The 57,671-nt window shown below is 36.7% G+C and carries 59 protein-coding genes (1 of these 59 running past the window's edge); 36 read left to right on the forward strand and 23 right to left on the reverse strand.

Translation table 11 applies throughout. The annotated features are described in order from the left end of the window. The 5 genes from ACMZ42_RS14975 to ACMZ42_RS14995 form a co-directional block, all read right to left on the reverse strand. Positions 1–383: alpha/beta fold hydrolase (locus tag ACMZ42_RS14975; protein WP_415731924.1), on the reverse strand; the 383-nt coding region annotated here is incomplete at its 3' end. 38 nt (positions 384–421) lie between these two features. Further along, complete coding sequence (locus ACMZ42_RS14980; protein ID WP_415731925.1) at positions 422–1,081, reverse strand: hypothetical protein; 660 nt, start codon at positions 1,079–1,081, stop codon at positions 422–424. Positions 1,082–1,084: 3 nt separating this feature from the next. After that, positions 1,085–1,492 carry a permease prefix domain 1-containing protein gene (locus ACMZ42_RS14985; protein ID WP_415731926.1) on the reverse strand — a complete coding sequence of 136 codons (408 nt, stop codon included), beginning with the start codon at positions 1,490–1,492 and terminating at the stop codon, positions 1,085–1,087. Further along, complete coding sequence (locus tag ACMZ42_RS14990; RefSeq protein WP_053482886.1) at positions 1,489–1,818, reverse strand: PadR family transcriptional regulator; 330 nt, start codon at positions 1,816–1,818, stop codon at positions 1,489–1,491. The genes ACMZ42_RS14985 and ACMZ42_RS14990 overlap by 4 nt, the downstream gene beginning before the upstream one ends. A gap of 622 nt (positions 1,819–2,440) precedes the next feature. Next, the gene (locus ACMZ42_RS14995) at positions 2,441–3,631 is read right to left on the reverse strand and encodes a M14 family metallopeptidase (protein ID WP_415731927.1); all 1,191 of its coding nucleotides are present in this window, start codon (positions 3,629–3,631) and stop codon (positions 2,441–2,443) included. 206 nt (positions 3,632–3,837) lie between these two features. Here ACMZ42_RS14995 and ACMZ42_RS15000 point away from each other — a divergent pair, with 206 nt between their 5' ends. Then, a complete protein-coding gene (locus ACMZ42_RS15000) occupies positions 3,838–6,576 on the forward strand; it encodes an ATP-binding protein (protein WP_370077857.1) in 2,739 nt (912 codons plus the stop codon). A 1-nt stretch (position 6,577) separates the two neighbouring features. Beyond that, positions 6,578–7,417 carry a CheR family methyltransferase gene (locus ACMZ42_RS15005; protein WP_415731928.1) on the forward strand — a complete coding sequence of 280 codons (840 nt, stop codon included), beginning with the start codon at positions 6,578–6,580 and terminating at the stop codon, positions 7,415–7,417. A 70-nt stretch (positions 7,418–7,487) separates the two neighbouring features. On the opposite strand, the gene ACMZ42_RS15010 is transcribed toward ACMZ42_RS15005, so the two are convergent. Both ACMZ42_RS15010 and ACMZ42_RS15015 read right to left on the reverse strand, forming a co-directional pair. Then, complete coding sequence (locus tag ACMZ42_RS15010; protein WP_402869914.1) at positions 7,488–8,624, reverse strand: SpoIIE family protein phosphatase; 1,137 nt, start codon at positions 8,622–8,624, stop codon at positions 7,488–7,490. 162 nt (positions 8,625–8,786) lie between these two features. Continuing rightward, a complete protein-coding gene (locus ACMZ42_RS15015) occupies positions 8,787–9,794 on the reverse strand; it encodes a hypothetical protein (RefSeq protein ID WP_415731929.1) in 1,008 nt (335 codons plus the stop codon). Positions 9,795–10,192: 398 nt separating this feature from the next. On the opposite strand from ACMZ42_RS15015, the gene eis reads away from it, so the two are divergent. Next, entirely contained in the window at positions 10,193–11,449 is a 1,257-nt protein-coding gene (gene eis / locus ACMZ42_RS15020; protein ID WP_415731930.1) for an enhanced intracellular survival protein Eis, read from the forward strand. A gap of 19 nt (positions 11,450–11,468) precedes the next feature. On the opposite strand, the gene psiE is transcribed toward eis, so the two are convergent. Together psiE and ACMZ42_RS15030 are read right to left on the reverse strand one after the other, a co-directional pair. Beyond that, a complete protein-coding gene (gene psiE, locus ACMZ42_RS15025; protein WP_370077847.1) occupies positions 11,469–11,924 on the reverse strand; it encodes a phosphate-starvation-inducible protein PsiE in 456 nt (151 codons plus the stop codon). A gap of 104 nt (positions 11,925–12,028) precedes the next feature. After that, positions 12,029–12,253: a hypothetical protein gene (locus tag ACMZ42_RS15030; protein ID WP_415731931.1), complete on the reverse strand. Its 225-nt coding sequence runs from the start codon at positions 12,251–12,253 to the stop codon at positions 12,029–12,031. 262 nt (positions 12,254–12,515) lie between these two features. Between ACMZ42_RS15030 and ACMZ42_RS15035 the strand changes: the two genes are divergently transcribed. Continuing rightward, a complete protein-coding gene (locus ACMZ42_RS15035) occupies positions 12,516–12,737 on the forward strand; it encodes a phosphate-starvation-inducible protein PsiE (RefSeq protein WP_415731932.1) in 222 nt (73 codons plus the stop codon). A 287-nt stretch (positions 12,738–13,024) separates the two neighbouring features. Here the strand turns inward: ACMZ42_RS15035 and ACMZ42_RS15040 are convergent, their stop codons facing one another. Beyond that, a complete protein-coding gene (locus tag ACMZ42_RS15040) occupies positions 13,025–13,399 on the reverse strand; it encodes a TetR/AcrR family transcriptional regulator (RefSeq protein ID WP_415731933.1) in 375 nt (124 codons plus the stop codon). Positions 13,400–13,536: 137 nt separating this feature from the next. Here ACMZ42_RS15040 and ACMZ42_RS15045 point away from each other — a divergent pair, with 137 nt between their 5' ends. Further along, entirely contained in the window at positions 13,537–13,767 is a 231-nt protein-coding gene (locus tag ACMZ42_RS15045; RefSeq protein ID WP_415731934.1) for a hypothetical protein, read from the forward strand. A gap of 444 nt (positions 13,768–14,211) precedes the next feature. Here ACMZ42_RS15045 and guaC read toward each other — a convergent pair whose 3' ends face one another. After that, positions 14,212–15,195 (reverse strand): GMP reductase, encoded by a 984-nt coding sequence (guaC, locus tag ACMZ42_RS15050; RefSeq protein WP_370077837.1) that lies wholly within the window; start codon positions 15,193–15,195, stop codon positions 14,212–14,214. A 342-nt stretch (positions 15,196–15,537) separates the two neighbouring features. Here guaC and ACMZ42_RS15055 point away from each other — a divergent pair, with 342 nt between their 5' ends. After that, complete coding sequence (locus ACMZ42_RS15055) at positions 15,538–15,957, forward strand: VOC family protein (protein WP_415731935.1); 420 nt, start codon at positions 15,538–15,540, stop codon at positions 15,955–15,957. Between the two features lie 118 nt (positions 15,958–16,075). Here ACMZ42_RS15055 and ACMZ42_RS15060 read toward each other — a convergent pair whose 3' ends face one another. After that, on the reverse strand, positions 16,076–18,025 hold the full coding sequence (locus ACMZ42_RS15060) for a methyl-accepting chemotaxis protein (RefSeq protein WP_415731936.1): 1,950 nt from the start codon (positions 18,023–18,025) through the stop codon (positions 16,076–16,078). A 337-nt stretch (positions 18,026–18,362) separates the two neighbouring features. Between ACMZ42_RS15060 and ACMZ42_RS15065 the strand changes: the two genes are divergently transcribed. Beyond that, on the forward strand, positions 18,363–18,737 hold the full coding sequence (locus ACMZ42_RS15065) for a VOC family protein (RefSeq protein WP_370077832.1): 375 nt from the start codon (positions 18,363–18,365) through the stop codon (positions 18,735–18,737). A 108-nt stretch (positions 18,738–18,845) separates the two neighbouring features. On the opposite strand, the gene ACMZ42_RS15070 is transcribed toward ACMZ42_RS15065, so the two are convergent. Then, positions 18,846–19,592, reverse strand: coding sequence for a hypothetical protein (locus ACMZ42_RS15070; protein WP_415731937.1), 747 nt, complete (start codon positions 19,590–19,592; stop codon positions 18,846–18,848). Positions 19,593–19,862: 270 nt separating this feature from the next. On the opposite strand from ACMZ42_RS15070, the gene ACMZ42_RS15075 reads away from it, so the two are divergent. The 5 genes from ACMZ42_RS15075 to ACMZ42_RS15095 all read left to right on the forward strand — a co-directional run bounded on the left by ACMZ42_RS15075 (position 19,863) and on the right by ACMZ42_RS15095 (position 24,553). Then, complete coding sequence (locus tag ACMZ42_RS15075) at positions 19,863–21,050, forward strand: acyl-CoA dehydrogenase family protein (protein WP_415731938.1); 1,188 nt, start codon at positions 19,863–19,865, stop codon at positions 21,048–21,050. 13 nt (positions 21,051–21,063) lie between these two features. Then, on the forward strand, positions 21,064–21,933 hold the full coding sequence (locus tag ACMZ42_RS15080) for a transporter substrate-binding domain-containing protein (protein WP_415731939.1): 870 nt from the start codon (positions 21,064–21,066) through the stop codon (positions 21,931–21,933). 429 nt (positions 21,934–22,362) lie between these two features. Further along, complete coding sequence (locus ACMZ42_RS15085; RefSeq protein WP_197142622.1) at positions 22,363–23,070, forward strand: amino acid ABC transporter permease; 708 nt, start codon at positions 22,363–22,365, stop codon at positions 23,068–23,070. Between the two features lie 12 nt (positions 23,071–23,082). After that, entirely contained in the window at positions 23,083–23,784 is a 702-nt protein-coding gene (locus tag ACMZ42_RS15090; RefSeq protein ID WP_134022231.1) for an amino acid ABC transporter permease, read from the forward strand. 13 nt (positions 23,785–23,797) lie between these two features. Then, positions 23,798–24,553, forward strand: a complete 756-nt coding sequence (locus ACMZ42_RS15095) for an amino acid ABC transporter ATP-binding protein (RefSeq protein ID WP_370077824.1) — start codon at positions 23,798–23,800, stop codon at positions 24,551–24,553. A 66-nt stretch (positions 24,554–24,619) separates the two neighbouring features. Here the strand turns inward: ACMZ42_RS15095 and helD are convergent, their stop codons facing one another. Further along, positions 24,620–26,926: an RNA polymerase recycling motor HelD gene (gene helD, locus ACMZ42_RS15100; RefSeq protein ID WP_415731940.1), complete on the reverse strand. Its 2,307-nt coding sequence runs from the start codon at positions 26,924–26,926 to the stop codon at positions 24,620–24,622. A gap of 593 nt (positions 26,927–27,519) precedes the next feature. On the opposite strand from helD, the gene ACMZ42_RS15105 reads away from it, so the two are divergent. The 4 genes from ACMZ42_RS15105 (at position 27,520) to ACMZ42_RS15120 (ending at position 31,307) form a co-directional block, all read left to right on the forward strand. Then, positions 27,520–28,476, forward strand: coding sequence for an AAA family ATPase (locus tag ACMZ42_RS15105; protein WP_402869938.1), 957 nt, complete (start codon positions 27,520–27,522; stop codon positions 28,474–28,476). Positions 28,477–28,499: 23 nt separating this feature from the next. Next, positions 28,500–29,135 carry an RNA ligase family protein gene (locus ACMZ42_RS15110; RefSeq protein WP_415731941.1) on the forward strand — a complete coding sequence of 212 codons (636 nt, stop codon included), beginning with the start codon at positions 28,500–28,502 and terminating at the stop codon, positions 29,133–29,135. Positions 29,136–29,608: 473 nt separating this feature from the next. After that, positions 29,609–30,694: a YHYH domain-containing protein gene (locus ACMZ42_RS15115; protein WP_415731942.1), complete on the forward strand. Its 1,086-nt coding sequence runs from the start codon at positions 29,609–29,611 to the stop codon at positions 30,692–30,694. Next, positions 30,684–31,307: a hypothetical protein gene (locus ACMZ42_RS15120; RefSeq protein ID WP_370077818.1), complete on the forward strand. Its 624-nt coding sequence runs from the start codon at positions 30,684–30,686 to the stop codon at positions 31,305–31,307. Before ACMZ42_RS15115 ends, ACMZ42_RS15120 begins: the two co-directional genes overlap by 11 nt. Positions 31,308–31,372: 65 nt before the next feature. On the opposite strand, the gene ACMZ42_RS15125 is transcribed toward ACMZ42_RS15120, so the two are convergent. Continuing rightward, positions 31,373–32,563, reverse strand: coding sequence for a coenzyme F420-0:L-glutamate ligase (locus ACMZ42_RS15125; protein WP_402869947.1), 1,191 nt, complete (start codon positions 32,561–32,563; stop codon positions 31,373–31,375). 124 nt (positions 32,564–32,687) lie between these two features. Between ACMZ42_RS15125 and ACMZ42_RS15130 the strand changes: the two genes are divergently transcribed. Next, a complete protein-coding gene (locus ACMZ42_RS15130) occupies positions 32,688–33,608 on the forward strand; it encodes a LysR family transcriptional regulator (protein WP_370077814.1) in 921 nt (306 codons plus the stop codon). Positions 33,609–33,996: 388 nt separating this feature from the next. Here ACMZ42_RS15130 and ACMZ42_RS15135 read toward each other — a convergent pair whose 3' ends face one another. Next, complete coding sequence (locus ACMZ42_RS15135; protein WP_415731943.1) at positions 33,997–34,878, reverse strand: LysR family transcriptional regulator; 882 nt, start codon at positions 34,876–34,878, stop codon at positions 33,997–33,999. Positions 34,879–34,990: 112 nt separating this feature from the next. Between ACMZ42_RS15135 and ACMZ42_RS15140 the strand changes: the two genes are divergently transcribed. Beyond that, the gene (locus ACMZ42_RS15140) at positions 34,991–36,010 is read left to right on the forward strand and encodes a YeiH family protein (RefSeq protein WP_370077971.1); all 1,020 of its coding nucleotides are present in this window, start codon (positions 34,991–34,993) and stop codon (positions 36,008–36,010) included. Positions 36,011–36,112: 102 nt separating this feature from the next. Here the strand turns inward: ACMZ42_RS15140 and ACMZ42_RS15145 are convergent, their stop codons facing one another. Beyond that, positions 36,113–36,448, reverse strand: a complete 336-nt coding sequence (locus ACMZ42_RS15145) for a heme oxygenase (protein WP_142509939.1) — start codon at positions 36,446–36,448, stop codon at positions 36,113–36,115. A gap of 242 nt (positions 36,449–36,690) precedes the next feature. Here ACMZ42_RS15145 and ACMZ42_RS15150 point away from each other — a divergent pair, with 242 nt between their 5' ends. The 12 genes from ACMZ42_RS15150 (at position 36,691) to ACMZ42_RS15205 (ending at position 49,025) form a co-directional block, all read left to right on the forward strand. After that, the gene (locus ACMZ42_RS15150; RefSeq protein ID WP_415731944.1) at positions 36,691–37,377 is read left to right on the forward strand and encodes a response regulator; all 687 of its coding nucleotides are present in this window, start codon (positions 36,691–36,693) and stop codon (positions 37,375–37,377) included. After that, positions 37,361–38,788 (forward strand): ATP-binding protein, encoded by a 1,428-nt coding sequence (locus ACMZ42_RS15155; protein ID WP_415731945.1) that lies wholly within the window; start codon positions 37,361–37,363, stop codon positions 38,786–38,788. The genes ACMZ42_RS15150 and ACMZ42_RS15155 overlap by 17 nt, the downstream gene beginning before the upstream one ends. Positions 38,789–38,913: 125 nt before the next feature. After that, positions 38,914–39,777 carry a peptidylprolyl isomerase gene (locus ACMZ42_RS15160; RefSeq protein ID WP_370077804.1) on the forward strand — a complete coding sequence of 288 codons (864 nt, stop codon included), beginning with the start codon at positions 38,914–38,916 and terminating at the stop codon, positions 39,775–39,777. A 12-nt stretch (positions 39,778–39,789) separates the two neighbouring features. Further along, positions 39,790–40,491, forward strand: a complete 702-nt coding sequence (locus ACMZ42_RS15165; protein WP_415731946.1) for a polyphosphate polymerase domain-containing protein — start codon at positions 39,790–39,792, stop codon at positions 40,489–40,491. Positions 40,492–40,505: 14 nt separating this feature from the next. Continuing rightward, positions 40,506–41,189, forward strand: coding sequence for a DUF4956 domain-containing protein (locus ACMZ42_RS15170; protein ID WP_370077800.1), 684 nt, complete (start codon positions 40,506–40,508; stop codon positions 41,187–41,189). Positions 41,190–41,235: 46 nt separating this feature from the next. Next, on the forward strand, positions 41,236–43,053 hold the full coding sequence (locus ACMZ42_RS15175) for a CotH kinase family protein (RefSeq protein ID WP_415731947.1): 1,818 nt from the start codon (positions 41,236–41,238) through the stop codon (positions 43,051–43,053). Positions 43,054–43,141: 88 nt separating this feature from the next. Continuing rightward, positions 43,142–43,744 carry a class I SAM-dependent methyltransferase gene (locus ACMZ42_RS15180; protein WP_370077796.1) on the forward strand — a complete coding sequence of 201 codons (603 nt, stop codon included), beginning with the start codon at positions 43,142–43,144 and terminating at the stop codon, positions 43,742–43,744. Between the two features lie 481 nt (positions 43,745–44,225). Continuing rightward, positions 44,226–45,449 (forward strand): ABC transporter substrate-binding protein, encoded by a 1,224-nt coding sequence (locus tag ACMZ42_RS15185; RefSeq protein WP_370077794.1) that lies wholly within the window; start codon positions 44,226–44,228, stop codon positions 45,447–45,449. 265 nt (positions 45,450–45,714) lie between these two features. Next, complete coding sequence (locus ACMZ42_RS15190; protein WP_370077792.1) at positions 45,715–46,590, forward strand: branched-chain amino acid ABC transporter permease; 876 nt, start codon at positions 45,715–45,717, stop codon at positions 46,588–46,590. A 13-nt stretch (positions 46,591–46,603) separates the two neighbouring features. Continuing rightward, complete coding sequence (locus tag ACMZ42_RS15195; RefSeq protein WP_142509935.1) at positions 46,604–47,539, forward strand: branched-chain amino acid ABC transporter permease; 936 nt, start codon at positions 46,604–46,606, stop codon at positions 47,537–47,539. After that, positions 47,539–48,318, forward strand: a complete 780-nt coding sequence (locus ACMZ42_RS15200) for an ABC transporter ATP-binding protein (protein WP_370077790.1) — start codon at positions 47,539–47,541, stop codon at positions 48,316–48,318. The genes ACMZ42_RS15195 and ACMZ42_RS15200 overlap by 1 nt, the downstream gene beginning before the upstream one ends. After that, the gene (locus tag ACMZ42_RS15205; protein WP_248717509.1) at positions 48,318–49,025 is read left to right on the forward strand and encodes an ABC transporter ATP-binding protein; all 708 of its coding nucleotides are present in this window, start codon (positions 48,318–48,320) and stop codon (positions 49,023–49,025) included. The genes ACMZ42_RS15200 and ACMZ42_RS15205 overlap by 1 nt, the downstream gene beginning before the upstream one ends. Positions 49,026–49,160: 135 nt before the next feature. Here the strand turns inward: ACMZ42_RS15205 and ACMZ42_RS15210 are convergent, their stop codons facing one another. Genes ACMZ42_RS15210 through ACMZ42_RS15225 form a run of 4 tightly spaced genes read right to left on the reverse strand, consistent with a single transcriptional unit; the run spans position 49,161 to position 49,988 of the window. Next, the gene (locus tag ACMZ42_RS15210) at positions 49,161–49,370 is read right to left on the reverse strand and encodes a hypothetical protein (RefSeq protein WP_415731948.1); all 210 of its coding nucleotides are present in this window, start codon (positions 49,368–49,370) and stop codon (positions 49,161–49,163) included. Next, positions 49,367–49,576, reverse strand: a complete 210-nt coding sequence (locus tag ACMZ42_RS15215; protein WP_415731949.1) for a hypothetical protein — start codon at positions 49,574–49,576, stop codon at positions 49,367–49,369. The genes ACMZ42_RS15210 and ACMZ42_RS15215 overlap by 4 nt, the downstream gene beginning before the upstream one ends. After that, entirely contained in the window at positions 49,573–49,803 is a 231-nt protein-coding gene (locus tag ACMZ42_RS15220; protein ID WP_415731950.1) for a hypothetical protein, read from the reverse strand. The genes ACMZ42_RS15215 and ACMZ42_RS15220 overlap by 4 nt, the downstream gene beginning before the upstream one ends. After that, entirely contained in the window at positions 49,800–49,988 is a 189-nt protein-coding gene (locus ACMZ42_RS15225; protein WP_415731951.1) for a hypothetical protein, read from the reverse strand. Before ACMZ42_RS15225 ends, ACMZ42_RS15220 begins: the two co-directional genes overlap by 4 nt. Positions 49,989–50,074: 86 nt before the next feature. Between ACMZ42_RS15225 and ACMZ42_RS15230 the strand changes: the two genes are divergently transcribed. After that, positions 50,075–50,569 carry a cupin domain-containing protein gene (locus ACMZ42_RS15230; RefSeq protein WP_370077786.1) on the forward strand — a complete coding sequence of 165 codons (495 nt, stop codon included), beginning with the start codon at positions 50,075–50,077 and terminating at the stop codon, positions 50,567–50,569. A gap of 112 nt (positions 50,570–50,681) precedes the next feature. Here ACMZ42_RS15230 and ACMZ42_RS15235 read toward each other — a convergent pair whose 3' ends face one another. Together ACMZ42_RS15235 and rluF are read right to left on the reverse strand one after the other, a co-directional pair. Continuing rightward, entirely contained in the window at positions 50,682–51,401 is a 720-nt protein-coding gene (locus ACMZ42_RS15235; protein ID WP_415731952.1) for a DUF6904 family protein, read from the reverse strand. 22 nt (positions 51,402–51,423) lie between these two features. Continuing rightward, positions 51,424–52,125, reverse strand: a complete 702-nt coding sequence (gene rluF, locus ACMZ42_RS15240; RefSeq protein ID WP_370077784.1) for a 23S rRNA pseudouridine(2604) synthase RluF — start codon at positions 52,123–52,125, stop codon at positions 51,424–51,426. A gap of 346 nt (positions 52,126–52,471) precedes the next feature. Here rluF and adh point away from each other — a divergent pair, with 346 nt between their 5' ends. From adh to ACMZ42_RS15265, 5 genes are all read left to right on the forward strand, one after another. Next, complete coding sequence (gene adh / locus ACMZ42_RS15245; RefSeq protein ID WP_370077783.1) at positions 52,472–53,992, forward strand: aldehyde dehydrogenase; 1,521 nt, start codon at positions 52,472–52,474, stop codon at positions 53,990–53,992. A gap of 21 nt (positions 53,993–54,013) precedes the next feature. Next, positions 54,014–54,373 (forward strand): DUF779 domain-containing protein, encoded by a 360-nt coding sequence (locus tag ACMZ42_RS15250; protein ID WP_053482849.1) that lies wholly within the window; start codon positions 54,014–54,016, stop codon positions 54,371–54,373. Between the two features lie 712 nt (positions 54,374–55,085). Beyond that, the gene (locus ACMZ42_RS15255; protein WP_415731953.1) at positions 55,086–56,048 is read left to right on the forward strand and encodes a DUF4003 family protein; all 963 of its coding nucleotides are present in this window, start codon (positions 55,086–55,088) and stop codon (positions 56,046–56,048) included. Positions 56,049–56,090: 42 nt separating this feature from the next. Continuing rightward, positions 56,091–57,518, forward strand: a complete 1,428-nt coding sequence (locus ACMZ42_RS15260; RefSeq protein ID WP_415731954.1) for an aldehyde dehydrogenase family protein — start codon at positions 56,091–56,093, stop codon at positions 57,516–57,518. 67 nt (positions 57,519–57,585) lie between these two features. Beyond that, positions 57,586–57,671, forward strand: the beginning of a protein-coding gene (locus ACMZ42_RS15265) for an acyl-CoA thioesterase (protein ID WP_053482846.1). The gene runs 394 nt beyond the window's last position; 86 of the gene's 480 nt are visible here — the first part of the coding sequence; the start codon lies at positions 57,586–57,588; its stop codon lies off the right edge, out of view.

A 57,671-nucleotide genomic window follows, 5' to 3' on the forward strand; every position in this document is an offset into this window, starting at 1 on the left:
TCCGTCAAGGCCAATAAGTCATCTACGAGTAAGTCTGATGAAAGATTAGAATAATCCTCAAAAAAATGATATGATTTTCCGCTTGCTCTTTGGTCGTAATTCACGACCGTAAAATTGTTTTCCAATAAGTTTTGATACTTACTGGCATACGGTATTTCTGAACATCCAGGCCCTCCATGGACAAAAATAATAACGGGATTATCCTTATCTTTGCCACGTATCATAACTTCATGATTACTTCCATTTATCTTTACTTGCTCTAATACACTTACACTGTTATTACCTTTAATATGGGAAGTCCATGTAGGGAATAAAAGCGCTGTTATGAGTAATACGATTGTAATTATTACAGTATATTTTATAAATTTCATTATCTTTTTCATCTAATTACCTCTGTGAAAGTGAAATATAGTCGAAATTTTTAGATTTTTTCAGGAGTAGTTGTTGAATTGTACATTTTTCTTTTATAAACATAAAAGTACATGCTAAGGGGCCACCATAGGACTACAAAGATTGGATAAAACGCCCATATTACTCCTGGTGAAGAGACAATATTTACTGTAATAAAAAAGATACTGATAAGAATTGTAGCGGTAACAGAGAATGCTACAAATGTTTTTCTTTGTGCGTGGTATAAAGCTAATGGCCACCAAATTACTAAAAATGATGGATAGATCGCCCAAGGGTATGGATGGGATAAAATAATATTTAATAAGGAGTAATAGATAATGGTACTTGCACAGCCTATTAGTGCAATTTTTAATGTTTTTGCTTTTTCATCTAAATACATAAGAATTGGCCACCAGATGATTGGATAGATCGCATAAATGAACCATATATAATCGGGTGAATATAAGTAATTTTCAATGATAAGAAAAGCAATAATCATGGCACTACAAACAAGAGAATATTGTTTATACATTCTTTTAGACATAAAGAATAACGTTATTGGCCATAGCAATACAAGTAAGCACGGGTAAATAAACCAAAGCTCCTGAGGTGACGTCGTATAATTGACGATTCCTAAAAAAAACATTGTCATCAAACTACCTACAATCGAAAAGCTAATAAAGTTCTTCATGTTTTATTCACTCCATTTCTTACGTGACCAAACGAAGTACATAGATAATGGCCACCATAATATTGCGAAGATCGGATAGATTGCCCAAATTGTATTTGGTGTATAGTAAAGATTAATAAAAATAAAAAATGCAATAATTAAACCACTACCCCATATAGAGAATTCTAAATTTAATTTAGACATGTTTTTCTTTTTGGGCTCCTTAACACCTAATTCCTTTTTTAAATCCTCAATATCTCCAAACTCTACGATGGCTTTGTTGATGGCATCCTCTTGTTCTTTCCCTTGATCCATTAAATAAAATACTTTTTCTTCAAGGTTTTGAATGATTTCTTGTTTCACCATCTCTGTTTCTTTATTACGAGGAATGTCTTTAAAAAGCTCATCAATATGATTTTTTATCTTTTTCATTCTAAGCCCTCCATAAATAAGTCGATAATTTCTTTTACTTCCGACCACTCTTTTACTAGCTCATTTAAATAAGCTTTACCTAACGGGGTAATACGGTAATACTTTCTTTTGCCTCCATGTGAAACATCACCATAATAGGCTTCAATAATTTCCTTTTTCTCTAGACGTTGAAAAACTGCGTATAAAGTTGCTTCTTTAATTTGAAATCGATTATTTGTGCGGATACTTATTTCCTGAGAAATTTCATAACCATAGCGGTCTTTCTCTAAAATTAACCTTAAAATAATGGAATCCAAGTGTCCGCGGATGATGTCACTTCGAACCATAAGTCACCTACTTAATTTTTATTGCTCTATCTGTTAGAGTAATATTAGCAAACATTACTCTACCTGTCAAAGTAATTTTTCCAAATACGTCCATATTTCTGCTAAGAAGGATCATCATCAAAACGTGTGGTTGATTTCCGTTCCGGCTGGGCGCTTTGTTGTTGCTGTCGCTACGCTTTCGCACAGATAAAACATTTGCCGCTGACGCTTCGCTTTCGCGCAGAGCAGAGCTACCTGGGGGCGTCCGATGAGCCGCTTCACTCGCGATGCTCGCTCCAGGGTCTCGGGCCAACAGATGTTTTTTGCGCGAAAGCGTAGTGCTAACGTAGCGGCAGCAGCACCGAGGTTGGTCACGAAGGCGTTATCACAGGATGGTTTTAGCCTTCGTTCCTCTATCGCTAATCCCCAAGGAGTCGCCCAGCCTCCACTCCAATCAACTTATTGACATAGTAGACGTTTTAACAAAAGTCATCCACAACTTTTGGTGATGAACTATCAAGAAGCAATCAATCAGAGGGTAAAAAATCCCCTTTCACTTCAGAAGTAAAAGGGGATTGGGGATATTTATTTAGCATTGAATTGTGATGGTTACTTCGACTTCACAAATTCTAGGCTCTTTTTATTACATATACAATGCTGCAAGGAATATACCTAATGTTTCTTCATAGATGTCGTCGAATTGGCTGAGTGGAAGTGGATTTGTACCACTACCTAACTCAACTGTAAAGCCAGGTCTACGCCAATCCTGAATAAACCAATCTTTATAGCCCGCATAACTGCCTGCCGAATTAATAGGCTCATAGCCACTGACCCGACTAAACTCATTAACAAGGATTTCGGACTCTGGCGGTTCGAGATTTTCGAAACCCCAATAAATCACTCTTCCTTGTGTATGAAACGCGAGAACTCTGGCAAAATCGCGTTTCTTTGTTAAGTCAGCCATAGCAATGGCCTCAGGCTCGGACAAAGGTCGTTGTCCGCCAAAATCTCTTGGTCCAGGTGTTTTTGGATTTCGTGCACGTTCGAGTTCCCATTTTGCAGGAAACTGATCGTTCAAATCGACACCATTTATATTAGCCTTCCAACCTGAGAAATCGGTGCTACCGTTATTCCAAGTAATGAGCTGATTTCTTAATGCGTCGCCATTAGGTGGCCCTTGTAATACTAAATCGACACCATCGGGATTGACCATCGGAACTATAGAAAGGGTTGTTTGCTGGTAAAGTGGTAATGGAGATAAACCGCGAATTGTACTTTGATTGGTGAGAGAAAGTAGATAGTCGTTTATAAAAGTTAAAATAATTGGAGTCGTAATCCATTCATTCGCATGAAAGGAGCCGTTATAATGGACACGCTTAGCTCCGTTCCCGATAAGAAGTTCTGGAATTTCATGCTGTAAAACAGAATGTCCTATCGTAGAGCTTTGTAGAAATGGATAAGCATCGAGTAGCTTTTTGATATCATTCATCATAATCGCATAAGAATAATTTTGTTTACCATTGACGAGCCTCCATGTGATTCGTTGAGGAATGCGGATTGTCTGTCCAATGTGTAATTGATTTGGATTAAGACCAGGGTTGACAAGCAAAATGGCTCCTAATGGGAGATTTCTGCTTTGGGCTATTTGCCAAAAACTATCTCCTTGTTTTACTTGATAATTGACTGCAACAAACCCTGGGATTCGAATGCGCTGTCCAACCCTTAAAAGTTGAGAATTGATATTTCGGTTCGAATCTATAATTAGTTGAAGAGGTATTTTAAACACTTCACTGAAACGCCAAAGAGAATCTCCAGGTCTTACATAAATGTCCACAATTGTTCTCTCCTTAATTTAAAGTAGTTCAATATAAAATGTATATGAAAAAAATAGGGGACTTATTAACTTTAAATGAGTAAATTTTGTTAAGTATTTCTCGGAAGGATATTATTGTCTAAATTTAAGAGGAAGAAACTTTGTTACTTTTTGATGTACAATGATACTAGTTATAGAGTTTATGACAGATAAAGGTAGGAAAACAAATGTTAAATAAATTAAAAATAGGTATACGAACTAAAATTACGTTAGGCTATATTGTTATCATACTTTGTTTACTTGCATCGGTGATTATCTTAAATAATCAAATTACCTCTCTACAAAAAGAAAGAAATTATATTATCAAGAATGATTCAAATATACATGCTTTAACCAATCGCATTGAAAAGCACATTTTAGATATGGAATCGAGCCAGAGGAGTTTTGTTATCTCAGGTGAATCAAGCTATTTAGAGTCTTATAATGAATCTGATGAAAAATGGGAATCTGATTTTAATGAACTTTATCAGATTGTAAAAAATAAACCAACAAAACAGAAGTTAAATGAGATAAAGGCAACGATAGAGCATTGGATTACAACATTTGGTGAACCTTCCATTAAATTTAAAAAAGAAAAAAATGTGGGGGCATTAGGGGAACTCTATAAGGTAGGTACAGGTCCTAGAGACATAGAAACAGTACGAGATCAGTTTGAATCACTTCGTTCAGAGGTAATTGCAACGATGCAAGCCAAAGTAAACGAGTTGGACAAAAAAAATAGTATAGTAACACTTACACTGCTTGGCATACTTGTATTTATCTCAGTTGTTGCGATTATCATTGCAAGTGGTATTTCTCGTTCAATCGTAAAAACGTTAACAGAGGTTACTCGAACAATCCAAGAAATCACTGCTTCCAAGAGTAATCAAAAAGGACGAATTCATGTTAGAACAAATGATGAAATCAATGCTCTTGCAGCTGCTACAAATGAGTTGTTGGATGCGCTTGAGAGAAGAGAATGGCTACAGTTGAATATCGCAGAAATTGTCACAAAATATCAAGGTATTTCTGCTATAACAAAATTAGCTGAAACCTTCCTTTCAGAAATAGCGCAAAAAACGCAGTCTTCCCTTGGCGCATTTTATGTTCGTGAAACTACTGATAATCATATACAGTTTGTAAAAAAGGCTGCTTTTGCGGAAGCAACGGATAACGTTGGAATTGAGAGCTTTAAACTGGGACAAGGCTTAATTGGACAATGTGCTTTAGAAAAAAAGATTTTAATTTATAACGATATTCCAGAAGATTTCCGTTTAGTAGGCACTGGTTTAGGGAAAATACCACCAAAGGGTATTTTTATCGTCCCTATTATATTTGAAAATAACGTAATCGCTGTCGTTGAATTAGCTACAATAACTAGCTTTAATGAACTGCAGCAGGAATTAGTGAAGCAAGTTATCGAAACCTTCGGATTAACGATCAATAGTGTCCTAGGGCGTATGGAAGTTGTCCGTTTATTGAACGAGTCAAGAGCTATGACAGAGGAATTACAGGCACAATCTGAAGAGCTTCAGACACAATCAGAAGAATTGCAGATGCAAACAGAGGAACTGACAATGATTAATGACCAATTGGAAGAAAGAACAAAAGAGGCAGAGTTAAAGTCGAGAGAATTAGAACAAGCTAAAAAAGAATTAGAGGAAAGTGCGGAACAGCTGTTACTAAATTCAAATTATAAATCTGAGTTTTTAGCCAATATGTCACATGAATTACGAACGCCACTGAATAGCATATTAATTTTATCTGAAATGTTAGCTGAAAATAGCCAAAATACTTTATCAGAAGAGGAAGCTGAATTTGCAAAGGTTATCCATTCTTCAGGGGAAGATCTGCTGGCATTAATTAATGATATTTTAGATTTATCAAAAGTAGAGGCAGGCAAGCTGGATATTAGTTTTGATGAAATGAATATGAGTGAGGTTCCTGTACAAATCGAGCAAACCTTTGCGCCTGTAGCAACGAAAAAAAATCTACAATTCTATATTTCGAAAGACGAAAATGTAGTCGATATTTTCTATACTGACGAACAAAGATTCCAGCAAATATTGAAAAATTTATTATCAAATGCCTTTAAATTTACAAAACAAGGCTCAGTTCATCTTGACATTAAACAGCTTAGTGAAGAACAGTTAACAAATAATATGCAGGATGTTAGTGCTGACTGGTTAGAGATCATAGTTTCCGATACAGGAATAGGGATTCCGAAGGACAAGCATCAACTTATTTTTGAATCATTCCAACAGGCTGATGGGGCAACAGTACGTAAATACGGTGGAACAGGTCTTGGCTTGTCCATTTGTAAAGAGCTTGCGGGATTACTTGGCGGCTGGATTTCTTTACAAAGTAGTGAAGGGCAAGGTAGTACATTCACACTAACAATCCCAAGCTTGCCAAATGGCATCGAAGAGCAAAAACGTAATGAATTTGCTATTCATGAAGTAGGGGCTACTAATGAATTAGAAGAGCTAATGGAAGTACTATCGGAAACTCAGGACTTCTCTCAACAAGAGGTAGAAGTTTTTCAAGGGAAAAATATTTTAATTGTAGACGATGATTACCGTAATATATATGCATTAAAAAACGCACTCGAAAAACGAGGTATGAATATCTTAGTTGCCAAAGATGGGATAGAGTGTTTAGATATTATGCAAGCTAATGATGAAATTGATCTTATTCTGATGGATATTATGATGCCGAATTTGGATGGCTATGAAACGATGTCGATTATACGCAAACAAATGAAGATTACGGATTTACCGATTATCGCTTTAACAGCGAAGGCCATGAAAAATGACCGAGATAAAACATTAGAGGCTGGTGCTTCAGATTATATAAGTAAGCCATTAAATCTAGAGCAATTAATATCCGTTTTAAGAGTATGGCTAGTTTCTAAAGGGAGTTTATAAAATGGACCGATTTCCTTTGCAGCAAAAAAAGCATACAGATTTAGAAATTGATTTGTTACTTGAGGCTATTTATCGTTTATCGGGATTTGATTTTCGACAATATAATCGTTCTTCTATATTACGAAGGGTTTATAGTAGGATGAGGATGAGTAATATTCCAACCATTTCTCGTGTACTTGAAAAAGTAATACACGAAAATGATTTTTTAGAGCAACTATTGAATGATTTTTCTATAAATGTGACTGAAATGTTCCGTAACCCTAGTTTTTTTAAGGCTTTTCGCCAAGAAGTTGTACCGTATCTAAGAGATTACCCTGAAATTCGGATATGGCATGCAGGATGTGCCACGGGTGAGGAAGTATACTCCATGGCTATTTTGCTACAGGAAGAAGGGTTAATGGATCAAGCCGTTATTTACGCTACGGATATGAACGAACAAGTATTGGAAGAGGCAAAAAAAGGAGTATTTCCGATTAACAAAATGCAGGCATATACGAAAAACTATATGCTTGCAGGCGGCATCCATGCTTTTTCTGAATACTATAAAACAGATTATCAAAATGCTTATTTCCATCCGTCACTGTTAAAAAACATTATATTTGCACAGCATAATTTAGTAACAGATCAATCGTTTAATGAATTTCATGTCATTATGTGCCGAAATGTTTTAATTTATTTTTCACCTGAGTTACAAAACCAGGTGCATCATTTGTTTTCCGAAAGTCTAAGTGATACTGGATTTTTATGCTTAGGAGATAAAGAGACACTCCGATTTGAAGATATTATTTCAAAATATAAAGAAATCGTAGGCAATGAAAAAATATATCAGAAAATAAAGTAAGATAAAAAATAGGCTGTTGTCCAGGTCTCTCCACAGTAGAGACTTAGGCAACAGCCACTTTTTATGTAGTTTAACGTGCCTGTATCATTAATACACACATATCATCTGGTTGATTCCCTTGTTTTTCCATGGGTAGTAAATGGTCAATCAGACGTCGAGAATTATCCCATTTCGTAGATATTAGTGTTTGTAAATGCTTCTCGGATTCCATTTCACAAGGTCCCATTGCCTCTAACACACCATCCGTATATAAAATAATTTGTACTTCCTCATTGTATTGAATGCATTGCTTTTGTACGTTGATCTCATCGAAAAAGCCGACTGCACAGCTTCCTTGATTTAAATGTACGAGCGTCTTTTCGTCAACTAGAGCATAGCCAGAAGGATGACCAGCGTTCACATATTCAATGGTTTTTTGTTCTGTATCTATCACTAAATAAATAGCTGTGAAATAAAAAAGATTGTCCTCTTTTCCGTTTCGTAAAAGTGTCATATAACGGTTTAACTCTTTTATAACTAATTCAGGATCTTCTAATTGTTTAACAGCTTCTCTTAGGACAGAGGAGATAAACATACAAACAAGCGCTGCAGGGATCCCATGTCCCATCATATCAAGCAAAATGATAGCATATCGATGATCATTTATTTTATGCCAATAATACATATCCCCTGCTAAATTAGAAGAAGGAAGATAAGAGACCTCTATTTGAATAGTAGCCTCATTTAAAGGGGCGCTCAAAAGGCTTCTTTGTACGTGTGTGGCTAAATCTAATTCGTATTGTATTTTCTTTTCTTGCTGAGTATGCCAATCTAATTCAGCTTTCAATCGTAAAGCAACTCGAATTCTAGCAAGAAGCTCGGTTTTATTAATGGGCTTCGTAATATAATCTACTCCACCGATATCAAGTGCTTCTGCGAGCGTGTTTTTATCTTCTAGAGCTGTGACAAAGATAATTTGAATATCTTTTAATCGTTCATTTTGCTTAATACGTTTACAAGCTTCAATGCCATCGATTTCAGGCATCATAATATCTAATAAAATCAAATCCACCGAATTTCCTGTTGAATTTGGTGCATCTAACTGTAAATAATCAAAAAGCTCATAGGCAGATGTTAGAGAAACACAGTTATCATAACCTGCATTTTTTAATACTTTTTCAATTACAAATAGATTGACCTGATTGTCATCTACAAGAAGAATGGTCATAGTTATTTCCCCTTATTCTGTTTGAATTAGTGCAGATTATTTATGAATGTATTAACTTTATTATTATACAAAACATTAGAGAATAACGGTATTTTGAAGGAGAATATGAATAAGTAAAGAGCCAACAAAAAAGAGTCAGCTCTCAAAAACTTATAGTTCTTTTCAAATTCTAGCTTTTTTAAAGCCATTATAAATATCAAATGCATTTGCGATGATGGCAATAGCGATGCTTACGAATAATATTCTGTCTATAGTAAATAAAATCTTAGCAGAGGTCGTTCCCGTAATTGCAGCGATATAAGGTACGGCTGGACTGTGTATGAGATCAGGGTGAATTGCCATAAGGATAAAAACAATGACTCCTGTACATTGAAGAAGTGCATTAGTTATGGCGATTAACATAGTCCATTGACCAGTCTTCAATTTCCATAATGTTAAAGCTACACTTAAAACGATACAACATAAAACGATTGGAGCGAAGGACAGTAAGACATCCTGATTGAATATAGGCATAACAAATTTCAACCCGCCTTTATTGTGAGAAGTATAGATTCCTAAAAGGTGATTAGCATTGAAAAAGGCAAAGGAGAAAATAGCAATGCCTAAGAAACTTAAAATATTATCATTAAGTGAAATAGTTTTTTCTTTAGGGATTATTTTAACTTTTGCTAAATCATCCGGTGTCCATTCTGGATGATTCTTTATAAGAGGGATTCGAACGTTTTTTCCTTCAGATCGTTCGATGACAATGAAAGCAACTGTAATCCAGAACAGTACGTAAATGATTACTGAAATAATATGAGAGATAGTTATAGAAATAGTGTTAATAATAGCAGTCAGGAGTGCACCTTCTCCGTTATAAAGCACAATACTTTCTATCATCTGTACAATAATTGTAATTAATATTGCCCAAGGAATAACTAATTTTATTGTTCTAATATAAGCGTCAAACACTATTGGGCTGATTAAAAATCGTGGTGTATCTTGATATTTTGCTGCAACTTCTATGGGATTTCCAAGCTTTTTAAGAACGTCCTTTATATCTGATTCTGAATAATCTTCAGGTAACATATCTTCAATAGTAGATTTTAGTTCTAGACTGGTTTTATCACGCTTATCTTTGCTTATCCTTTTAGTTACTTCATGAATATATGCATCAATCAGATTCACTCTTTCCGTCTCCCTTCAATAATTCATGCAGTCCATTCCTTTTTAGTTGAGTCATATGTGTGCGCAACACATCGTATTTCCGAGCTTTACCTTTAGTCCTATTCCATTTATAATCACTTCCTGATGCCCTAATCAGCAGCCAACGAGAATAATGTATTCAGTTACTGCCGACTTGCTTGAGAAGCTGAATAAGGGTGTAGTTATAAAGCATTGTATGCAAAAACAACAAGCACTAAATGTTCCGCTTCATACTTCCTTTCTGTATACATCTAATAAGGAGCTCACCGCGTACTATTTGCATGTGGTAATATATGTTATTATCAAGGGCTGGAATTAATGTGAAAAAAATTATGAAAAGAGCGTGCCTTAAAATAATTTAGTGTAGGATGGGGATGTATATGAAAGTCGTTGAGAAATTATTGAAGGAAGAGGATTTTATACATTTTGTTGATATTGTGGTTGGTGCTTATCCAGGAAGGATGGGGAGTTTACAGCTAACAAAAGAGCAGCTAAAGGCACTTTTTATACGCAATCAAAACAATGACGCAGCTATTCATTATTATGGGCTATGGGAAGATAACAAACTAATTGGTGGCATGCGACTCCATGATTTTGAAATGAATTTCTTCTCTAAAATGATTCCAATAGGGGGAGTAGGACTAGTTGCAGTTGACTTACTCCGTAAAAAAGAAAAGGTTGCCAAAGAATTAATAGATCATTTTTTTAAGGTTTTTTTAGAGAGAAATGTTCATTTTGTTGCGTTATATCCGTTTAGACCTGACTTTTATAAAAAAATGGGCTTTGGATACGGACCGAAAATGCATCAATATTCAGTGGAACCATCAAGCTTTCCGAAGGGGCCAACAAAAAAACATCTTACTTTTTTTACAGCGCAAGATCAGCAAAAATTAGCAGATTGCTATAGAAGAGTTGCATCGAGGAAGCATGGTATGTTTTTAAAAACAGAATCGGAGCTTTCATCAATTTTTAAAAACCCGCAAAACTATATTATTGCTGTTGAAAAGGGAGATTCAATACAAGGTTATATGGTATTCTCCTTTAATAAGCAAAGTGAAACGAATTTTTTACTTAATAATCTAGTCATTAAAGAATGGATCTATGAAACACCAGAGGCTCTATTAGAGTTCAGTACATTTTTAAATAGTCAGGTGGATCAAGTGAACCGTATAGAATGGAACACACAGGAAGAAAATATTCACTTCTTTTTAGGAGATGTACGAAATGGAACAAATCATTTAATCCCAAGTGTCTACCATGCAAGTGCTGTATCAGGTGTTGGCTTAATGTATCGCATTATTAATGTTCAAGGTTTTTTTGAGGAACTCACAACAAATAATTTTAATGGTCAAACATTAACTTTTAAGTTAATTGTAAAAGATTCGTTATTAGCTGAAAATAATCATCAAATTGTTATTGAGGCTATCGATGGTAATATAAACATTTCTAATAGTACTAACTATGATGTGGAAATGGTGATTGATATCGCAGAGCTTTCTTCTCTTGTCATGGGAGTTGTGACAGTACAAGAATTATTTATGCTTAGCAAGGTGAAGATTAGTGATGAACAATACGTACAGTCATTGCATCATTTCTTCTTTGTCCTTGATAAACCAACTTGCATCACAGCTTTTTAGGAAGATTAATAGTATAAAGCTATTGTTCTTTTTTCATAAAGAGTGATGAGCGTACAGGTCGTTCCAGCGGCGTAATATTAATAATAAAATAGCTTACAATTAATATTAAAATAATAAGTGAATAAATTAAGGTGTTAATGGGATGATCATGTTCCACGATAATTAATCGAATCATAGCTGTAATCCCTATATATATAAAGTACCTTAGTGGAAAATGATAATTCTCTTTAAAATATTTAATAATCATAGTGATAAATTCAAAATACAAAAAGAAAATAAGAATATTAGCGAGGAAAAGCTTATAGTCTCCGCCATCGTTGTTGAATATTAGAATTTTAAGAAATTGGATGAGTTCTTTGCAAAGTAAGAAGGATAAAATGAGCGCTAGAAGTACAAGGCAAACATTTAGAAACAATTGTAAAGTTTTCGGTATAGCCTTTATTAATTGTAAATAAGTCGAGTCCTTATGGTTCATCGAATTCCTCCAATCTTATAAATCGTTCTAAGTGAATATGAATAACTAAATAACACATAATCATATGTTTGAGCGTCTTCGTTTTATGATTTGAATATAACATTTTATCGTAAATGTATTAGGTTTGATTTGTAAAGTTTTGGTATATATTGAATTATCGCCAAAAGCTGTGGATGATATTTGTTAAAACGTATGTTATGTATATAGGTTGATTGGAGTGAAGGCTGGGCGACGCCTTGGGAATCAGCAATAGAGGAACGAAGGCTAAAAACATCACGTCCTGTGATAACGCCTTCGTGACCAACATCATGTTGGCCCAAGCGGCTCATCGGACGCCCCCAGGAAGCTCTGCTCTGCGCGAAAGCGAAGCGACAGCAATTGTTTTATCTGTGCGAAAGCGTAGCGACAGCAACAACAAATGTTTTCTGTAGCGAAAGCAAAGCGGCAGCTACAAAGTGCCCAGTCGGGACGGAAATCAACCACACGTTAAGGTGATGAGCCTATATATTCGCGAAAGAAAGTTTTCAAAATAAATTAGCTGTATGCTAAAATAGATGTGCATGAATATAAAATTCAAAAGGGGTTTTTAAAATGGCTAAAGCAGCAAAAACAGGAAAAATTACACCAGAGCGTTTAGAGGAAGCATTAAACGTACGTGATAGTCTTGTTATCGAGTTACTAGTACAAGTTCTTGATGAAAAGCTTGTAATTGAACGTCCAGTATTACGTGAACGTGTAGCAAACCTTGTAGACCTTTCTGATCATGATGCAGAATTAAAAGAAACGATCCACGCTGTTATTAACAAGCTATAATCTTTAGGAAAATGCTACTCTTAATTGGTAGCATTTTTTCTTTTGTTGGAAAGGAACATATAAAGTATAACGATAATTTTCCTTAGAAGGTGGACTGTAAAACCTATAGTTAATCATTGGGTATCCCCATAAAACTATTATATATTAAACCCATTTCATCAGGACTTTCCGTACAATCATCCTCTACCCACTTACAAAGAATCTTCCAAAACCCACCGGATGAATAAGCTATGCTATATTTAAGCATCGTGTCATTAACTTTATTTTGTTGTTTACATGGAAATAGATTATGGATCACCGGTAAGTACTCTTCGTATTTTTTTAGTATATAAAATAATAAATTGTTTCTCTACTAAAAGTTTAAGGAATGATACATGCTCTTGCCAAAACTCAAAATAACATTTGGTAACTGAAAAATTTGTTAAATTATCTAAATTAGCTAGTTTATGAATATATTTATTAAATAAATAGTCTACATATTCATTTAGTACATCATCTTTTGACTTAAAATTACGATAAAATGTTTTGCGAGCCAGTTGAGCTTTAATTACTATTTCTGTAATAGTAATTTCACTATATTCCTTCACTTTCATTAGTTCTAATAAAGTATTAATAATTATTTTCCTTGAGCGAATAGATATTGGATTTTTACTTTTTTCCATAACTTCCTCCTGTATGACACGAATAGCCTTGATTTGTATCACTTGCTTGGATTATATTGACTTCAAATTTTTGCTCAATTATACTTCAAAACATGAAAATTACACAAATGTGTATTTTAACCAGTGGGGGTGGGAGTATGTTTGGGGCAATTAATAAATTATCTAATATGAAAAGTGTTAGTATCCTACTTATAATTTTTTTATGTTCTATGTTTATTATGCGTAGTGCAATTTCTACTTTAAAAGGAATTACAGGCGGAATAGGCATATTAGATTTACATTTTAGCTATACCGTACAAGAGATTTACGAAACTTTATTTTTACAAGGGGTAGCAGGGAGATCCTATTATTTAACAACTTTTTTATAATTGATTTTATTTATCCTCTTACTTATGCATTTTTTTATTCGGTAGTGATTTCGTACTTTTTTAAAGTTCTAAAAATCAAAAATAAAATAGTAAACTATTTCATTGTCCTTCCGTTTATAGGTATGGCATTTGATTATTTAGAAAATCTTTTCTTAAGTATTATCCTCATGAAATATCCAACGGAACTTTTTTATTTAGGGTTAATTTCTAGCTATTGTACAAAAATAAAATTTCTATGTGTTTATTTAAGCCTTCTTCTAGCTATTCTATTATTTTTAGTAATTTTATTTAAAAAAATAAAAATATCACTTAAGTTTTTAATGAAATAAATTTATGAATAGTTTACGAGGGGGTGAAAAGATAGGGGATTTGTATATTTGCGAATAAAGAAAAAGTAAATGAAGCTAGCAAAAATTTTCGGCTAGCTTCATGCTGGTTAGACTGTTAGTATACCTTATCTCCATTAAAAATAGAGTTTTTCACAATTACATAATCTACATTTCGAATGGCATCAAGTTTATTGCCACCTGCATAGGAAATAGATGATTGAAGGTCTTGTTGCATTTCAATTAACGTATCTTTGATGCTACCTTTATGTTCAACAAACATTTTTTTACCTTCAACATTTTTACGTTCACCTTTTTGGAATTCAGAAGCAGATCCGAAGTATTCCTTCACAGTTTTACCGTCGATTTCGATCGTTTCTCCAGGTGACTCTTCGTGACCTGCAAATAATGATCCAATCATTACCATTGAAGCACCAAAGCGAACCGATTTTGCAATATCACCATGTGTGCGAATACCACCATCAGCGATAATTGGCTTTGTTGCGGCTTTTGCACACCAGCGTAGTGCAGCAAGCTGCCAACCACCTGTACCAAAACCAGTTTTGATTTTAGTAATACATACTTTACCTGGTCCAATACCAACTTTTGTTGCATCTGCACCAGCGTTTTCAAGTTCACGTACTGCTTCAGGTGTACCCACATTACCAGCAATAACAAAGCTATTTGGTAGATGTTTTTTGATATGTTGAATCATACGAATAACAGCATTTGAATGACCATGTGCAATATCGATTGTAATAAATTCAGGCACTAAATTAGCAGCAGCTAATTCTTCAATAAAAGGATATTCTTCATTTTTCACACCAACACTAATAGATGCAATTAATCCACGAGCTTGCATATCTTTAATGAAATTGATACGTGTCTCTGGGTTAAAACGGTGCATGATATAAAAGTAACCGTTTTCAGCAAGCTTCGCAGCAAGACTTTCGTCGATAATTGTTTGCATGTTTGCCGGTACAACAGGAAGTTTGAATGTATGATCACCTAAAGTAACAGAAGTATCACATTCTGAGCGACTTTCTACTATACATTTTGCGGGAATTAGTTGAATATCTTCATAGTCAAATACGTTATCCATTATAAACACTCCTAAAATACGAATATTTTTTAAGTTTTAATTTAAATCGTTCGTCATTTGGTAATTTACATTATTTTCGAGTAAATGTCAAAGCTTTTATCTAAATAAATAAAAAAATAACAGGAAAGAACAGGAATTAAGCGAAATATAAGTTTTAGCAATTGTTAAAAAAGATAAAAGTAAGGTTAAAATTCTGCAAATTTTTGTAAGGAAGTAAGATCTATTATGATTCTTCAAAAGAGGAAAAGGAGTTTTTAATTAGTTTTATCTAAAATTTGTATTACTATTTGCTATCCATGTAAAATAGAATTGTTTCGAAAAATGACAAAGGGAGTGTTGGGGATGGCAGTAGAGGTCTATTTAATTTTTAATGGAAATTGTCGAGAGGCTGTATCTTTTTATGAGAAAGTTTTTAAGGCGAACAAGCCTGAAATTATGACATTTGGAGATTCACCACAAAACCCAAATTATCCATTACCAGAGGAAGCAAAAGATCTTGTGATGCATACGCGACTTTCGATTTTTGGTAGCACTGTAATGTTCTCAGATACATTTCCAGGCAATCCATTCACGACTGGAAACAATATAACGTTAGCCGTTGTCTCAGACGATGAGACTCAGCTGCGAAAAGCTTTTGACGGTCTTAAAGATGGTGGCAAGGTTAAAATGGAGCTACAAGAAACGTTTTGGAGTAAATGTTACGGCTCCCTTACTGATAAATTCGGTATAGAATGGCAATTTAGTTATGAGGAAAATAAATAAAGAGCAATTATGCCTCGGCATAATTGTAGCCTGTCGCTACAGAAAATAATTGCTGAAAGAAGTTAATATTGAAAAGCACGATGTTTGGAAAATCTCCATTAACATCGTGCTTTTCTTTTTAGTATTTAAAACGATTCACATAGCTTTGTAATTCATCAGCCATGTCGAGAAGTGCTTTTGAGGCTACAGCCATTTCCTGCATCGAGGACAACGTTTGTTCAGTTGAAGCGGCAACTTCCTCTGACGCTGCTGCATTTAATTTAGCATGATCAGTTAGCTCGATAGCTGTTGCAGAAACTTCTTCGACTACTGCTGACATCTCCTGAGCGGATGCAGATATATCCTCCATTTTCGGAGCAATATCGTGTAGACTCTTAATAATGTTTGCAAATTTTTTACTTGTATCTTCTGTTAGTTGTAAACCATCCTGGACATCCGCTGAAGCCTTAATCATTGTTTGAACAGATTTAGCCGTATCTTGCTGAATGCCAGTAATCAGTGCAGAAATTTGCTCTGCTGATTGATGGGATTGCTCTGCTAACTTGCGCACTTCATCGGCAACTACTGCAAAGCCTTTCCCATGCTCTCCAGCTCGCGCTGCCTCAATAGCAGCATTAAGGGCAAGTAGATTTGTTTGATCTGAAATAGCACTAATAATTTCTAAAATAGACCCGATTTCCTTTGTTCGATCATAGAGTGATTTAATCATCGTATCTGATTGCGTCACAGATTCATGAATAGAAACCATTTGATTTACAGTTTGTTCGACTGCTTGGCCACCTTCTTCGGCCAATTTTATAGCATGGCTAGATAAGTCTGAAACCTGCATAGAGCTATCAGCGACCTCGACGACTCCTTTTGCGATTTCCTCAATAGAAACAGCATTTTGGTCAATGCCAGTTGTTTGTTTTTCCGTACTGATAGCAACCTGTTGCATAGCGTTAGTAACTTGTTCTGAAGCAGCTATATTTTGTTCGGCATTCGCAGATAATCCATGTGCTGAAGTCTGTACGTGTTGGGAGCTTTGATCAACGTTGCGAATAAGTTTTTTTAAGTTAACCTTCATTGCGATAAAGGCTTCCCCTAGCTGTCCAATCTCGTCTTTAGAATGAATGTCAATAAACGCTGTTAAATCGCCTTCACTAATTTTTATAGCGCTTTGTTTAAGTCGATTGATCGGATTAACGATCGATTTTATCATGAATAGCATAAAAATAATGCCAACAATAATAGAAACAGCGATGATTATTAAGTTGATATTAAAGGTCGAAGCTGCGGCTTTTGCAGCCTCGGCTGTAAACATTGTACCAACAACTTTCCAACCTGTTAGCTTATTTGTAACAAATTGTAGCTGACGATCTTTTTCTATAATGCTACCACTATCTTGTTCATAGATTTTAGTAATATAGCTTTCTGTTGCTTCAGAGCCACTTTCTTTATCTGGTTGGGCAATATAAATTTTATTGCCATCTAAAAGTGAAGCAAAGCCAGTTTCTCCTATGCGTATATCATTCGTGATGGTACTAAGTTTAGATATATTTAAATCTAACCCGATTACTCCTGAGCCATCTGGTAAAGCCTGAGTAATCGTAAGAACGATATCACCTGTAGTTTGTGTAATGTATGGAGCTGTAATAGATACTTGGTTTTTGTTATCTAAAGCTTGCTTATACCAAGGTCTCGTACGCGAATCAAACCCACTAGGGTATTTTTGAGCAGGCTCATCTAGTAGTCTGCCATCAGAGGTTCCAATATAAATCAGCTCCACCTCTGGATGCATATTGATGTATTCTTTGAAAAGAGATTTAAGTTCTGGAATTTTACCTTCTTGTAAATAAGATTGATTGAGCTTTTTAGTAAAATATTGAATGTCCTTCACTCTTGGCTCAATCGTGTTAGTAATATTCGTATTAAGCATGCGCACACTTTCGGCTGCGCTTGCTTGTTGTTCTTCTGAAATTTGTTTTCCAGCACTTTGGTAAGACACAATTCCAATTAACAGTGTTGGGATGAGAAGCATTGCTAAAAATGAAAAAATGAGCTTTTTCCTTAAACTTAGTTGTTTCACTTGAATTATCCTCACTATAATTTAGTATTTGATACTTTGTCTTATCACCGAAAATTGGATGTAATAACGCCCTTGTGACCAACCTCCTATTGTCCTAAGAGGTTCATCGGATAATCGACACCCTATGTATGGTGAAAAGTATATACTTTACCGATTAAGGCAAATAATAGACGACTAGGCTCATTTTATCAAAAATAAAATAAAAGTTAAGTATTTTGTAATAACTGTTCATTAATTGTAGATATAAGAAATAATATTTTGAAACGATAATCATTAGATGACATATAAAGCTACTTTTTGATATATACTAATGCTCAAAAGAGGGGGGATTGTTTTCATGATTCGACAAATTGGACAAGTGATGTTATATGTAAATGATCAGGAAACTGCTGTGAAGTTTTGGACAGAAAAAGTTGGATTTGTTGTAGTTGCTGACCAGGAAGAGGGAGGAGTACGTTGGATTGAAATTGCTCCAACTAAAGAAGCTCAAACTACCCTTGTTCTACACAACAAAGAAATCATTGCGAAAATGCAGCCTGAATTAAATTTAGGGACACCTTCTATTATGTTTTATGCCGATCATATAGAAAATTTATATCAGGATTTTCAAGCAAAGGGCGTTAAAGTAGGAGATTTAGTAATGATGCCAATGGGTAGGGTTTTTAATTTTGCTGATCACGAAAATAATTATTTTGCATTAGTAGAAAAATAAACCTTGTCCTATCAGTAGAAAAAGTAAGTTCGAATCTGTCCAATTTCGATTATTCTATGCGGAAATCGGACAGATTTTTGCTTTTTCCCCTATATAAGTGCGCGTAATTTATTTTATATCTTCTCCAAAAATCCCTACAGTTTGACGGTCAACGATAAATTCATGGCCATCCCATTTCAAAATATTTTCTACATACCCTAATCCATCGGCATGAAATCGGCCTGCTATAGACTGATACGCTAAAATCTCATATATGCCATCACGTTCATAGTCCACTGGGTACAATCCGCTGATTGGATCAACCCATCCTTCAATAGGCTGCTTTAGTGTACCGTCTTGATTATAAATTTCTGCTAAATAATCCGGACCCTTGTATTGTAAATCGATGATATATTGCTTTTTGGGATTCATGCTACGAACGGCTACTTTATATTGATTTTGATAATTAACGCTGTACTTTAGCTTATTATTAAAAGAAATTGCATCAAAAATTGAGCGAATTTTGCCGTTTATTGAGGCAAATATTTCCCCGTTGATAATGCCTCCACTACCTCCTGTGTCAGAAATAGCTAGAATATCTTCTAGGTGATTGCCTGTAAAGTCACCTAAAAATATAGTTGGATTATAGCCAACGCTTTGTTTTAGCATTATTTTTTCGAATTGGTGCGTCTGTCCGTAAAAAATAGCAAGCGTTAGGTCTTTCCACAAAGGGCTATCTGGAGTTTTAGTCCCCATCAAAAGAACAGTTTCAAGTAAGCCATCTCCATTAATATCTCCAAATTTCGTCTGAATAACCTGAGGGGTCATAGTTGAAATAGGCATATTATTTAAGGATGGATTCATATTATTAGTCATACATGCACCTCTTTCTTTAGTTTTAGCATATGTTGTAAACATGGCTTGGTGAAAAAAGAAGACGTGTTAGTAATGGATATAAAGCTTATAAAAAAACTTGTAATTAACCCATTGACATTTTTAAATGCGAAAAGTATTATAAGTGTCAACGAATCAGAAAATTCAGTACCACGCATCCTCTCGCTACTAATACGTAGTAGAGATTTTTTTACAACTTTAATTCTTAGTAAGTATATATGTTTTATATATTTTGGGAAGAAGGAGATTTTCTTGAAGAATTTATTTATTAAAACAAAGCAGCAGCAGTATTGGCTAGATCAGCTAGCATCTATTTCTGAGCCAATCAAGGCTGAGGCTAAAGAAGTAGATGAACAATCTCGTTTTCCATTCGAAGCGCATAAACTACTTCTGCAAATTGGTTATCCAAAACTAACTTTACCGAAAGAATATGGCGGTGAAGGATTATCAGTCTATGATTTGGTACTCGTTCAAGAAACGTTAGCAAGCTACGACGAGAATGCTTCACTCTCACTAGGGTGGACATTAGGTGTTATAGGCGAACTATATGAGAAAAAGCTATGGACAGACGATTTACTAAGTTCATTTGCTCAGGAAATAAAGAACGGAGCAATTATAAATAGGGCTGCGAGTGAAGCGGCAACTGGTAGTCCAACACGTGGAGGGCGACCAGGAACAAATGCTGTGTCAAAAGAGGCAGGTTGGCTCTTAAATGGACGTAAAATCTTTACGACAGCCTCCCCGGTACTAGATTACTTCTTAACATCAGCGTGGATTGAGGAGAAAAATCAAATTGGTTACTTCCTTATTCATAAAGATGCCCAGGGGCTTTCAATTGAAGAAAACTGGGAAATGTCTGCAATGCGAGGCACAAGCAGTCATGACCTAGTTTTAAAAGATGTGATAGTCCCTTCAAATCATTTAGTAGAGTTACCGGGTCACCCAAGTGGTGGCAAGATAAATGGTTGGATGCTACATATACCAGCAACATACTTAGGGATTGCGCAGGCAGCTCGTGATTATGCACTGCATTTTGCCAATCATTATCAACCTAATAGTTTAAATGCTCCAATTAGTACATTACCAAATGTGCAGCAACTTCTAGGTGATATTGAATTGAAGCTATATCAAGCGCGCTTTGTACTGTATGGGGTTGCCGAAGCTTATGATGACCCAGCTAGACGTGAGCTTTTGGCAAATGAAATGGCAGTTGCTAAGCATACGGTAACAAATTTGGCGATTGAAATCGTCGATAAGGCAATGCGTGTAGTAGGAGCTAAAAGCCTACAATTAACAAATCCATTACAGCGCTACTATCGAAATGTTCGTGCAGGACTTCATAATCCACCGATGGATGATATGACAATTATTAAATTGGCAAAGGCAGCAATTGAACAACAAAAATCGACTGAACATCAATTACAAAACAATGGAGAATAAGGGGAAATGACATATGTTTAAACAAAAGAAAAAGATTTTCCAATTGGCAGCAATCGGATTGGCTTCACTTGCTATTTTAGCGGGCTGTAATTCAGGTGAAGCTTCAGATAAAGACTCAGAGGATGGCGCGAAAGTACGTACAGTGAAGGTTGCATATGATCAGGCATCTAAGCCTATTAGTTATATTGATGATAACGGAAATCCAACAGGTTACGATGTGGAAGTCATGAAGCTAGTAGATGAAATGTTACCTGACTATAAGTTTGAATTTGTAGGGACGACTAGTGATGATTTACTGATTGGTGTTGAGCAAGGGAAATATCAAGTAGGGATAAAAAATGCCTTCTTTACGCAAGAACGTACTGAAAAGTTTATTTTCCCAAAAGAATTTTTAGGCTTAAGTAGTGCGGGCTTAGTATTACGTAAAGAAGACGAGGGTGTGAAAACATTAGCCGACTTTGCGAAAAAAGGTTATTCATTAGCACCAATTGCTGCGAATAATGCCCAATACACAATTATTGATGAATATAATAAAGCCAACCCAGACAATAAAGTGAAATTACAAGCTGGAGATGCATTTACTGTCGATGTTGTGCAATGGGTAAATGAAAAACGTGTCGATGGTGGTGTGATGATTGAAGGTCCATTTAAACAACAAGTTTTGGCAGAAGATGGCCCATATCATAATTTAAAGGATGATGTAGTTTACAACGAATTTGACGTTATCAAAACATGGCCGCTGTTCAATAAAAAGGAACAAGAATTTGCAGATGCTTACGATAAAGCTATAGCAAAAATTAAAGAGCAAAAGAAAACAAATGAATTAAGCACTAAGTTTTACGGACGAGATTTATTTGAAGTGTTAGATTCTGTGAAGCGCTAATAGGCGGTAGCTGATCAAAGAAGACCCCTCTTTAGAAGGGAAAGTGCTAGCAGCTACTACTAAATAAAAGGCTGTTGAGTCAGTATACTCAGCAGTCTTTATTAATAAAAAGAGAATTATTGTATCAGGTGTGTTGATTAGGGAAAAATGTTTGTTAATTATTGGGTGAAAAAGGGATTTTTTTGTTGATAATTTGCCTTATATATGAGCATATTTAGCTGATTGTAGTGAAGGGCTACTTGACTCCCGCGGGAAAGCGAGACAGACGAGACCCTGCACGGAGCGGAGCGAAGGAAGCGGCTCGTCGCTCGCCCGCAGGAAAGCAAGTAGCCCGTAACGGAAATCAGCGTCTTCTACTTAATTTTAGTAATTAAAAATAGCTAATCAACACACCTCTTATTGTACATTTATATAGAAGTTGGTGAGGAAATGGAGAAGTATTTTGATGCATCATACATTTGGAACTCAATTCCTGTATTATTACCGTTTTTAAAAGTTACCTTTTTAGTCGCGGGTTCTTCCATTGTACTAGGCACAATATTTGGCTTACTATTAGCGGCTGCCAAGTTAAGTTCAATAAAATTGCTGCGAAAATTAGCGAACTTATATACAACGATTATGCGTTGTACACCATCTATCGTCTTATTATTCCTCGTATATTATGGTGTTCCAGCGTTAGCGGAAAACTTCGGCATCAATCTCCATTCAATCGAAACAGCCATTTTCGTAGTCGTAACGTTCACTTTGCAGTTTGCGGCGATTATGTCGGAAGTTATTCGTTCTGCTTATTTAGCGATTGATAAAGGGCAATTTGAAGCGGCTGTTAGTGTGGGATTAACGCCATTTCAGGCCTATCGACGTATTATTTTCCCACAGGCACTCGTTATCGCTTTACCGAACTTTGGGAATGGAATGATTGCCTTATTACAAGAAGGGGCGCTCGCTTATACAATCGGCTTAATTGATATTGTCGGAAAGGCAAATTTAATTATTGCAAGTAACATTAATGCACATGCATTAGAAATATATATTGCTTTAGCGATTGTTTATTGGGTGCTGTCGATTATTATAGAAAAATTCTTCGCTATGCTAGAAAAGTTCTTTGGTAAGGGGAAAAAGACATTAGAAACAACGTAAGGAGGCGAAACCATGAATTATCAATTTTTAGTTGAAACATTTTTTGTTGCATTATCAGGTGTACCTATCGCACTCCTTGTGACAATTGTTGCTATGCTCGTTGCTTTACCACTTGGCTTTCTACTAGCACTAACAAGAATCAATAAAATCCCAGTGATCCATCATATAGCAAAAATTTATGTCTCCTTTGTCCGAGGTACACCTATAATCATTCAAATCTTTATTATTTATAGTAGTATCCCATTACTACTTAAAATGATTTTTGAAAAATATAATATTGCCTACGATATTTATAAAATCAATCCGATTTGGTATGCATTTATCGTCTTCGCATTTAGTACAACGGCAATATTAATTGAGGTATTTCGTTCTGCTTTAAGTACGATTGAAAAAGGTCAGCTAGAGGCTGCTCATGCAGTAGGCTTAACAACATTTCAAGCCTATCGCCGTATTATTATTCCGCAGGCTTTAGTAGTAGCTATGCCAAATATTTGTACGGCTACAGTCAATCTCATTAAAGCGACGTCTTTAGGCTATGCAATGTCCTTACCTGAAATTACATTAAAGGCTAAGGTGGCTGCAAATGTTGGCTACAATTACGTAGAAGCATATATTGATATTTTCATAGTGTACTTAATTTTATGTAGTACAGTTGAATACATCTTTAAACGATATGAAAAACATTTAAGTAAATTCAAAGTGGCAAAAGCCTAAGGGGTGAACGAGTATGTTAGAAATTAAAAATATTCATAAATCATTTGGAGACAATGAAATTTTAAAGGGTGTCGATTTAGCCATTGATAAAGGCGATGTTGTTGTTATTTTAGGCCCAAGCGGCTCAGGAAAAACAACATTATTACGTTGCATTAACTTTTTAGAGAAGGCTGACCAAGGACATGCGACATTTGGTGATATCCAAGTAGATTTTCAAAATGTGAAGAAGAAGGACGTACATTCGATTCGTCAGCGTGTAGCCTTTGTATTCCAAAACTACAATCTTTTCACGAATAAAACAGCGCTAGAAAATGTGACAGAAGGGCTTATTATAGGACGTAAAATTCCGAAGGCAGAAGCGATTGAAGTTGGCAAAAAGGCGCTTGATAAAGTAGGCTTATCAGAAAAATATGATGCCTATCCAAGTCAATTGTCAGGAGGTCAGCAGCAGCGAGTCGGTATTGCACGAGCAGTAGCATTAAATCCTGATATTATTTTATTTGATGAACCGACTTCTGCACTTGACCCAGAGCTAGTAGGAGAAGTCCTTCAGGTTATGAAGAACATTGCAGCAGAAGGAACAACAATGCTTGTGGTCACACATGAAATGGGCTTTGCAAAAGACGTAGCAAACCGGGTGATTTTTATGGACGGTGGTGTCGTAGTAGAGGAAGGAAATCCTCATGATATATTTGTTAATCCGAAAGAGGAGCGCACGAAAAAATTCTTAAAACGTGTTATTCCAGAGGATTATACTTACTACATTTAACTTAAATGATAAAAGAAGAGAATCTGCAAGCCTTCCATGGAAGCTTGTGGATTCTCTTTTTTGAAATTAAAGCTTTAAAAAATGTGTTAACTCATTAATTGAGTAGACATGCAATTCGTGCATAGCTCGTGTACAAGCTGTGTAGAAATAATTACGTTCTGTTTCTCTAGAATAATTAGCTACGGAAGCATTGTATAGCAAGACAGCATCAAATTCAATTCCTTTTGCCATATAAGCAGGTAACAGTAAAATTCCTTTTTTAAATTGATTTGTATCATGGGTAATGAGTTGAAGATCTACTTGGTCTTTCATTTGATCAAAAACCATTGTACATTCATGCTCTGTTTTACAGATGACTGCAATTGTTTCGAACTTTAGGGATAAACTGTTAATCTTTTCGACAAGCTGTTCAATTAAATCTATTTCGTTTGGAACAATCGTGATAGTCGGTTCGGGACCAGTTCGATTAAAGGCTTCTACTTTGGCGCCTTCATGTAAAATCTTCGAAGTTAGTTGAATAATTTGTTTTGTTGAGCGATAACTTTTCGTCAATATCATTTTTTCTGCTTGTTCACCATACAATTGTGGCGTTAGCAGGGAAGGGTTTTTAAAGGTATGAGGATGGATGGTTTGATGTCCATCGCCCAATATAGTCATACGTGCACGTGGGAATAATTGTTGTAATACAAATAGCTGAAATGGAGAATAGTCTTGTGCTTCATCAACTAAAACATGGCGAATCATCGTATTTGTTCGTTGACCTTCTATTTTGTCCTGCAAATATAAAAATGGAGCGGTATCTTCATATGAAATAATGCGCTTTGCTAAATTAGGGAGTGTATGTTGACAGATTTCTTCCCAATGGTCGGGCAAAAAGTTCTGTAATTGCTGATGAATCGTATAGTTCATCTCAAACAAATGTCGATAAATGCCTAATATGTGAACAAACTTTAATTGTTTCACAGATTGACGAAGTGGCTTGAACTGTTTTTTGACAATTTGGATGGCTAATTTCTTGCGTTCTTGCTCGAAATCATCAAAAGAATTTTCTGAAAATCGACCTTCATGTAAAAGCTCGCTATAGGTTTTTGTATATTCTTCAATGTCTAAAAGTTCACTGGCTTCTTCTACCCATTCTTTTGCCCGTTCTGCTTTTTCAATTTTCGATAATCGTTGTAATAACCATTCTTTCACTAACTGCAGTCGATTTGGGATAGGCATTGTGGCGTTGAACGAATAAAAGTATTCAGCAATTTCTTGAGCTGTAATAATTCTTTCTCCGCGAAAAACAATATTTTTAAACAGCAAACCTTCATTTGTAAGGTGCTCAATATATTTGTCCATCAATTCTCGATATTGGAGGCTAGCTTTAAAAGAAATAATCGAAAGCTTCATTTGGTAGAGTGAGTCATCTTGCTCTGTTAAAAGTGACTCCAATTGCTCATAAGGATATTCCAATTGGAACTGTCGACCTAAACGTTTTGTTGCATATTCGGAGAAGGTTAATTGCTGCATATTGTCTTCACCTAAATCCGGTAAAACGGTATGAACATATTGATTAAAGAGCTGATTAGGTGTAATCAATAAAATTTGATCAGCAGTAATTTGGTCTCGATAATGATATAACAAATAAGCAACACGTTGGAGAGCAACAGCCGTTTTTCCACTACCCGCGACACCCTCTACGATTAGATAAGGAGTGCTGACATGTCGAATTATTTTATTTTGCTCAGCTTGAATCGTTGCTACGATGCTGCGGATATGTTCGTTTGCATTTTGAGCGAGAATATCGAGTAATAAGTCATCACCGATCGTTAAACCTGTATTAAACATCGATTGTAATTGGCCATTTTTAATGATAAATTGCCGTTTTAAAAGCATCTCACCTTGAATTTCGTCAGTCGCCGTTTCATAAGTAGCGGGGCCAGGGGTGTAATCATAATACATACTTGATATAGGGGCTCGCCAATCGTAAATTAGTATGTTTTCATTCTCTTCATCCATTAAGGTTGCTACACCGATATAAATCTTTAAAGGTTCGTTATGATCATCCTGTAAAAAATCAATGCGAGCGAAATAGGGTGATTGCAGTAAACGGTCATAAATTTTTACATCCTTGATGACACGTTGCTGAGCATGCTGGGAATCAGATAAGAGCTCTGCCTGTTGTTTGATAGCATAAAAGGTTTCGTCTATATCCTCAGGCGTATCTAAATTCACTCTAACGTCGTCCCAAAAGGTTTTCTTTAACGCTAAAACATTGTCTTTAACAGTCTTTTCTTTTTGCAGTAACTCCTCTTTTTTATGATCAACTGTGTTTAAACAAAGAGCAAGATACTGTTTTTCTTCTGTCCATTCATATTGCTTTTCCAATGTTACTCACATTCCTTTCAATATGGATTTAGAATCGGGAAATTTATCATACAGCTATTTCAGAAAGAAGTATAGTCTAGTAATTTTGGCAAATTTATGATATAATAAAGTTATAAGAGAAAATCAATTTTTTAATAAAAAAGGCTGTTCCGCAAAAGGTGGAGCAGTCTTTTTTTTGTAGTCAAATTGTCCCTTTTGAAGAATGTTGCTTTTTATGGATAGTTTCCGAAATTTTGGTATGACATCATGTATATAGGTTGATCTCCGTTCCAACAGGACGCTTTCCTTAGGTTCCTGGTGAGGTGTGGTGTTCTTAGTAGCCGTTCTCGTACTTGCTCGCTCCAGGGCCCATCCGTGACCCGAGAAGTCGCTCAGCCTCTGCTCGACTTATGTTCATGGTATACATTTCAAAAAATGTTATGTCGGATTTATATCATTTTTACCCTCAAAAATTAATCCCTATACGTTAGAGTTAAGTTGATGATTGAATTTTGATAAAAACAGCTTCATGAGTAAGGGGGGAAGTCGTTAATTGCTAACTAAAGAATATGTTTCTAGAAACGATATAGACACTTGAAAGGGGGTGAGAAAAAATGAAGGTGATATTTACAGTTGGGTTACCTGGAAGTGGCAAGAGTACGTTTGTTAAAGAGCTAGCGAAAAGCGAAAATGCAGTTATTCTTTCAAGTGATGCTATACGTCAAGAGTTATTTGGTGACGTTTCAAGACAAAAAACACGAATAGTATTTCGTGTTTTGTACGAGCGTTTAAATGAATTTGTGGCTAAAGGTCAATCTGTCATTGTTGATGCGACAAATATCGAACGGGAACGCAGGATGTTTGCACTGAGTAAATTGTCTGGTAATGTGAAGGTTGCATGCTATTATTTTGATACTCCTTATACTTTGTGTGTATCAAGAAATCAACAAAGAAAGAGAAAAGTTCCGTTAGTGATAATGGATAAAATGAGAAAGAATTTAGAGTTTCCGATATTGGGAGAAGGGTTTGAAGAGGTGCATATTGTACATGAAGCGAGTCCATATGAAATCTCAAAAGAGCAATTTCTTTCACTAATCCAAAGCGAACCCACATATGAAGAGCTTTTTCAAAAGTTGAGAGCGGTCCAACCATTTAAAGAGATTTATCAATTTAATCAAGAAAATCCTTATCATCAATTTTTACTTTGCCAGCATACGTATTTTGTTTATGAATATATGAACGAATACTATATGGAGAGTGACAAGTTAGCGCTACAAATAGCTGCTTTATTCCATGATGTAGGCAAACCGTTTTGTAAAAAATATAAAGAATTACAACAAAGATATGGATATTATGGACATGAAAATGTATCTGCTCAAATGGTATGCCATTTTTTATTAGAGCTTGGCTTTGAAGAAGACTTTGTTTTAAAGGTTGTTAATTTAGTGCAATTTCATATGTTAATTCAATATGGGGGCGATAGGGGATCAAGTAAGATTTATCATTTATTAGATGGTGACTTATTAACAAAGCTTTATTTCTTTCGTGAAGCAGATCAATTTGCGAAGTAGATGTAAACAAAGGAAGTGAGTTTATGACCAATTTGATGAAGTATCCAAGAAGCTTTCATTTGCCGTGGAGTAGAGGATATACACATGATGACAAGGTTGCTAAAAATGTTGATCATTTTATTGGAAAAGAGGTAGTTGTAACCGAAAAATTAGACGGGGAAGGAACAACACTTTATCAAAACTATATGCATGCTAGAAGCTTAAATTCAGGAGATCATCCGTCGAGGCATTGGGTGAAAACGTTTCATGCTACATTTGCCTTCCAGATTCCAGAAGGTTGGAGATTATGTGGCGAAAATATTTATGCCAAGCACTCCATTTACTACAATGAGTTAACTAGTTACTTTTATTTATTTAGTATTTGGAACGAAAAAAATATTTGTTTAAGCTGGGATGAAACAGTTCGTTATGCAGCTGAATGGGGGATTGAAACGGTACCTGTATTATATCGAGGTATTTTCGATGAAGAAAAAATAAAGAAGACGTTTACAGGAAGATCACTTCTTGGGGGTGAGCAGGAAGGGTATGTTATTAGAAATGCGGATGCCTTCCATTATGATGATTTTCGATATAACCTAGGGAAATTTGTGAGACAGAATCATGTTCGAACAAGCGAACATTGGTTAAATGAAGAAGTGATTCCTAATCAATTGAAATAAGCTTTATTTGAAAAGATTGAATCTACTATAAAACAAAAGGACTGAGAACAATGTAATTCTTTAACACGAAATTAATAATATATAACAAATATGAGGAAGTATGCAGTGGCAGCGAGTCCCTTTGCTGAATAGGGACTTACAGGTTCGATTCCTGTCAACCTCACTAAATGAAAAGGCATAATAGAATATATTCCCTCTAAGTAGACAATGTAAAAAGGATACTTAGGGGGTTTTTCTATGAACAGGATAGATTAACCTTCTGCTTCGTGGAGAAGTATTACTTTTTTAAATAAATAATTTAGTATAGCTACCGTCTTTTAGACTTTTTTCTCAAAAATTAAACGCACTCCCATTTCTCACTTATATTATTTAATTTTTTTAGATCGGAATGGAGAATGGCAAAATCGTACTATACGTCATGGGAAACATGATATAAGATAAAATATAGAAAATATTATAAATGGGAGGTAAAAATGGTGAGAAATGGTTATTTGTCGATAATTAGTATTTTAGCATGCTGTTTTTTACTTCTGCCACCGTATACAGCAAGTGCCCATCCAGGCAGAACTGATAGCAATGGAGGACATACCTGTCGAACTAACTGCGCAAAATGGGGATTAGAAAATGGAGAGTATCATTATCATAATGGCGGTAGTACATCCAACGGTAGTAGTGGAACATCCAGTGGTAGCAGTAGTACATCAAAGCCTGCCCCAACAAAATCTGTAACCTCAACGCCAGAGCCAAAAGTGGATGAGGATCAAGTGAAGGCGGAAAACTATTACACAACAGCAGCGGATTTATATAATAGTGGAGATTATAAGAAAGCTATTACTGAACTTGAAAAGATTTATGAATTGAATAAAAGTAGTAGTAAGACAGATAGCCTTGTTCAAAAATCTATGAATGCTATTTATCAGTTGGCTGAATCTAAGAGTAATGCAGGGGATTATTCAATAGCTAAAGATTATGCGATTTATATAAAAGAAAATCGAAATGCTAGCGACGAGATTAAGCTAAAGGCTAATGGTTTATTAAAACAAATAGAAGAGAACGAGAAAATCAATGAATTGCTTTATAAAGCAACAAATGCTAGAGATGAAAAAGAGTACGAAAAAACTTTCAGCTTTATCCAAGAGGCTCAGAAGATAAAAGATTTAGATAAAATTAAATCTTTTTATAATGAAACGGTAGAGTCTTTAACGAGTGATGCAGAAGAAGCATTTCACCAAAAGCAGTATGGGGATGCTAAAAAGCTTTATAAATTATTGGTCAAAAAAACAGAAACGCCAACATTAATCTCACAATATCAAAAGAAAATCCAGCGAATACAAGGCGAACAATTACTACTAAAAAGTTTTGATATTAAGACAACGGATTTTGAAGGGACGTCTCTTTTTAATCATTTAATGGAAGATGAAAACAACTCACATTATGATGAAAATATTGTAAATATATTAAAAGACTCCTTACATGAGGGTACAGATAATGCTAGGAAATTTATATTTAATGTTAACATTGAAGAATTGTTAAAAGGGGGAAAGAAAGATGCTGCATAAATCAGAGTTAAAACTTAGAACCCCGATTTTTAAAACAGCTTGGTTTATGTGGTTTTGGTTAATTATTTTTCCTCCTTTGGGTGTATTTCTTATGTGGAAACAGGGACGTCTTACTAAAATGAAACGTACTATAGCTACCGCAATAGCCGGTGTCTACTTTGTCTCTCCGATGATAATTGGAATGGCAACAACGCTGCCTCTTTATAGTAACCAAGAAGAATTTATAGAGGCATTCAATAAAGAAATAAAAAAACTAGACTTCTCGTATTCTCTTGAAAATATAAAAAAAGAAGAAGAAACAATTACTTCGAAGTTGGGTAAGGATATTACTTTAATTGAAAATATTGATGAAAAAGGCGCAGTACATGAGTTGGTTATGGTGGGGCAAGGCGAAGGGATGGATATCATACTTTCTATGGGGTTGTTAATTGGTATGACAAACCCCATCTTAAACCAAAACGAGATTGGCGCTGTTTTGAAGGATTTACGTTTGTTTGACGAAAGTTATGAATATCAAAAGAATGAAACAACTGTAGAGAAAAATAAGATTCGTTATAATTTAAAATATGATCAAGCTGCTGGTGTAATATTTAGTGTTTCAAAAGTGAATTAATATTATAGCTAATGAATCTTTCAATAGAAAAAGTGCGAGCAACTAGCTCGCACTTTTTTTGGAAATTACTTTGTATAGTTATCGAAATAACCTTGAATATAAATCATTGGTGTTCCTTTATCACCTGAACCAGAAGTTAGATCAGATAGTGAACCAATTAGGTCTGTTAAACGACGAGGTGTTGTACCTTGAGCTGCCATTTGCCCAGTTAAATCTTCGTCTTTGTTTTGGATATACTCAGAAATTGCTGCTTTTAATTCTTCGCCGCGAAGATCCGCAAAATCATTATCTGCTAAGTATTTTAGCTTTACTTCGTTTGGCGTGCCATCTAATCCAGCAGTGAAAGCTGGTGAAACAACTGGGTCAGCTAACTCCCAAATCTTGCCCACAGGATCTTTAAATGCACCATCACCATAAACCATTACTTCAACTGTTTTACCAGTAGCTTCTTTGAGTTTTGCTTGGATGCCATCAACGATTGGTTGGCAAGTATGTGGGAATAATTTTACGCTATCTTCAGTAGCTTTATTTGAACCAAGTAGACCATACTCCGCATTGAAGCCAGAACCGTTATTAGATACAGATAAAATATTATCAAGACTGTATACTTTTTCAGCGCCATTTGCCGTTAAAATACGTTTCGTACGTAAGCGTGTATGAATATCACAAGTTAAAACACTCTTCGTAAAATCTAAAATTGTTTTTGGGTTATTTGAAAAGATAACTTCACAAGTAGCACCTTCAGCTTCGATCAGCTCTTTATAATATTCGATATAATCTACACCTGTAAATGTATGTTTTTTATAGCCGAAATGCTCACGGAATTCAACCTCAGTTAAAGTATCTGTCCAAGGATTAATCCCTTTGACATCTAGCTCATCGATATCAACTAGGTGATTCCCAACTTCATCAGATGGATAGCTAAGCATAAGAACAACCTTTTTTACGCCTTTTGCAATACCACGTAAGCAGTTAGCGAAACGATTACGGCTTAGAATTGGAAAAATAACACCAACAGTATCATCGCCAAATTTAGCAGCTACGTCAGTTGCGATATCATCAATGGATGCATAGTTACCTTGTGCACGCGCAACGACAGATTCTGTTACTGTGACAATGTCACGATCTTCAATGGAATAGCCTTCAATCTTTGCTGCATTTAATACTGTATCAACAACGATTTGCTCAATATTATCGCCTTCGTTAATAATTGGACCACGAAGACCTCTTACTACTGTACCAACTACACGTTCCAAAATAATCTCTCCTTATTAAATAGGTAAATGTATGTTAAATAAAACCAATATAGTTTTACTATACGCTCCTTTAGTGATATAAGTAAAATTAATAGTTCGTATAATAGATATAAGAGGTGCTTATATGATAGGGAAATTAGATTTATATCGCGTTTTTAGTATTGTCGCTAAAAATAATAGCTTTTCAAGTGCAGCTAAAGATTTATATATGACTCAACCAGCTGTTAGCCAAGCCATGATGCAATTAGAAAAGGAGCTAGGTACACGTCTTTTTAACCGTACACCTAAAGGGGTGACGTTAACAACTGAGGGTAAACTTTTATATGAGTATACAAATTCAGCGTTAGGCCTTTTAGATGCTGGTGAGGAGAAGCTGCTAGAATTTAAAAATTTAACAACAGGTCAATTGAAAATTGGAGTAGGGGACACTATTTCTCGTTTCTTTTTAATGCCTTATCTAGAGACGTTTCATACAATGTATCCAAATATCAAATTACAAATGTTAAATGGAACGACTTCGGAAATTTGTAACTTTATTAAATCTGGTGAGGTTGATATAGGACTTTGTAATTTTCCGATAGAAGATCAGACATTACAGTTAACAGCTTGCACCGAGGTTCAGGATATTTTTGTATGCGGCGAAAAGTACAAAACCTTGGCATCAAAAAGCTTAAGCTTTGAGGATCTGTTAAAGTTTCCACTTGTATTTTTAGAGAAAAAATCAAATTCAAGAAAGTATGTAGAAGATTATTTATTTGCAAGAGGGATCTTCATTGAACCTGAGTTTGAGCTTGGTTCACATGATCTAGTGCTGGAATTTGCACGCAGTAATTTAGGAATTGCTTGTGTAACGAAAGAATTTTCTAAAGATTATTTGCAGCGAGGATTTTTATATGAGCTAACATTAACAGAAAGTATACCAAATCGGAGCATTGGCATGTGTTATTTGAAAAGCGTACCTTTATCTCGAGCAGCGTTGAAATTTGTAGAAATTATTGAGCATAAGCAGGAGCGTAAACGTCTAAATCCAAGAATTATAAAGTGAGCTTAGCGAGTAGTGTTGAAAACCAAAATGGTGAAGGGAATCTATGTCACATTAAATAAAGTATGGCTCTTCTGCAAAACGAGAGGTTGATTTCCGTTCGACTGGGCGCTTTGTAGCTGCCGCTTTGCTTTCGCTACAGAAAACATTTGTTGTTGCTGTCGCTACGCTTTCGCACAGAAAACATCCGCTTCGCTGCAGGGTCTCGGGCCAACACGATGTTGGTCACGAAGGCTTTATCACAGGACGTGATGGTTTTAGCCTTCGTTCCTCTATTGCTGATCCCCAAGGAGTCGCCCAGTTTCCACTCCAATCAACCACTTCACATAGTATATATCTTCTGACACATAATAGCTTTTCAACAACATGAAGCTTAGCGAATTACTAGTCGCTAAGCTTTTTTTAATAGTGCCTCTAAAAGAATGTCGACATTGCGTTTATTTTTTATTGTAGGCGAGCACAAATAAGAAAATGTTCGGATAAAATGCTGTTCCTCGAGGGGTAAGATTTTTATATCGCCATTTTTAAATTCACGCTCAATGACACTAGCGGACAGTAATGAAAGTCCAAGCCCCTGTATAACGCTTTCTTTCACACCTTGATTGCTACTAATAGTAAGAAGTGAACGTACTTGGAGCCCATTTGCTCTAAATAAATGATCTAAATAATAACGTGTGCCAGAGCCTTCTTCACGTGCAACCCAATTTTGCTGCTGTAAGTCCGAAACTGTAATCGTTGACTCCTTTGCAAGAGGGTGATTACTCGCGCTGACAATAAATAACTCGTCTTGCATAAACGGTTTAATAAGAAGTTCATGGTCGTGTGCTTGTCCTTCAATAAGACCGATATCGACTTGTAATAATTTTGTATATTGAATGATTTCTTTCGTATTGCCAATAATAACTTGAAGCTCTAGCTGAGGGAATTGCTGTTGCAAGCTGGCAATGATAGGAGGTAATATATATTCCCCAATGGTAAAGCTAGCGCCAATCACAAGTGTACCTTGAATTTCATGGTGATAGGTTAAAATATCTTCCTTTGCTGCCTCGGCAATGGCCATCATTTGCTTAGCTCGTTTATATAAAATTTCTCCAGTTGGTGTGATTTGTACAGATTTTGGTGAACGGATAAATAAAGTCGTGTGAAATTCTTGTTCTAAGTTTTTAATGTGTAAACTGACACTTGGCTGCGAAATATGAAGTATTTCGGAAGTTTTCGTAAAATTATTGACCTCCACCAGTGTGATGAACGTTCTTAAAGCATCAAATTGCATATCATCACTCCTATCATTAAAAATATTAATAATTATAATTATATATATGTATTTTACTGATGATTAACTTTCTAATAAAGTAAAATCATCAAGGATGAAAGAAGTGAACAACATGGATAATGGCCAGCAGAGGTTAAAAAGTTTCCTGACCCCAGCGTTTATGAAGGGAATCTTGTTGACACTCATTATTGCCTTAGTAGCAAAATATATTTCGACATTTCCTTTCTTCTCAATATTAGGGCAGCTTGTCATTGCGATTATATTAGGTATGGCTTGGAGAGCAGCCTTTAAGGTGCAGGATTCTTGGCAAACAGGTATAACATTTTCAAGTAAAAAATTATTACGCCTCGGCATTATTTTTCTAGGTATGCGCTTGAATTTAGCGGATATTTACAATGCTGGAGCGAGTGTCTTTCTTATTGCGTTTATTAATCTAGTATTTGCTTTAGTGGTTGTATATGGCTTAACTAAGGTATTTCATGTAGATAAGAAACTAGGCATATTAACAGCTTGTGGTACAGCTATTTGTGGGGCTGCTGCTGTTGTCGCTATTGCTCCTCAAATTAAAGCGAATGAAAAAGAAACTGCAGTGGGCGCAGCGATAGTCGCATTGCTAGGGACTGTATTCACATTAGTCTACACGGTGTTATACTCTGTATTTAACTTAACTCCTACTGAATATGGTATTTTTGCGGGAGGCACTCTACATGAAATTGCTCATGTTATTGCAGCAGCCTCAGCTGGTGGAAATGAAGCAATTGATATGGCAGTTATTGTGAAGCTAACACGTGTCGCATTGCTTGTACCAGTAGCCATAGTCATCGGTATTTTATATCGAAGAATTGATAAGGGGCAGGAAAAAGAAGGATTTTCACTGTCGATAATTCCATGGTTTATCCTTGGGTTTTTAGCGATGAGTGCTATTAATTCGTTAGGGATTGTACCAGCTAATGTAGCGCAAACATTTGTAAATATCGCTTATATTTTAATTGGGATGGCGATGGCTGGACTAGGTTTAAATGTAGACATAAAAACCTTTAAACAATTAGGCGTAAAAGCGTTTATTGCAGGATTTATCGGTTCGGTTTGCTTATCAATACTTGGCTATGTTTTAGTTATTTTCATGCAATAATTCAAAAGATCCTGCATTTTCAAAAATGCAGGATCTTTTTTAGATAGAATCAGAAGATATTTTAGTTGTTACTTCTTTCAGCCTACTGAAAGAAGTTAAAAATTAGCGTAATGCTTCAATCGAAGAAGCTAATTCAGCTATAACTATTTTGCTACCGATAAGTGGACTGTTTTCAGGTTTTCCTCCCTCAGCACTTTGTCCAGGACGGTGATGAGCTGCGGCGAATGCATCGCTATTACGCCAAGCTTGGAAATGCTCTTTAGACTCCCAGTACATATTGACGCTCATTTCGTCATAAGTGGGATCATCAGTTGAAACTAATACCTCCACTTTATGGAAGCCTTCAAACTGCTGTAGAGGTCCTGGTTTTGTAAAGTTCGGTGCCATTTTTGCAGCAAAGCCGGGTTTGACTTGAATACGATTTGTAACAATAATCATGCTTTCCCCCCTAATCATTTTTTAGTTAACTATACGAATGAATTATCAATGATTATCATTCGCAATCAATGATAATTCGCCTAGGAAGACATTGTCAATAGAAGAGCCATGTAAATTGCAAATAGCTCGATATTTGATGCACCACTATAAGTATGAACAGTCTCATTAGGCCCTGACATTTAACTGACATAATCCGATGATATAATGAAAATACGAATGTACTGGTAACGAGGTGAAAGGGCATGGCAAAAATATTAGTAGTAGAAGACGAATATGCAATTAGCCAAGTTTTGAAGGCATATTTGAAAAAAGTAGGCTATGATGTTATGCAATGTTTTAATGGCGGTCGGGCATTGGCTATATTTCAAGAGGTTCAGCCTGATTTAGTATTACTAGATATTATGTTACCAGAAAAAAACGGTTGGTTAGTTTTAAAGGAAATTAGAGAAGTTAGCTCTTGTCCAGTGATCATGCTAACGGCATTAGGCGATGTAAATTATCGATTAGAGGGTTTCGATCAAGGAGCAGACGATTATATTGCAAAGCCATTTATTGCTGATGAGGTAGTGGCAAGAGTCAAGGCGGTTTTAAGGCGCGCTAAAGGGAGCCGTGAATCTTCAGAAATAAAACACTTTGGTGGGTTAGAGATTGATATGAAAGCCCATCGAGTGCTACTTAAGGGAGAAGAAATCATCTTAACGCCTAGAGATTTATCTGTACTTTTATTTTTGGCCGAGCATCCAAACCAAACATTTACACGTGACCAACTTATTGATCAAGTTTGGGGCTGGGAATATGAAGGTAGTGATAGAGCGGTGGATTTAGCGGTGAAGCGACTAAGAAAGGTACTTAAAGAATGGGATGAGGAAGAGGGAGAAATAAAGACACTACGTGGATTGGGGTATCAGCTAAGTGTTCAAAAAAAATAAGCGAATATCTTTACGCAACTATTGGACAAGTCGCTATTTATTAACTCTCTTTGTAGGTCTAGCTATTATCTCTTTTATTTCTGCGGCATGGATTCGGCATACGACGTTTCAAAATCGACTAGAGATGATGGAATTTATAGCAGACGAGACTGTATTTCGCCTAACAGATACTTCTAGCCAAAATAATGGACCTATGAGCGGTATTCCAGGGTTTATTGGTAACCGTGAGCGATCTACTATGCGAGAAATTGATCCTGTTTTATATGTTGTAGATACGGCAGGCAATATAGTAAGTAGCAATCGACCGATGCCTCCAGGAAGTGAAAAAAATGTTGCCAACATACTGGATGGTGAAGAAGGGACAAAGAAAATAACTGTAACGAGTGAGGGACAAGAGTTAGTTCAATATGTCGTAAAAAGAAAACTTGAAAGGGACAATAAGGAAGTTGGCTGGGTGCTTGTCTTAGAGAAAAAGGAGAATTTAACGAAGGTTAACCAAGCATACGGGCTACTGGCATTACTTATTGGAGCACTTGCTGTATTGGGGTGGGGTGCTATTTATTTTTTATCCAAACGTCTAGCACACCCAATAAAACAGGTTGCCGAAGCTGCAAAGCAAGTGCAAGAAGGAAACTATACATTTGATTTGCCTCAAAATAGTAAGGAAGAAGAAATTTATGAGCTCGTTACTTCTTTTAAAGAAATGGCGAATAAGCTAGAACAATTAGAAAAGACTCGAACAGAATTATTAGCGGGCGTCACCCACGAGCTAAAAACACCGGTTACGTCAATTAGTGGGTTATTGCAGGCGGTGAAAGATGGAGTCGTTACAGGTCAGGATGCTAGTGAATTTATTCAAATGGCATTAGTAGAAACGACGAAAATGAAAACGATGGTCGGTGATTTGCTAGCTTATAATCATTTTGCGGTAGATGCAATTCCAGTAAAGCTTGAAACAATGAATGTTAATCAGTTAGTGCGTGATGCTGTAGCTCAATGGGAAGTAATGCAGGATGACGAAAATGTTAAAATACAAATGGATTTCCTTGCAGACTCCGTTGATGTTCAGGCGGATGTTGTACGTATACAGCAAATAGTTACTAATTTATTGACGAATGCAAAGCAAGCAATGCAGGAAGGGATTGTCATCATTACGCTGGTGGAAAAAGAGGATGCTGTCTTCATTACTGTAAAGGACACAGGACATGGTATCCCTCAGGAAGATCAGGCATTTATCTTTGAACGTTTTTATAGAGGAGAAAATAAAAAATATACGGTCCGAGGCTTAGGCTTAGGATTATCACTTAGTAAAATGATGGCGCAATCTATAGGCGGTGATTTACGACTAATTGACAGTAATTCATCAGGAACATGCTTTGAAATAACACTGAAAAAGGCTACTTCGCTCTAAAAGGCGTGGTAGCTTTTTTTGTAAAGTTTTTTTGAAGGAAATGTAAAGCTGACATCTGACTGACACATTAGGCCTTTATAGTAAGCATTGTAAACGAGAAACCAAAAGAAAGGACGGGATCAAGGATGACCGGAAACAAAAGGTTTTTCCAAATGATAACCTTACCTGCAGCATTATTAATACTACTAGTCGGTTGTGGTGAGAGTAGCGATTATGTGGCGAAGGTTGATGGTGAAAAGATTTTACAAACAGAACTAGATGACGCATTGCGTGAACAATACGGTACAGAGGTGCTAGAGACACTAATTACCAATAAAATAGTTGAACTAGAGGCGAAGAAAGTGGGTGTTTCTGTATCCGAGGACTCTATTCAGGAAGAGTATAAGGAGTTAGCCGAGTCGTATGGTGGGGAAGAATCATTACAAGAGGCACTAGAGGTGAACGGACTGACAGAGCAGAGTGTGAAGGATAATATTCGCATATATCAACTTACCAAAAATGTAATTGCTGAAAGCATTGACATATCAGATGAGGAAGTAGCTCAATATTTTGAAAACAATAAGGATAGCTATGGACAAAAGGAAGAGATTGTAGCTAGCCATATTTTATTGGAGGATGAGGCAACAGCAAAGGATGTGCTAGCAAAAATAAAAGCTGGTGAGGATTTTTCGGAGCTAGCAAAAACATATTCAATCGATTCATCAACGAATGAGGCTGGTGGGGAAATAGGCTATATTAGTCGAGGACAGATGGATGAGAAATTTGAAGAAGCCGCATTTGGCCTTGAAAAAGGTAGCGTCAGTGATATTGTTCAAACGTCAGAAGGTTATCACATCATTAAAGTAACCGAAAAAGTACCTGCAGAAGAGGCCGTATTCGAGGATGTAAAAGATGAAGTTTATGCGACTGTGCTGGAGGATCGCATAAATGAGGAATACGCATCTTGGTTAGCTGATAAACAAGAGCAATACAAAATAGAAAAAATGTAAGGAGTGAACTATATGCCTACTCTTACCTCGTTTAATCCTAACGGTCGAAAGGAGATTAAACAGGCTATCTCCTATCCGGACTATACATTGCTAAAAACTAAGCTACAGCATGTAATGCAGCGAGATAAGCATGCTGGGATAAATGGTAAGTATTTAATTCGCAGCACATACTTTGATAATTTTGAAAACAAAGTTCTAAATGAAAAAAAAGAGGGTTATATCAATCGAGATAAATATCGAGTACGAATTTACGGTAAATCCACTACGACTATAAATTTGGAGCGAAAAAGCAAACGAAATAATTTAACCTTTAAAACGAAGTGTGCCATATCCCAAAAGGAATATGAAAAAATGCGTGGTGGGGATATTGCTTGGATGGAGGAAGACGAACGAGCGTTAATTCAAGATTTATATAAGGACATGAAGTATCACCAATTGAAACCAATGACAGTTGTCGATTACGAGCGTGAGGCTTACATCTATCCCTTTGGAAATGTGCGTGTCACATTTGATAGTAAAGTACAGTCGAGCCTACGTAATACAGATATGTTTAATCCGAAGCTACCGATGGTTGATGTACTTGAGCCAAACTTAGTTATTTTAGAAGTGAAATACGATGAGTACTTGCCGGATATTATTAAGTACTTATTACAATCAGTAGATACACGTGCTGAGGCATATTCGAAATATCAGCTTAGTCGTATGTACGTATAAAGGAGAATTAAACAATGGATACTATAAAATTTAACGATATTTTTAAATCCAGCTTTTTAGAGAAAACAACATCATTTTCATTAATAGATTCACTTTTAGGGTTAGTTGTAGCATTCTTTGTAGGCCTGTTTATTTACGCTGTATACAAGAAAACCTTTAACGGAGTAATTTACTCGCATTCCTTCAATATTTCGCTACTCATTATGACAATGGCAACAGCACTAGTGATTATGGGAATAAGTTCAAATGTGCTGTTATCGTTAGGTATGGTTGGTGCACTATCAATCGTGCGTTTCCGTACACCTATTAAAGATCCTATGGATTTAGTATATATTTTCTGGGCAATAGTTTCTGGGATTCTTTGCGGTGCAGGATTTATTCCACTTGTTATAATCGGTGCCGTTCTAATTGGTCTCGTACTACTCGTGTTAGTGAACAAAATTACTGTGGAGAATCCATATCTTTTAATTGTGAAATTTGAAGAAGATTTTGCTTGTGAGGAAGTGGAGCATATTATTGCGGCACAGTCTAAAAAATTCGCTTTAAAATCAAAATCTATTATGTCGGATGTTGAAATCGAAACAACCTATGAAATTCGTGTTAAACAAAATGATACAAAATTGATGGACAATCTTACAAAAGTACCTGGAGTAAAATCAGCAGTAATGCTTAGTTATGATGGTAATTTCACTGCTTAGTAACCACTCTAGAGGAGTTTTCTAACTATGAAGAGAGGTGCTGATAATGATTAAAACACGGGTTGTCTATATTAGTATGGCAATTCTGCTACTCCTCTTTGTTGTTGTGTCTGCAGTGCTCCCAAAAACCGGCATTGAAACAAAAAATACCGAGTTTTCCTATGAGTCTATTGTGTTTAATAAAAATAAAGTAACAACAGTAGATATTGAAATAGCCGAGGAAGATTGGGCTGACATGCTAGAAAGTGCAACAGATAAGGAGTTGAAGCAAGCTAATATCACAGTAGATGGCAAGAGAATAGAGAATGTAGCTATTCGTACAAAAGGAAGTTCATCACTGAACTCGGTTGCAAATAGCGACTCGGATCGATATAGCTTAAAAATAGATTTCGATTATTACGATGATACACAAAGCTTATACGGCTTGAAAAAATTAAATTTAAATAATAATTTCAGTGATTCAACGTTAATGCGAGAATATATTTCTTATGAGCTGATGGAACAAATGGGATTACCTACACCCGCTCATTCATATATGTATGTCACAGTGAATGGTGAGGATAGAGGTTTATTTTTAGGGGTAGAAGCCGTGGATGAAACATTCCTGGCAAATAACTACGGCTCTAATGATGGATTTTTGTTTAAGCCAGATGGGACAGGCAGTGATTTAAAATATATTAGTGATGATATTGCTGATTATACGGGAATTGGCTTAAAAACGAACGAAGGTAATGTCGATCAATCAAAATTCATTGACATGATTAAAGCTATCAATAATGGCGGCAATATCGAAAAATATATTGATGTCGATGAAATGCTGCGTTATTTTGCTATGAACACGGCAATTGTAAATCTTGATAGTTATCAGAGCAATATGAAACACAATTACTATTTGTATGAGAAGGATGGTGTGTTTTCTATCATACCTTGGGATTATAATATGTCCTTTGGGGGCTTTGGTGGAGGTGGTAGAATGGGTGGCAATATTCAAATGCCAGCCGATGCCAATATGAAAGCACCAGAAGATGCACAGACGAATGAGCAATTAGATAAACCAGACATGGAGTTTCCGAATAATGGTGTTCAACAACAGCAAGGAGAACGTCCTAATGGTGGCCTCGATAAGGGTGGAATCAATATGGGGATGGGTATGTCCGGCGATCTTATGGCAGATAGCGCTATTAACTTTAGTGTGACTACCCCAGTATCTGGTACAACATTAGAGGATAGCCCGCTATTAAATGCCTTACTCTCAAATGAAGAGTATCGTGCTAAATATGAAGGCTATTTAGAAGAGATAGCGACTAATTACTTAACAGAAGAAAACATACAAAACATTACCAAAAAATTAGCATTGTTATTAACGACGTATGTGGAAGCAGACCCTACGAAATTCTCTACAACAGAACAGTTTATAGAAGCGGTAGAAGGGGAAAAAAGTCTTCCTGAATTTGCAAAACAGCGCTCCGAATCTATTTTAAAGCAACTGTCAGGGGAACTTGTTGTGGAAGCAACAACACAAGGGAATATGGCAATGCCTAATCCAGGCGAAATGGGTGACATGAACATTCCGATGCAAAGACCAGATGACTTTGATCCGAATCAAATGCCAGAGGATTTCGATCCTTCACAAGCCCCTCCATTTAATCAAAACGGTGATAAGCAGGGAGACAGACCAAATGGTGGTGGTCCAATGCAACGACCTGACAAAAATGGAGGACCTATGTGGCCAAACCAAGGCGATGAGCAACTAAAGCAAGGAACAGTTATCGATAAAAATACAATTCTTACAGCGGCTGTTTGCTTTGTCTTGTTAATAGTTGCACTGCTCTTTGTTTTAAAATTTAATAGAAGAGGTCGTTAAAAAAATAACCATATCCAAAACTTTTGGGTATGGTTTTTGCTTTTTATCGTGCTAAAATAAAGCATTCTTTTTTGAGGAGTCTACTAATATGAATGAACAACAATTTGATAAGCTTTTGCATATTAATACGGTCGGTGAACAGTATGGGTTTCCTAAATTAGCTCACTACCATCGTTATGAGCCAACACCATATGCTGGATTAGAACAATTATTTTCTGAGTATGAGATGCCTGATAATCCAGTGTTTATCGATATTGGATGTGGAAAAGGGAGAGTCCCTATTTATGTACATGATAAATTTCATATTCCGACAATAGGGGTAGAAATGGATGCAGGTTTTTATGCAGAGGCTGAGAATAATAAAAGGAACTATCTTCAAAAAAAGAGTGCTCAATCTCCGGTATCCTTTATGCATTCAATAGCGGAGGACTATGCTATTCAACCAAGCGACACGGTTTTCTTTTTTTTTAATCCATTTTCAATCCACATTTTTCGTACGGTTATTCATAATATATGGAAGTCTTATGAACAGCATATGCGTGAAATTCATGTTATTTTATATTACCCACCATATGATTATTTACAGTTTTTACATCATGGGACGCCTTTTGAATTAATCCATGAGGTTCATCTTGAAAATGAAACAAATATTAACGAACGACTTTGTGTGTTTGCATTGAAAAAAGCTTAGAGCTGTAGAAATAACCCAGCTCTAAGCTTTTTAATAAGATTCGACTATGACAAATTTTAAAAAATCTTACTCCGATTGCGCCCTCTAAGTACTGTATTTCCCTGGGAATAAATAGTTATTGGTAATTCCAAATTAATACTTCGCCAGAACGCTTTATATTTTAGATCTTGCAATTTTCGAAAAAAGGACTTCTTTTAACGAGATTTTATCGTAAAAAATAATCAAATATGATAGTTTTATATTAAGGTTTGTTCTAAATTAATAGATAATTCTTAAATTACTAATTATACAGAAAAATCACTCTAGACTAAAAATAAAGAATGTTTTACAATGTAAAAGGTTTAATTGAATAATATATTGATTTAGTAATAGATAGTTATGAATTGTCATTTTGGTTATTTTTGTTATTGAGGAAATGCTGTGGATTGTTTATAATTATCAGAAATATCTAATATTTGAAAAAACTTAGGGGGAATAAATTATGAGAGAGAACAAAAAGCTTAAAAAGTTTGGCTCACTTCTAGTTGCATCTTCACTACTTGCAGGCGTTCTTGCTGGCTGTGGTAATGGAGATAGTTCAAGTTCAGGAGGAGGATCATCATCAGGCGGTGGCGGTTCTTCTGACGGTGATACTATTAAAATCGGTGCAAACTTAGAGCTTTCGGGTAACGTAGCTTCCTATGGTTCTTCGATTGCTCTAGGTGCAGACCTTGCGGTAAAAGAAATTAATGATAATGGCGGAATCGACGGTAAAAAAATTGACCTTATTAAAGTAGATAATAAGTCTGACAACTCAGAGGCTACTGCAGCAGCTCTTAAACTAGCAACGCAAGATAGAGTAGTAGCAATGTTAGCCCCAGCAACTTCTGGTAATACAGTTGCTACCGTTCAAATTGCGAATAAAAATAAAATCCCAATCGTTACTGGTTCTGGTACTGCTCCAAACATTACAGTGAATGATAACGGTAGCATTAATGAGTATGCATTCCGTACTTGTTTTATCGATCCATTCCAAGGGATCGTAGCAGCAAACTTTGCTACTAATGAATTAAAAGCTAAAAATGTAGCTATTTTTGCGGATAACGCATCTGATTATGCAAAAGGTTTAGCAAAATCATTTAAAGAAACAATTACAAAAAATGGTGGGAAAGTTGTAAAGGAAGAAGCGTATGTAGCGAAGGATACTGATTTCCGTACACAATTAACTAATATTAAAGGAGAGAAGCCAGACTTTATTTTTATTCCAGGATACTATGAAGAGGTAGGTATAATTGTAAAACAAGCGCGTGAATTGGGTATTGATGTACCACTGATGGGGGCTGACGGTTGGGATTCACCAACATTAGTAGAGTTAGCTGGTGCGAAAGCGCTGAATAACACGTACATCACAAACCACTACTCTGCAGAAGACCCAGATCAAAAAATTCAAGATTTCGTAAAGGCGTTTAAAGCAGCGAACAAGGATAAAGCACCAGATGCATTCAATGCACTTGGCTATGACTCAATTTACTACATTGCTGATGCTATTAAGCGTGCAGGCTCTACGGATGGGGAAGCTATTAAAAAGGCTTTAGCTGACACAAAAGATCTTTCTTTAGTAACAGGTACTTTCTCAGTTGACAAAAATCATAACCCAATTAAAACAGCAACAGTTCTTGAATTTGAAGACGGTAAACAAGTGTTCAACTCTAAAGTTAATCCTTAATGTTTTTTAGGCAAGGGGAGGCGGGGAAACACGCCTTCCTTTTTATGTTTTATCTTCATTCAGTAAAGGCTCCCACCATTGAAGGTGGTGAGATGAATACGGATATGGTTCCTTTACAGTGTCCAAACACCTAATTACGCCAAGGCGAAATTGATAGAACAAAAAAATTTTTTAAGAGGACACAATTTACTCTATTTTCAATAATAACATGTAGAAGTAAGTCCTATTTTTGCACTTTTCAAAAAATAAAAAGGAGTGAACGCTCATGGAATGGATACAGCAGCTTGTGAATGGTATTTCACTAGGTAGTATCTACGCATTAATAGCGCTGGGGTATACGATGGTATACGGGATTATTAAGCTGATTAACTTTGCCCACGGCGATGTCTTTATGATCGGGGCATTTATTGGCTTTTATGCAATTGCTAAATGGGAGCTTGGCTTCTTTCCAGCACTGTTATTGGCGATGGCAGTCTGTGCAATCTTTGGTGTTTTAATTGAACGTATTGCTTATAAGCGCTTGCGAAATGCCACACGTATTGCGGCTTTAATTACTGCAATCGGTGTATCGCTATTAATTGAATATACAACTATTTTCTTCAGAGGTGCGCAACCTGCGGCATATCCTGATGTCATTAAAAATAAATCATTTGATATTTTCGGTGTTCAAATCAGTAGTATATCAATATTAATTTTATCTGTCTCAATTGTACTGATGGTTCTTTTACAATTCATCGTACATAAAACAAAAATCGGGAAAGCGATGCGTGCGGTTTCTCATGATGCCGATGCAGCACGTTTAATGGGCATTAATGTAGATAATACAATTTCAGCAACCTTCGCAATTGGTTCAGCTTTAGCGGGTGCAGCAGGTGTTATCTTCGGGGTATATTACACAAAAATCGATCCATTAATGGGTGTTATTCCAGGGCTTAAAGCATTCATCGCGGCAGTACTTGGCGGTATTGGTATTATTCCTGGTGCCATGGTTGGCGGTATGTTGCTCGGTGTTGTGGAATCATTAGTAAGTGCACTTGGTTTCTCTCTATGGCGTGATGCAGCAGCATTCGTTATTTTAATTTTAATTTTAATCTTCAGACCATCGGGTATCTTTGGTAAAAATGCCCGTGAGAAAGTGTAGGTGAGCGGTGATTATGAAAAAGTCTAAAGTTTTCTGGGGTTATGCCGTATTAGCGCTAGTCATCTATGCAGTTGTACAGGTGCTTATTTCAACGAACTTTCTCGATATTTACTATCAGAATATGTTGATCACAATGTGTATTAACATCATGCTTGCGGTCAGCTTGCACATTGTCATTGGCATTACTGGTCAATTCTCGATAGGGCATGCAGGCTTCCTAGCGGTAGGGGCATATATTTCTGCCATCATCACAACTAAATTAATGCTTCCGTTCCCATTAGCAATTTTCTTAGGGGCACTTGCAGCAGCAGTAGCCGGTTTAATTGTAGGTATCCCGACGTTACGTTTAAAGGGGGACTATTTAGCAATTGCAACGCTTGGTTTTGCGGAAATTATTCGTATTATCTTTTTAAATACGGATTATGTTGGTGGCGCAGCAGGGATGCAGGTTGAATATTTATCGAATTGGACTTATGCATTCATAGGTGTTGTTCTAACAATTTTAGTAATCTCGAACTTTACGAACTCTCGTCATGGACGCGCATGTATTTCGATTCGCGAGGACGAAATTGCGGCAGATGCAATGGGTATTAACACAACTTACTATAAAGTTGTAGCTTTCGCAATTGGTTCCTTCTTCGCCGGTCTTGCAGGGGCCATCTTTGCACATAATTTTTACATTATTCAACCGACAACTTTCGGTTTCTTAAAATCATTTGATATTTTAATCTATGTAGTTCTTGGTGGCTTAGGAAGTCTTTCAGGATCTGTCATAGCTGCGGTTTTCTTAACAGTCGTCTCAGCATATCTAGCAAACTTCCCAGAAACACGTATGATTATTTACAGTTTAGTATTAATAGTCGTAATGCTGTACCGTCCAACAGGTTTGATGGGAACAAAAGAAGTTACGGATTTATTTAAGTTTGGTAAAAAAGGAGGTACAAAATAATGACTGGGAACCTTCTTATCAATGTTGAAAACATGGGCATTCAATTCGGTGGTTTAAAGGCGGTACAGGGCGTTAATATGTACCTACATCAAGGAGAACTAGTAGGTCTTATAGGGCCTAACGGTGCTGGTAAAACAACGAGCTTTAACATGCTTACTGGGGTGTATAAGCCAACTGAGGGCACGATTACATTTGACAGTGTAAAGTTAAATGGGCTTGCACCATATCAAGTAACACAAAAAGGTATTAGCCGTACATTCCAAAATATTCGTTTATTTAAAGAGCTATCTGTTTTAGATAATGTTAAGGTAGCGAACCATTCACTTGCAAAGCATTCCATGTGGTCTTCCATTTTCCGCTTGCCGAATCATTTTAAAGGTGAGGCAGAAATGGAGCATCAATCTATTGAATTTCTAAAAATCTTTGGCTTAGATGTTTATAAGGATGAGCTTGCGAAAAATTTACCTTATGGAATGCAGCGCCGTTTAGAAATTGCTCGTGCTCTAGCTGCGAAACCTAAGCTACTTTTACTAGATGAGCCTGCAGCAGGGATGAACCCGCAGGAGACGCATGATTTAATGGAATTAATAGCGTTTATTCGTAAAGAATTTGGCTTAACAATTCTTTTAATTGAGCATGATATGAGCTTAGTTATGGGGATTTGTGAACGTATATACGTGCTCGATCACGGTCAATTAATCGCTGATGGGACACCAGAAGAAATTCGCAATAATCCAAAGGTAATTGAAGCTTACCTTGGCGAGGAGGTTATCAGCTAATGCTAAAAGTACAAAATATAGATGTATTTTACGGTAACATTCAAGCATTAAAGGGCCTCTCTTTAGAAGTAAATGAGGGTGAAATTGTAACGTTAATCGGTGCAAATGGTGCTGGTAAAAGTACATTATTAAAAACATTGTCAGGCTTATTAAAACCAAAGGGTGGCATCATTGAATATGAAGGCTTCTCTATCGCAGGGAAAGCTGCACAGACAATTGTAAAATCAGGCATTTCACATGTTCCAGAGGGGCGCCGTGTTTTTGCCAATATGTCCGTTGAAGAAAACTTAGAGCTTGGAGCATATCTCCGTAACGATAAAGCAGGCATCAAAAAAGATCTAGAGCATGTGTATGAATTATTCCCACGTCTTTTGGAGCGCCGTAAACAGCAATCAGGTACATTATCTGGTGGTGAGCAACAGATGCTAGCGATGGGGCGTGCATTAATGGCAAAACCGAAGTTGTTATTAATGGATGAGCCTTCAATGGGACTTGCGCCACTCATGGTAAAAAATATTTTTAATATTATTGAGCAAGTTAACAAAGAAGGTACAACCGTATTACTTGTTGAGCAAAATGCCAATATGGCTTTATCAGTAGCAAATCGTGCGTACGTACTTGAAACAGGACGTATAGTATTATCAGGTACAGCAAAAGAGCTTCAAGAGAGTGAACAAGTAAAGGCTGCTTATTTAGGTGGTTTATAGAGGGAGAAGACGTCTCAATTTTCGAGGCGTCTTTTTTATGAGCGAAGGGAGTAAAAAAGACGGATAGATCAGTTAAAGTGAAGGATAGAAAGGCTAAGGCGACGGAAAGAAGGGGCAAAACGACGGATGGAATGATCAAAGTGACGGAAAGAAGTCAAAGCGACGGATGGAAAGACTAGAGCGACGGATAGAAAAGCCAAGGCGACGGAAAGAAAGGGCAAAGCGACGGATGGAATGATCAAAGCGATGGAAAGAATTCAAAGCGACGGATAGAAAGGCTAGAACGACGGATAGAACAGTCAAGGTGACGGAAAGAAAGGGCAAAACGACGGAAGGAATGATCAAAGTGACGGAAAGAAGTCAAAGCGACGGATAGAAAGGCTAGAACGACGGATAGAACAGTCAAGGTGACGGATAGAAAGGGCAAAACGACGGATGGAATGATCAAAGTGACGGAAAGAATTCAAAGCGACGGATAGAAAGGCTAGAACGACGGATAGAACAGTCAAGGTGACGGATAGAAAGGGCAAAACGACGGATGGAATGATCAAAGTGACAGAAAGAATTCAAAGCGACGGATAGAAAGGCTAGAACGACGGAAAGAAAAGCCAAGGTGACGGAAAGAAAGGGCAAAGCGACGGATGGAATGATCAAAGCGACAGAAAGAAGTCAAAGCGACGGATAGAAAGGCTAGAGCGACGGATAGAGCGGTCAAGGTGACGGAAAGAAGGGGCAAAACGACGGAAAGAAGGGGCAAAACGACGGATGGAATGATCAAAGTGACGGAAAGAAGTCAAAGCGACGGATGGAAAGACTAGAGCGACGGAAAGAAAGGGCGAAGCGACGGATGGAATGATCAAAGCGACGGAAAGAAGTCAAAGCGACGGATGGAAAGACTAGAGCGACGGAAAGAGCAGCCAAGGTGACGGAAAGAAAGGGCAAAGCGACAGAAAGAACGGCCAAATCGAAGTAGAATGATCAAATCGACGAAATAGGAGTAGCATTCGTCGTTTATTATTTGGTAATGTGGACGAAAGGAGTGATGTTTTATGAAGTATTCAGCACAATATTTTATTGAGAAATTAAATTTAGCAGAGCATCCTGAGGGGGGGTATTACATATCCTCGTTTCGAGCAGCTGAGGATATGGCTGTAAGAGATGTACAGAGACCAATTTATACGAGTATTTATTTCTTACTTCGTTCACAGGATATATCGCATTTGCATCGTTTAAAATCGGACGAGCTTTGGTATTATCATGCTGGCAGTCCGCTAACAGTCCATATGATTTTCCCAGATGGTACATATGAGGCGAAGAAGCTTGGATTAAATGTTGAGGCAGGGGAGGTACCACAAATAGCAGTACCGAAAAATACTATATTTGGCTCATCCGTAGAGGATGCAGATGCATTTAGTTTAGTAGGCTGTATGGTTGCACCAGGCTTTGATTTTGAAGACTTCGAATTATTTACACAAGAAGAGCTTTTAGCCGACTATCCACAGCACGAGGAAGTTATCCGAAAAATGGCTTACACGAAAATTTAACTTATTTCAGCATGCTGAAATAAGTTAAAGCCTCCGGGTACTATTATGCCAAGGCATAATTGATTAGAATAAAAGTAGCCGTCTCAAAAGTAGTTGAGACGGCGCTTCCTATTTACCACAAAATAGTTTCAGGATATTTAGCTTTAATTTCGATTTCATGTAACGATTTTTTTGTAGTAATCGCCGCTTCCATGAGTTGTGATTTTAGCATTACATATTCATCGTCTTCTAACATTAATCGGAGAGCAAATGCTGCTAAATGAGCTTTACGTTCCTCCAAGCTTAATTGAATATACTCTAAGTTCAAAACATCGACGTACTGTGTTGCATAACGGAATGTTAATGGACTTTTAGTGTGCAGCATTCTTAAAAATACTAAGTATTCTTCTTCATTAAGCTCCTGCTCTAAACAATTAGCAACCGCTGCCTGGAATTTACGAATGGCGGCAACGTCAATACTCCAATCAGAAGAATCAATTAGCTCCTGATGTAGGCGAATGAAATCGTTTAAAGCGATAGAAGTAAAGATCAGCTCTGGCCAAAGAATCTCTGCTGCGAAATAAACATTTTTGTTTGGGAAAATTAGTTCATGCTGTGTCAAAACACTTTTATTGAGTCCATTGCTAACAAACTCAAGCTGATGCTCCCCCTTGGCGGCTTGGCGTAGATTATAACAAACACTAAGAATGCGAAGGCGCGCTCCTTGATAATCATAATACTTGTTTTCATCACCAGTTATTTTGTAAATAGCATTAATAAGCTCATCTAAATCCCAAAAATCCCCGCTAACACGTGCTCCAGTTAACTGCACAGTACTTTGAATTGACAGCATAGTTCTATCCCCTTAAAGTGCTTTATTTTGGTGTGTATTTAAGTAGTCTGAATAGTTCTGTCCGTTCTTTATCTGTTAAATCACGCCACTGTCCAACTTTTAAATTGCCAAGTTTAATATTCATAATACGAATGCGTTGTAGGCGCTTAACGGAGTAGCCAAGTGCTGAACACATACGACGTATTTGACGATTTAAACCTTGCTCTAAAATGATTTTAAAGACTTTATCAGATATTTTTTCAACATAACAAGGTAGGGTTGTAGTATCTAAAATATCTACACCTGCTCCCATTTTTTTGATGAATTGCTCCGTAATAGGTTGATCGACTTGTACGATATATTCTTTTTCGTGATGGTTTTCGGCACGTAAAATTTTATTGACGATGTCACCATCATTTGTCAGTAATAATAGCCCTTCTGACTCTTTATCTAGTCGTCCAATATGGAAAATGCGAAGAGGGTGATTAACAAAATCAACGACATTTCCTTTTATATGACGTTCCGTTGTACTTGTAATTCCTACTGGTTTGTTTAAGGCAATATATACGAGCTGTTCTTCTTTCTTTACCTCTTTTCCATCAACACAAACCAGATCACCAGCTTCTACTTGACTACCGACTGTAGCAAGTTCACCATTAATTGTTACTTTACCTTCTTCTACCCATTTATCCGCACCGCGACGAGATACGATGCCTGTTTCACTCAAATATTTATTAATGCGCATACTGTTCTCCTATACATTTATATTATTTTTAAGTATACATTATAGTTGGTCACACCGTGAATCCTAGAAGCTTTTCTACCAAATATAACTCACTCCAGGAAAACAATTTTCGTGGGCAACCCCGTCGCTCATACTTCGTTCCTTATGCTTTCATACCAGCCTATTTTCTTATTCAATAAAAAGATTTTAATATTAATCTAAAAAAAATTAAAAAAGTTGAAATTATTTTTCGTTTCTGACAATATACTGTGTAAGAGGGTATCTATGAAAATATTGTTATTTCGATGAAAAATGACGATATTTGTAGATTATTTTCTCATTATTTTGTGTAAAGGGGAGAAGTAAAATGGTTTATGCATTTCCAAACACTGAAGGATCGGTAGTTCAATTCAAAGAGAAATATGATAATTACATTGGTGGAGAATGGACACCCCCAGTGAAAGGACAATACTTTGACAATGTTACACCTGTTACTGGACAAGTTTTTACACAAGTAGCTCGTTCTACTGCTGAGGATATTGAACTTGCACTTGATGCAGCACATGCCGCAAAAGATGCATGGGGGAAAACATCCGCAACAGAGCGTGCAAACATTTTACTTAAAATTGCGGACCGCATAGAACAAAACTTAGAAAAGCTAGCCGTTGCCGAAACATGGGATAACGGAAAAGCGGTACGTGAAACATTAAATGCAGATATCCCTCTTGCAATTGATCATTTCCGTTATTTTGCGGGAGCTTTACGTGCACAAGAAGGCGCAGTAAGCCAAATCGATAATGATACTGTCGCTTATCATTTCCATGAGCCAATTGGGGTAGTAGGTCAAATTATCCCTTGGAACTTCCCGTTATTAATGGCTGTTTGGAAGCTAGCACCTGCACTTGCAGCTGGAAACTGTGTAGTGTTAAAACCTGCAGAGCAAACACCAACTTCGATTATGGTGCTCGTTGAATTAATAGAAGATTTATTGCCATCAGGTGTACTAAATGTTGTCAATGGCTTTGGCTTAGAGGCAGGGAAGCCGCTGGCATCGAATCCACGCATCGGTAAAATTGCCTTTACTGGTGAGACAACGACAGGTCGCTTAATTATGCAATATGCTTCACAAAATCTTATTCCCGTTACATTAGAATTGGGCGGCAAATCGCCAAACATCTTCTTTGAGGATATTATGGACGAAGATGATGCCTTTTTAGATAAAGCAGTTGAAGGCTTTGTATTATTCGCATTAAACCAAGGTGAAGTATGTACATGTCCTTCTCGTGCATTAATACAAGAATCTATTTACGATAAATTTATGGAGCGTGTCCTACAGCGTGTTGAAGCGATTAAAGTTGGGAATCCACTTGATCCGAATACGATGATGGGTGCGCAAGCTTCAAGTGAGCAAATGGAAAAAATCCTTTCTTACTTAGATATTGGTAAGCAAGAAGGTGCCGAATGTCTAATTGGAGGAGAGAAAAATAATGTAGGATCAGGCTTTGAAAATGGTTACTACATTAAGCCAACTGTCTTCAAAGGACACAATAAAATGCGTATTTTCCAAGAAGAAATTTTCGGACCAGTTGTTGCTGTAACAACATTCAAAACAAAAGAAGAAGCGTTAGAAATTGCGAATGACACATTATATGGTTTAGGTGCAGGTGTATGGACACGTGATATGAATACAGCTTATCGCTTCGGTCGAGGTATTCAAGCAGGACGTGTTTGGACAAACTGCTACCATGCTTACCCTGCACATGCAGCGTTCGGTGGCTATAAAATGTCGGGTGTTGGTCGTGAAAACCATAAGATGATGTTAGCTCACTACCAACAAACGAAAAACCTATTAGTTAGCTATAGTGAAAACAAACTTGGTTTCTTCTAATCAATAAGGAGGTGCATGAGCGTGGTTGAGCGTGTTATAGCAACAGAAGAAGCGCTAGCACTAATCGAATTATTGAAAGAAAAGCATGGTCCCGTTATATTTCATCAATCAGGTGGATGCTGCGACGGCTCTTCGCCAATGTGTTATCCAGAGGGCGACTTACTATTAGGTGATCAAGATGTTTGCCTAGGAGAGATTGGTGGTGCTCCCTTCTATATGCATAAAAATCAATATGACTATTGGAAGCATACACAAATAATCTTGGACGTTGTCGATGGTAGAGGCGGTATGTTTTCACTTGAAGGCGTTGAAGGTAAACGATTCTTAACAAGATCAAGAGCCTTTTCAACAGAGGAGTTAAAGGAATTAGGGTTAATTTAAAGCTTTAGTGACAGCGGCAAAAAGTATTGCCGCTGTTTTTTTATGTTAATTTTTCTGGGAGAATGTGTGTAAGGCTATATTTCTTGGAGAGTTGCGTAATCTCAAAAATAAGCGTAATCGATCTACTTTCTATTGGTCATTTCAAACAGTGTTAGCCCCTCCATTCAATTTTAATTATTTCCATTAACCTACTCGTATTGAGTAACACATAAATTCCGTTAACGCTTTATAGGTTAATTGTTGCAAAATGGGGATTCGCTACTAAAAGGTGGGTATGACATTTGTAAAAACGTATACCATGTATAAATGTTGATCTTCGTTACGGCTGGGCGACTCCTTGGGGATCAGCAATAGAGGAACGAAGGCTAAAACCATCACGTCCTGTGATAACGCCTTCGTGACCAGCATCGGTGCTGTTGCCGCTGCCGCTACGCTTTCGCGCAGATAAAACCCTTTTGCTATCACTTCGTTGCACTACGTTTTCGCACAGAATGAAACCCTTTTGCTGACGCTGCGTTAGCACTACGCTTTCGCGCAAAAAACATCTGCTGGCCGGAGACCCTGGAGCGAAGCGGCTCATCGGACGCCCCCAGGAAGCTCTGCTCTGCGCGAAAGCAAAGCGGCAGCTACAAAGCTCGTTATGACGATGAGCCAAAATGGATGAATCCTTTTTTGTTTAATTACGTAAATATGGAAAAGGAGCGTGTTAAACATGGATTTTGTTATGATTGAAAATCAGTTTACAAATATGGTGGAGGATGTCTCAAAGGCTGTTGGACGGACAGTGGATCGTAAAATTGTGTTAGCCATAGCTAGCAAATATGTGGCATCTGGAAAACCTTTTGATTCTGTTAAATATAAAGAAGTATTACAAGAAATGAAAAAGCAAACTTCATGGACATCTCCGTTAAGAACAACGGTAGGTTATAGTATTGCTGCAAATTTATTGGAGCAAGAAGATACAGAACAAGCAGTAAAAAGTTTACTGAATAACGTTAATATAATGAAGGAAGCAAAATTTAGAAGTGGGAACTTTAGTTTTATTGGTGCACAGTTTTTAACTGAAGAGGACAGTGAGAAGCGTGCACATGCACAGGCAGCACGTGCATTATTTGATGCAATCCGTAAACATCATAAGTTTTTAACGTCATACGATGATATTCCTTATGCAGTATTGTTAAGCAGCCCCTCTGATGATGTTGAGCTACGTGCGGAAACAATGAATCGTTATTATAAAGAATTACGTACGTATAATTTTAATGCGGGTAATGAGCTTCAATGGCTATCGCAAGTACTGACTTTCTTATCAGCTCAATATGATAATAAACTAGTGCCAAGTGTTGTGACAATCCGTGACACACTAAAGAATCAGGATGTAAAGGTCAAGACGATGCACTATCCTTTACTTGGCTTTTTAGCAATCCTTGAAGTGAATCAAGCACAGCTTCAACAGATTGTTGATTTATATCATGAGTTAAAGGGTATGAAACTTCTAAAATGGCATCGTGAATTTGTGTTATTTATGGCCATTCAAATTGCTATTTATGATATGGCGCAGGTGCAACAATCCTTATCAATGACGATCATGTCATCTATTGAATTATTGATTCAAGCACAGCAAGCAGCGATGTTCGCGGCAGTGGGTGCAGCAGCTGTAGCATCAAGTTCTTCGTGATAAAATAAAGAAGAACTTGATTTTTGGAGGTGCATTTGAAGGATGAAGGAAACAAAGCTTTGGATGAATGGCCAGTGGCAGAACGCAAAGGAAACATATGAGTTGAGATCGCCCTATAGTGGTGAGGTTATTGCAAAGGTAGCTAAGGCGTCGATTTCTGACGTTGAGCAAGCAATAGAAGGTGCACAGGAGGCATTCCAAACGTTTAAAAAGACAACAGCCTACGAACGTGCCGAAATATTATATAAAGTGGTCGACATCATGCGCCAGCGGAAAGAGGAGTTAGCGGAAATTTTGGCCTTAGAGGCAGGTAAGCCAATATCGGCAGGTTTAACTGAAATAGAACGTACAATAGCAACCTATCAATTTGCAGCGGAGGGTGCTAAGCAAGCAAAGGGTGAAACGGTACCGATGGATGCTGCACCCGGGGCAGGAGATCGTATCGGCTGGACAAAACGAGAACCTCTAGGTGTAATTTCAGCCATTACACCATTTAACTTTCCATTTAATTTAGTGGCACATAAATTAGGTCCTGCTTTTGCAGTTGGAAATACGGTTGTCTTAAAGCCAGCGACGCAAACGCCATTAAGTTCTATCGTGATGGCGGAAATTTTCCAGCAAGCGGGTCTACCTAATGGCGCGCTTCAAATTATTACAGGTAGCGGAGGGGAGCTAAGTGATACACTTGTGACCCACCCACTTGTGAAAAAGGTGACATTCACGGGAAGTGGTAAGGTTGGATTGGGCATTAAAGAAAAAGTAGGCTTGCGTAAAGTTACTTTAGAGCTTGGTTCCAATGCTGCAGTAATTGTCGAGCCATCGACACCAATTGATAAAATTATTTCGCGTTGTGTCGGCGGTGCCTTTAATTTTGCTGGCCAAGTTTGTATCTCTTTACAACGTATTTATGTACACGCATCTATAATTGATGAATTTACAAAGGTGTTTGTAGCTGAGACAGAAAAATTAGTGGTAGGTGATCCGCTAGATACAAATACTGATGTTAGTGCAATGATTAATCCAAAAGAAGTTGAACGTATTCGTCAGTGGATTGAGGAAGCAAAGTCACAAGGTGCGGTAGTTGCAACAGGAGGGACATTCACAGAACGTGCTTTAACGCCAACTGTTATGACGAATGTGACGGCGGATATGAAAATTGTTTGTCAGGAAACATTCGCGCCAATCGTCTCAATTGTTTCATATGAAACATTAGATGACGCTATTCGACTAGTGAATGAGTCGGAACTTGGCCTAAATGCTGGAATTTATACGAATGTGTTACCTGATGCATTACGTGCAGCTGATGAAATACAGGCAGGTGCTGTTATTATTAATGATATTCCGACATTTAGGGTTGATAATATGCCATACGGTGGCGTAAAAATGAGTGGTTACGGACGCGAAGGTATTAAGTGGGCAATTGAGGAAATGACAGATATGAAATTTATAACGATGAAAAAATCTTTCTAATTTGCATCAACTCTTTTTCTACGATACGATGACGAAAGAACATTCATGAAGGGAAGTTGCAAGAACTATGACAAACAACGCAATACCGATGGGCCAGTCACGTACTGTTCAAACGCGTCTCGTATTACCGCCAGATACAAATAATCACAACTC

This window comes from Lysinibacillus sp. NPDC056185, from assembly GCF_047737915.1.
In the GTDB taxonomy this organism is placed as follows: Bacteria; Bacillota; Bacilli; order Bacillales_A; family Planococcaceae; genus Lysinibacillus.

Bases quoted from the DNA above. Each gene is read 5' to 3' on its own strand.
- ACMZ42_RS14980 (WP_415731925.1), bottom strand. From the start codon at position 1,081: ATGAAGAACTTTATTAGCTTTTCGATTGTAGGTAGTTTGATGACAATG.
- ACMZ42_RS14985 (WP_415731926.1), bottom strand. From the start codon at position 1,492: ATGAAAAAGATAAAAAATCATATTGATGAGCTTTTTAAAGACATTCCT.
- ACMZ42_RS14990 (WP_053482886.1), bottom strand. From the start codon at position 1,818: ATGGTTCGAAGTGACATCATCCGCGGACACTTGGATTCCATTATTTTA.
- ACMZ42_RS15000 (WP_370077857.1), top strand. From the start codon at position 3,838: ATGTTAAATAAATTAAAAATAGGTATACGAACTAAAATTACGTTAGGC.
- ACMZ42_RS15005 (WP_415731928.1), top strand. From the start codon at position 6,578: ATGGACCGATTTCCTTTGCAGCAAAAAAAGCATACAGATTTAGAAATT.
- ACMZ42_RS15010 (WP_402869914.1), bottom strand. From the start codon at position 8,624: ATGACCATTCTTCTTGTAGATGACAATCAGGTCAATCTATTTGTAATT.
- eis (WP_415731930.1), top strand. From the start codon at position 10,193: ATGAAAGTCGTTGAGAAATTATTGAAGGAAGAGGATTTTATACATTTT.
- psiE (WP_370077847.1), bottom strand. From the start codon at position 11,924: ATGAACCATAAGGACTCGACTTATTTACAATTAATAAAGGCTATACCG.
- ACMZ42_RS15030 (WP_415731931.1), bottom strand. From the start codon at position 12,253: ATGAGCCGCTTGGGCCAACATGATGTTGGTCACGAAGGCGTTATCACA.
- ACMZ42_RS15035 (WP_415731932.1), top strand. From the start codon at position 12,516: ATGGCTAAAGCAGCAAAAACAGGAAAAATTACACCAGAGCGTTTAGAG.
- ACMZ42_RS15040 (WP_415731933.1), bottom strand. From the start codon at position 13,399: ATGGAAAAAAGTAAAAATCCAATATCTATTCGCTCAAGGAAAATAATT.
- ACMZ42_RS15045 (WP_415731934.1), top strand. From the start codon at position 13,537: ATGTTTGGGGCAATTAATAAATTATCTAATATGAAAAGTGTTAGTATC.
- guaC (WP_370077837.1), bottom strand. From the start codon at position 15,195: ATGGATAACGTATTTGACTATGAAGATATTCAACTAATTCCCGCAAAA.
- ACMZ42_RS15055 (WP_415731935.1), top strand. From the start codon at position 15,538: ATGGCAGTAGAGGTCTATTTAATTTTTAATGGAAATTGTCGAGAGGCT.
- ACMZ42_RS15065 (WP_370077832.1), top strand. From the start codon at position 18,363: ATGATTCGACAAATTGGACAAGTGATGTTATATGTAAATGATCAGGAA.
- ACMZ42_RS15070 (WP_415731937.1), bottom strand. From the start codon at position 19,592: ATGACTAATAATATGAATCCATCCTTAAATAATATGCCTATTTCAACT.
- ACMZ42_RS15080 (WP_415731939.1), top strand. From the start codon at position 21,064: ATGTTTAAACAAAAGAAAAAGATTTTCCAATTGGCAGCAATCGGATTG.
- ACMZ42_RS15085 (WP_197142622.1), top strand. From the start codon at position 22,363: ATGGAGAAGTATTTTGATGCATCATACATTTGGAACTCAATTCCTGTA.
- ACMZ42_RS15090 (WP_134022231.1), top strand. From the start codon at position 23,083: ATGAATTATCAATTTTTAGTTGAAACATTTTTTGTTGCATTATCAGGT.
- ACMZ42_RS15095 (WP_370077824.1), top strand. From the start codon at position 23,798: ATGTTAGAAATTAAAAATATTCATAAATCATTTGGAGACAATGAAATT.
- ACMZ42_RS15105 (WP_402869938.1), top strand. From the start codon at position 27,520: ATGAAGGTGATATTTACAGTTGGGTTACCTGGAAGTGGCAAGAGTACG.
- ACMZ42_RS15110 (WP_415731941.1), top strand. From the start codon at position 28,500: ATGACCAATTTGATGAAGTATCCAAGAAGCTTTCATTTGCCGTGGAGT.
- ACMZ42_RS15115 (WP_415731942.1), top strand. From the start codon at position 29,609: ATGGTGAGAAATGGTTATTTGTCGATAATTAGTATTTTAGCATGCTGT.
- ACMZ42_RS15120 (WP_370077818.1), top strand. From the start codon at position 30,684: ATGCTGCATAAATCAGAGTTAAAACTTAGAACCCCGATTTTTAAAACA.
- ACMZ42_RS15130 (WP_370077814.1), top strand. From the start codon at position 32,688: ATGATAGGGAAATTAGATTTATATCGCGTTTTTAGTATTGTCGCTAAA.
- ACMZ42_RS15135 (WP_415731943.1), bottom strand. From the start codon at position 34,878: ATGCAATTTGATGCTTTAAGAACGTTCATCACACTGGTGGAGGTCAAT.
- ACMZ42_RS15140 (WP_370077971.1), top strand. From the start codon at position 34,991: ATGGATAATGGCCAGCAGAGGTTAAAAAGTTTCCTGACCCCAGCGTTT.
- ACMZ42_RS15145 (WP_142509939.1), bottom strand. From the start codon at position 36,448: ATGATTATTGTTACAAATCGTATTCAAGTCAAACCCGGCTTTGCTGCA.
- ACMZ42_RS15150 (WP_415731944.1), top strand. From the start codon at position 36,691: ATGGCAAAAATATTAGTAGTAGAAGACGAATATGCAATTAGCCAAGTT.
- ACMZ42_RS15160 (WP_370077804.1), top strand. From the start codon at position 38,914: ATGACCGGAAACAAAAGGTTTTTCCAAATGATAACCTTACCTGCAGCA.
- ACMZ42_RS15165 (WP_415731946.1), top strand. From the start codon at position 39,790: ATGCCTACTCTTACCTCGTTTAATCCTAACGGTCGAAAGGAGATTAAA.
- ACMZ42_RS15170 (WP_370077800.1), top strand. From the start codon at position 40,506: ATGGATACTATAAAATTTAACGATATTTTTAAATCCAGCTTTTTAGAG.
- ACMZ42_RS15175 (WP_415731947.1), top strand. From the start codon at position 41,236: ATGATTAAAACACGGGTTGTCTATATTAGTATGGCAATTCTGCTACTC.
- ACMZ42_RS15180 (WP_370077796.1), top strand. From the start codon at position 43,142: ATGAATGAACAACAATTTGATAAGCTTTTGCATATTAATACGGTCGGT.
- ACMZ42_RS15185 (WP_370077794.1), top strand. From the start codon at position 44,226: ATGAGAGAGAACAAAAAGCTTAAAAAGTTTGGCTCACTTCTAGTTGCA.
- ACMZ42_RS15190 (WP_370077792.1), top strand. From the start codon at position 45,715: ATGGAATGGATACAGCAGCTTGTGAATGGTATTTCACTAGGTAGTATC.
- ACMZ42_RS15195 (WP_142509935.1), top strand. From the start codon at position 46,604: ATGAAAAAGTCTAAAGTTTTCTGGGGTTATGCCGTATTAGCGCTAGTC.
- ACMZ42_RS15200 (WP_370077790.1), top strand. From the start codon at position 47,539: ATGACTGGGAACCTTCTTATCAATGTTGAAAACATGGGCATTCAATTC.
- ACMZ42_RS15205 (WP_248717509.1), top strand. From the start codon at position 48,318: ATGCTAAAAGTACAAAATATAGATGTATTTTACGGTAACATTCAAGCA.
- ACMZ42_RS15230 (WP_370077786.1), top strand. From the start codon at position 50,075: ATGAAGTATTCAGCACAATATTTTATTGAGAAATTAAATTTAGCAGAG.
- ACMZ42_RS15235 (WP_415731952.1), bottom strand. From the start codon at position 51,401: ATGCTGTCAATTCAAAGTACTGTGCAGTTAACTGGAGCACGTGTTAGC.
- rluF (WP_370077784.1), bottom strand. From the start codon at position 52,125: ATGCGCATTAATAAATATTTGAGTGAAACAGGCATCGTATCTCGTCGC.
- adh (WP_370077783.1), top strand. From the start codon at position 52,472: ATGGTTTATGCATTTCCAAACACTGAAGGATCGGTAGTTCAATTCAAA.
- ACMZ42_RS15255 (WP_415731953.1), top strand. From the start codon at position 55,086: ATGGATTTTGTTATGATTGAAAATCAGTTTACAAATATGGTGGAGGAT.
- ACMZ42_RS15260 (WP_415731954.1), top strand. From the start codon at position 56,091: ATGAAGGAAACAAAGCTTTGGATGAATGGCCAGTGGCAGAACGCAAAG.